At 69.6% G+C, this 56583-nt stretch carries 57 protein-coding genes, 1 tRNA gene and 1 riboswitch (2 of these 59 cut by a window edge); of the genes, 22 read left to right on the plus strand and 36 right to left on the minus strand.

From position 1 onward, the window contains the following. The 3 genes from DYE07_RS02215 to DYE07_RS02225 all read left to right on the plus strand — a co-directional run. Window positions 1-696, plus strand: partial view of a CNNM domain-containing protein gene (locus DYE07_RS02215; RefSeq protein ID WP_115296242.1) — the 3' portion only. 333 nt of this gene lie to the left of the window's left edge; 696 of the gene's 1029 nt are visible here — the last part of the coding sequence; the start codon falls outside the window, past its left edge; the stop codon is at window positions 694-696. Beyond that, window positions 693-1220, plus strand: coding sequence for a DJ-1/PfpI family protein (locus DYE07_RS02220; protein WP_115296243.1), 528 nt, complete (start codon window positions 693-695; stop codon window positions 1218-1220). Before DYE07_RS02215 ends, DYE07_RS02220 begins: the two co-directional genes overlap by 4 nt. 117 nt (window positions 1221-1337) lie before the next feature. Continuing rightward, window positions 1338-1781 (plus strand): nuclear transport factor 2 family protein, encoded by a 444-nt coding sequence (locus tag DYE07_RS02225; RefSeq protein ID WP_038568072.1) that lies wholly within the window; start codon window positions 1338-1340, stop codon window positions 1779-1781. A 104-nt stretch (window positions 1782-1885) separates the two neighbouring features. Here DYE07_RS02225 and DYE07_RS02230 read toward each other — a convergent pair whose 3' ends face one another. Next, window positions 1886-2206 (minus strand): ArsR/SmtB family transcription factor, encoded by a 321-nt coding sequence (locus DYE07_RS02230; protein ID WP_050786461.1) that lies wholly within the window; start codon window positions 2204-2206, stop codon window positions 1886-1888. 140 nt (window positions 2207-2346) lie between these two features. Between DYE07_RS02230 and arsB the strand changes: the two genes are divergently transcribed. Both arsB and DYE07_RS02240 read left to right on the plus strand, forming a co-directional pair. Then, entirely contained in the window at window positions 2347-3429 is a 1083-nt protein-coding gene (gene arsB, locus DYE07_RS02235) for an ACR3 family arsenite efflux transporter (protein WP_115296244.1), read from the plus strand. Continuing rightward, the gene (locus tag DYE07_RS02240; protein ID WP_006944362.1) at window positions 3416-3892 is read left to right on the plus strand and encodes an arsenate-mycothiol transferase ArsC; all 477 of its coding nucleotides are present in this window, start codon (window positions 3416-3418) and stop codon (window positions 3890-3892) included. Before arsB ends, DYE07_RS02240 begins: the two co-directional genes overlap by 14 nt. Window positions 3893-4088: 196 nt before the next feature. On the opposite strand, the gene DYE07_RS02245 is transcribed toward DYE07_RS02240, so the two are convergent. Then, window positions 4089-5153: an alcohol dehydrogenase catalytic domain-containing protein gene (locus DYE07_RS02245; protein ID WP_115297060.1), complete on the minus strand. Its 1065-nt coding sequence runs from the start codon at window positions 5151-5153 to the stop codon at window positions 4089-4091. A 70-nt stretch (window positions 5154-5223) separates the two neighbouring features. Further along, the gene (locus tag DYE07_RS02250; RefSeq protein ID WP_172462932.1) at window positions 5224-5796 is read right to left on the minus strand and encodes a DUF421 domain-containing protein; all 573 of its coding nucleotides are present in this window, start codon (window positions 5794-5796) and stop codon (window positions 5224-5226) included. A 374-nt stretch (window positions 5797-6170) separates the two neighbouring features. Here DYE07_RS02250 and DYE07_RS02255 point away from each other — a divergent pair, with 374 nt between their 5' ends. Continuing rightward, window positions 6171-7403 carry a S1C family serine protease gene (locus DYE07_RS02255; RefSeq protein ID WP_115296246.1) on the plus strand — a complete coding sequence of 411 codons (1233 nt, stop codon included), beginning with the start codon at window positions 6171-6173 and terminating at the stop codon, window positions 7401-7403. Window positions 7404-7531: 128 nt separating this feature from the next. On the opposite strand, the gene DYE07_RS02260 is transcribed toward DYE07_RS02255, so the two are convergent. Further along, a complete protein-coding gene (locus tag DYE07_RS02260; RefSeq protein WP_115296247.1) occupies window positions 7532-8896 on the minus strand; it encodes an FAD-dependent oxidoreductase in 1365 nt (454 codons plus the stop codon). 243 nt (window positions 8897-9139) lie between these two features. Then, window positions 9140-10678 (minus strand): sugar porter family MFS transporter, encoded by a 1539-nt coding sequence (locus DYE07_RS02265; protein ID WP_115296248.1) that lies wholly within the window; start codon window positions 10676-10678, stop codon window positions 9140-9142. A 179-nt stretch (window positions 10679-10857) separates the two neighbouring features. On the opposite strand from DYE07_RS02265, the gene DYE07_RS02270 reads away from it, so the two are divergent. The 3 genes from DYE07_RS02270 (at window position 10858) to DYE07_RS02280 (ending at window position 13880) form a co-directional block, all read left to right on the plus strand. Next, a complete protein-coding gene (locus DYE07_RS02270) occupies window positions 10858-11145 on the plus strand; it encodes an acylphosphatase (RefSeq protein WP_006944351.1) in 288 nt (95 codons plus the stop codon). Window positions 11146-11149: 4 nt separating this feature from the next. Continuing rightward, complete coding sequence (locus DYE07_RS02275; protein WP_115296249.1) at window positions 11150-12283, plus strand: methyltransferase domain-containing protein; 1134 nt, start codon at window positions 11150-11152, stop codon at window positions 12281-12283. Window positions 12284-12455: 172 nt separating this feature from the next. Next, window positions 12456-13880: a C4-dicarboxylate transporter DctA gene (locus DYE07_RS02280; protein ID WP_006944345.1), complete on the plus strand. Its 1425-nt coding sequence runs from the start codon at window positions 12456-12458 to the stop codon at window positions 13878-13880. 152 nt (window positions 13881-14032) lie between these two features. On the opposite strand, the gene DYE07_RS02285 is transcribed toward DYE07_RS02280, so the two are convergent. Continuing rightward, on the minus strand, window positions 14033-14452 hold the full coding sequence (locus DYE07_RS02285) for an organic hydroperoxide resistance protein (protein ID WP_040014430.1): 420 nt from the start codon (window positions 14450-14452) through the stop codon (window positions 14033-14035). A gap of 211 nt (window positions 14453-14663) precedes the next feature. On the opposite strand from DYE07_RS02285, the gene DYE07_RS02290 reads away from it, so the two are divergent. The 3 genes from DYE07_RS02290 (at window position 14664) to DYE07_RS02300 (ending at window position 17889) form a co-directional block, all read left to right on the plus strand. Further along, window positions 14664-16127 carry an amino acid permease gene (locus DYE07_RS02290; RefSeq protein ID WP_074045350.1) on the plus strand — a complete coding sequence of 488 codons (1464 nt, stop codon included), beginning with the start codon at window positions 14664-14666 and terminating at the stop codon, window positions 16125-16127. A gap of 168 nt (window positions 16128-16295) precedes the next feature. Further along, window positions 16296-16703 (plus strand): hypothetical protein, encoded by a 408-nt coding sequence (locus tag DYE07_RS02295; RefSeq protein WP_038568045.1) that lies wholly within the window; start codon window positions 16296-16298, stop codon window positions 16701-16703. 76 nt (window positions 16704-16779) lie between these two features. Next, the gene (locus DYE07_RS02300; RefSeq protein WP_038568042.1) at window positions 16780-17889 is read left to right on the plus strand and encodes a malate/lactate/ureidoglycolate dehydrogenase; all 1110 of its coding nucleotides are present in this window, start codon (window positions 16780-16782) and stop codon (window positions 17887-17889) included. 23 nt (window positions 17890-17912) lie between these two features. On the opposite strand, the gene DYE07_RS02305 is transcribed toward DYE07_RS02300, so the two are convergent. Next, window positions 17913-19232: a S1 family peptidase gene (locus tag DYE07_RS02305; protein WP_115296250.1), complete on the minus strand. Its 1320-nt coding sequence runs from the start codon at window positions 19230-19232 to the stop codon at window positions 17913-17915. Window positions 19233-19387: 155 nt separating this feature from the next. Between DYE07_RS02305 and DYE07_RS02310 the strand changes: the two genes are divergently transcribed. The 3 genes from DYE07_RS02310 (at window position 19388) to DYE07_RS02315 (ending at window position 21553) form a co-directional block, all read left to right on the plus strand. Next, complete coding sequence (locus tag DYE07_RS02310; RefSeq protein ID WP_074039241.1) at window positions 19388-20779, plus strand: cystathionine beta-synthase; 1392 nt, start codon at window positions 19388-19390, stop codon at window positions 20777-20779. Between the two features lie 36 nt (window positions 20780-20815). Continuing rightward, on the plus strand, window positions 20816-21043 hold the full coding sequence (locus DYE07_RS14460; RefSeq protein ID WP_136788277.1) for a hypothetical protein: 228 nt from the start codon (window positions 20816-20818) through the stop codon (window positions 21041-21043). 69 nt (window positions 21044-21112) lie between these two features. Then, entirely contained in the window at window positions 21113-21553 is a 441-nt protein-coding gene (locus tag DYE07_RS02315) for a DMT family transporter (protein WP_147286877.1), read from the plus strand. Here the strand turns inward: DYE07_RS02315 and fdhD are convergent. After that, window positions 21543-22316, minus strand: coding sequence for a formate dehydrogenase accessory sulfurtransferase FdhD (gene fdhD / locus DYE07_RS02320; RefSeq protein WP_115296252.1), 774 nt, complete (start codon window positions 22314-22316; stop codon window positions 21543-21545). The two genes, DYE07_RS02315 and fdhD, sit on opposite strands and share 11 nt — an antisense overlap. Before the next feature lie 31 nt (window positions 22317-22347). Here fdhD and DYE07_RS02325 point away from each other — a divergent pair, with 31 nt between their 5' ends. Next, window positions 22348-23160, plus strand: a complete 813-nt coding sequence (locus DYE07_RS02325) for a fructosamine kinase family protein (RefSeq protein ID WP_115297061.1) — start codon at window positions 22348-22350, stop codon at window positions 23158-23160. Window positions 23161-23339: 179 nt separating this feature from the next. Here the strand turns inward: DYE07_RS02325 and DYE07_RS02330 are convergent, their stop codons facing one another. From DYE07_RS02330 to DYE07_RS02350, 5 genes are all read right to left on the minus strand, one after another. Next, window positions 23340-23903: a nucleosidase gene (locus DYE07_RS02330; protein ID WP_074039238.1), complete on the minus strand. Its 564-nt coding sequence runs from the start codon at window positions 23901-23903 to the stop codon at window positions 23340-23342. Then, complete coding sequence (locus DYE07_RS02335; protein ID WP_006944389.1) at window positions 23900-24370, minus strand: YbjQ family protein; 471 nt, start codon at window positions 24368-24370, stop codon at window positions 23900-23902. The genes DYE07_RS02330 and DYE07_RS02335 overlap by 4 nt, the downstream gene beginning before the upstream one ends. Before the next feature lie 96 nt (window positions 24371-24466). After that, entirely contained in the window at window positions 24467-25090 is a 624-nt protein-coding gene (locus DYE07_RS02340) for an L-threonylcarbamoyladenylate synthase (protein WP_006944340.1), read from the minus strand. A 3-nt stretch (window positions 25091-25093) separates the two neighbouring features. Continuing rightward, window positions 25094-25561, minus strand: coding sequence for an SRPBCC domain-containing protein (locus DYE07_RS02345; RefSeq protein WP_074039236.1), 468 nt, complete (start codon window positions 25559-25561; stop codon window positions 25094-25096). Window positions 25562-25739: 178 nt separating this feature from the next. Then, the gene (locus DYE07_RS02350; RefSeq protein WP_006944390.1) at window positions 25740-26168 is read right to left on the minus strand and encodes an OsmC family protein; all 429 of its coding nucleotides are present in this window, start codon (window positions 26166-26168) and stop codon (window positions 25740-25742) included. A gap of 29 nt (window positions 26169-26197) precedes the next feature. Here DYE07_RS02350 and DYE07_RS02355 point away from each other — a divergent pair, with 29 nt between their 5' ends. The 4 genes from DYE07_RS02355 to DYE07_RS02370 all read left to right on the plus strand — a co-directional run bounded on the left by DYE07_RS02355 (window position 26198) and on the right by DYE07_RS02370 (window position 33010). Then, the gene (locus DYE07_RS02355) at window positions 26198-26833 is read left to right on the plus strand and encodes a histidine phosphatase family protein (protein ID WP_115296254.1); all 636 of its coding nucleotides are present in this window, start codon (window positions 26198-26200) and stop codon (window positions 26831-26833) included. Window positions 26834-26943: 110 nt separating this feature from the next. Further along, entirely contained in the window at window positions 26944-28137 is a 1194-nt protein-coding gene (locus tag DYE07_RS02360) for an exonuclease SbcCD subunit D (RefSeq protein WP_115296255.1), read from the plus strand. Continuing rightward, window positions 28134-31730, plus strand: a complete 3597-nt coding sequence (locus DYE07_RS02365; RefSeq protein ID WP_115296256.1) for an AAA family ATPase — start codon at window positions 28134-28136, stop codon at window positions 31728-31730. The genes DYE07_RS02360 and DYE07_RS02365 overlap by 4 nt, the downstream gene beginning before the upstream one ends. 26 nt (window positions 31731-31756) lie before the next feature. Beyond that, window positions 31757-33010, plus strand: a complete 1254-nt coding sequence (locus DYE07_RS02370) for a pyridoxal phosphate-dependent aminotransferase (protein WP_074039533.1) — start codon at window positions 31757-31759, stop codon at window positions 33008-33010. A gap of 86 nt (window positions 33011-33096) precedes the next feature. Here the strand turns inward: DYE07_RS02370 and gcvP are convergent, their stop codons facing one another. The 10 genes from gcvP to clsA form a co-directional block, all read right to left on the minus strand. Next, window positions 33097-35964, minus strand: a complete 2868-nt coding sequence (gcvP, locus tag DYE07_RS02375) for an aminomethyl-transferring glycine dehydrogenase (protein ID WP_006943382.1) — start codon at window positions 35962-35964, stop codon at window positions 33097-33099. An 87-nt stretch (window positions 35965-36051) separates the two neighbouring features. Further along, window positions 36052-36147: riboswitch (glycine riboswitch) on the minus strand. Window positions 36148-36215: 68 nt separating this feature from the next. Next, on the minus strand, window positions 36216-36839 hold the full coding sequence (locus DYE07_RS02380; RefSeq protein ID WP_273542639.1) for a MerR family transcriptional regulator: 624 nt from the start codon (window positions 36837-36839) through the stop codon (window positions 36216-36218). Window positions 36840-37020: 181 nt separating this feature from the next. Beyond that, a complete protein-coding gene (locus DYE07_RS02385) occupies window positions 37021-37494 on the minus strand; it encodes a bifunctional nuclease family protein (RefSeq protein WP_216343017.1) in 474 nt (157 codons plus the stop codon). A gap of 73 nt (window positions 37495-37567) precedes the next feature. Next, on the minus strand, window positions 37568-38245 hold the full coding sequence (ftsR, locus tag DYE07_RS02390; RefSeq protein WP_006943372.1) for a transcriptional regulator FtsR: 678 nt from the start codon (window positions 38243-38245) through the stop codon (window positions 37568-37570). An 11-nt stretch (window positions 38246-38256) separates the two neighbouring features. Beyond that, complete coding sequence (locus DYE07_RS02395; RefSeq protein WP_040014173.1) at window positions 38257-38703, minus strand: FHA domain-containing protein; 447 nt, start codon at window positions 38701-38703, stop codon at window positions 38257-38259. A 142-nt stretch (window positions 38704-38845) separates the two neighbouring features. After that, the gene (gene gcvH, locus DYE07_RS02400) at window positions 38846-39235 is read right to left on the minus strand and encodes a glycine cleavage system protein GcvH (protein WP_006943367.1); all 390 of its coding nucleotides are present in this window, start codon (window positions 39233-39235) and stop codon (window positions 38846-38848) included. A 46-nt stretch (window positions 39236-39281) separates the two neighbouring features. Continuing rightward, window positions 39282-40118 (minus strand): DUF881 domain-containing protein, encoded by an 837-nt coding sequence (locus tag DYE07_RS02405; protein ID WP_050786399.1) that lies wholly within the window; start codon window positions 40116-40118, stop codon window positions 39282-39284. Further along, on the minus strand, window positions 40115-40447 hold the full coding sequence (locus DYE07_RS02410; protein WP_006943348.1) for a small basic family protein: 333 nt from the start codon (window positions 40445-40447) through the stop codon (window positions 40115-40117). The genes DYE07_RS02405 and DYE07_RS02410 overlap by 4 nt, the downstream gene beginning before the upstream one ends. Before the next feature lie 24 nt (window positions 40448-40471). Continuing rightward, a complete protein-coding gene (locus DYE07_RS02415) occupies window positions 40472-41365 on the minus strand; it encodes a DUF881 domain-containing protein (protein WP_006943380.1) in 894 nt (297 codons plus the stop codon). Beyond that, window positions 41362-41955, minus strand: a complete 594-nt coding sequence (clsA, locus tag DYE07_RS02420; RefSeq protein ID WP_038568009.1) for a cardiolipin synthase ClsA — start codon at window positions 41953-41955, stop codon at window positions 41362-41364. The genes DYE07_RS02415 and clsA overlap by 4 nt, the downstream gene beginning before the upstream one ends. Before the next feature lie 168 nt (window positions 41956-42123). Between clsA and DYE07_RS02425 the strand changes: the two genes are divergently transcribed. Beyond that, a complete protein-coding gene (locus tag DYE07_RS02425; RefSeq protein WP_074039231.1) occupies window positions 42124-43158 on the plus strand; it encodes a G1 family glutamic endopeptidase in 1035 nt (344 codons plus the stop codon). Window positions 43159-43184: 26 nt separating this feature from the next. On the opposite strand, the gene DYE07_RS02430 is transcribed toward DYE07_RS02425, so the two are convergent. After that, a complete protein-coding gene (locus DYE07_RS02430) occupies window positions 43185-44681 on the minus strand; it encodes a sialate:H+ symport family MFS transporter (protein ID WP_074039230.1) in 1497 nt (498 codons plus the stop codon). A gap of 47 nt (window positions 44682-44728) precedes the next feature. Between DYE07_RS02430 and DYE07_RS02435 the strand changes: the two genes are divergently transcribed. Next, entirely contained in the window at window positions 44729-45241 is a 513-nt protein-coding gene (locus tag DYE07_RS02435; RefSeq protein ID WP_006943318.1) for a mycothiol transferase, read from the plus strand. Window positions 45242-45347: 106 nt separating this feature from the next. Here the strand turns inward: DYE07_RS02435 and DYE07_RS02440 are convergent. The 12 genes from DYE07_RS02440 to hisS all read right to left on the minus strand — a co-directional run. Beyond that, window positions 45348-45421, minus strand: a tRNA-Pro gene (locus tag DYE07_RS02440). Between the two features lie 141 nt (window positions 45422-45562). Further along, window positions 45563-46546: a DUF2207 family protein gene (locus DYE07_RS14880; RefSeq protein WP_038567980.1), complete on the minus strand. Its 984-nt coding sequence runs from the start codon at window positions 46544-46546 to the stop codon at window positions 45563-45565. Window positions 46547-46727: 181 nt separating this feature from the next. Next, on the minus strand, window positions 46728-48188 hold the full coding sequence (der, locus tag DYE07_RS02450) for a ribosome biogenesis GTPase Der (protein ID WP_038570816.1): 1461 nt from the start codon (window positions 48186-48188) through the stop codon (window positions 46728-46730). A 291-nt stretch (window positions 48189-48479) separates the two neighbouring features. Then, window positions 48480-49157, minus strand: coding sequence for a lysophospholipid acyltransferase family protein (locus tag DYE07_RS02455; protein WP_115296257.1), 678 nt, complete (start codon window positions 49155-49157; stop codon window positions 48480-48482). After that, window positions 49157-49852, minus strand: coding sequence for a (d)CMP kinase (gene cmk / locus DYE07_RS02460; protein WP_115296258.1), 696 nt, complete (start codon window positions 49850-49852; stop codon window positions 49157-49159). The genes DYE07_RS02455 and cmk overlap by 1 nt, the downstream gene beginning before the upstream one ends. 11 nt (window positions 49853-49863) lie before the next feature. Continuing rightward, complete coding sequence (locus DYE07_RS02465) at window positions 49864-51096, minus strand: prephenate dehydrogenase (protein WP_115296259.1); 1233 nt, start codon at window positions 51094-51096, stop codon at window positions 49864-49866. Beyond that, window positions 51093-52004 (minus strand): pseudouridine synthase, encoded by a 912-nt coding sequence (locus DYE07_RS02470; RefSeq protein ID WP_074039227.1) that lies wholly within the window; start codon window positions 52002-52004, stop codon window positions 51093-51095. The genes DYE07_RS02465 and DYE07_RS02470 overlap by 4 nt, the downstream gene beginning before the upstream one ends. Beyond that, on the minus strand, window positions 52001-52624 hold the full coding sequence (scpB, locus tag DYE07_RS02475) for an SMC-Scp complex subunit ScpB (protein WP_038567975.1): 624 nt from the start codon (window positions 52622-52624) through the stop codon (window positions 52001-52003). Before scpB ends, DYE07_RS02470 begins: the two co-directional genes overlap by 4 nt. A gap of 111 nt (window positions 52625-52735) precedes the next feature. Further along, window positions 52736-53692 (minus strand): segregation and condensation protein A, encoded by a 957-nt coding sequence (locus DYE07_RS02480; protein WP_074039226.1) that lies wholly within the window; start codon window positions 53690-53692, stop codon window positions 52736-52738. An 11-nt stretch (window positions 53693-53703) separates the two neighbouring features. Next, on the minus strand, window positions 53704-54567 hold the full coding sequence (locus DYE07_RS02485) for a ParA family protein (protein ID WP_207623213.1): 864 nt from the start codon (window positions 54565-54567) through the stop codon (window positions 53704-53706). A gap of 154 nt (window positions 54568-54721) precedes the next feature. Further along, window positions 54722-55657 carry a tyrosine recombinase gene (locus tag DYE07_RS02490; RefSeq protein WP_115296261.1) on the minus strand — a complete coding sequence of 312 codons (936 nt, stop codon included), beginning with the start codon at window positions 55655-55657 and terminating at the stop codon, window positions 54722-54724. Beyond that, window positions 55654-56583, minus strand: partial view of a histidine--tRNA ligase gene (gene hisS / locus DYE07_RS02495; RefSeq protein WP_115296262.1) — the 3' portion only. Its footprint extends 420 nt past the window's final position; the window shows 930 of its 1350 coding nt (coding positions 421-1350); its start codon lies off the right edge, out of view; the stop codon is at window positions 55654-55656. The genes DYE07_RS02490 and hisS overlap by 4 nt, the downstream gene beginning before the upstream one ends.

Below are 56583 nucleotides of genomic sequence, written 5' to 3' on the forward strand. Positions count from 1 at the left end.
CTGCACCTCGTCATCGGGGAAATGGCGCCCAAGTCATGGGCGATCGCACACCCCGAAAAGTCCGCGATCATGCTGGCGCTGCCGATGCGCGCTTTCATGCGTGTCACACGTCCGATCCTTGCGGCGTTGAACCGTGCCGCGAACTGGCTCGTGCGCCGCTCCGGTGTCGAACCGGTCGATGAAGTCAGCGAATCGCAAGACTCGACGTCATTGCGCCAGCTCGTCGAGCACTCAGCGAGCGTCGGAGCGCTCGACCTCGCCTACCGCACCTCACTGACAAGTGCAATCGACCTTGAACGCCTGACGATCGCAGACCTGCTTGACGGGCGTGGCGCCCCTACGGCGGCTCCCGCCACGGCAACCGTCGGTGATGTTCAGGCTGCCGTGATGCGCAAGGGGCACACGCGCGTGTTGCTGATGGAGCCCGCCGGCGCTGGTTCCGGCGTACGGGGCGTCGTGCACGTGCGAGACACGCTGATGCTCCCCGAGGCGACACCTGCGGACACCGTGGCCCGTCCCGTCCTCGAACTGCCCCGCGACACGGCCCTGCATGAAGCGCTTCGGCTGATGCGTGAAGGCAGCCACCAGCTCGCCGTCGTCACCGACAACGGCGCTTTCAGTGGCGTCGTCACCCTGGGCGACATCCTGCCCAAACTGCTGCCCCGCGCAGACGCGGTGACAGACGGCGCGGCGTGACGCTCGCCTCCCCGAGCTATTTGCCTGCTTGGTTCGCTTCGGATGCAAACCTGGAGTCGTCATCGACGCTCCGCGAAGGGCCTGATCCTCACACCGCGCGCGCAGAGGTCAACATTCCTCGGGCCGACGTCGTCATCGAGCCCGGGGGCGACGGTTCGCTCGAGCGTCTGCGAAACGAGAGCCACCGCGGCTGGCTGCAGGAGGCTGCGCAGCGAGATGCCATCGGCGCGAGTGTTTGCACGGTCGCTCGCCTCCTTGCCGCCGCGGGGTTGCTGCACCAGCGCCCGTTCACGACCTACCACGACACGTTCGCCAGCGTCGCGGCCCTCGACCCCAAGGCCCAACCATGCCCGGGTCAGCGATGGATCGACGACGGGCAGGTCATCACGGACGCAGGCGTCTTCGCCGGCATCGACATGGCCCTGCATCTCGTCGGACGCCCCGCCACCCCTGAGCGCGCACGCGAGGTCCAAGATGGGATCGAGTACCGCCCGGCGCCCCCGACGTGGGCGTCCCGATCATGACCACGCTGTGCCCCGCCGACACGGGGACGAGCACGTCGCACACCTCGTTGGCGTGGCGCGGACGTGTGATCGAACGCGTAGCATCCATCTGAACGACAACCATTCCAGGAGACCGCCATGAACGCACCCCGTCCCCCTGTCCCACCCTTCACAGCCGAGACAGCGGCCGCAAAGGTGCAAGCTGCCGAGGACGCGTGGAACACGCGAGACCCCGAACGCGTCGCCGGCGCCTATACGCCGGACACCGTGTGGCGAAACCGCGGCGAGAGCATCGTCGGGCGTGACGCCGTCATCGAGTTCCTCACTCGCAAGTGGGCGCGCGAACACGAATACCGGTTGCGCAAGAACCTGTGGGCGTTCACCGACGACCGCATCGCCGTGCGTTTCCAGTACGAGTGGCATGACGATGACGGTCAGTGGTGGCGTTCCTACGGCAACGAGCTGTGGCACTTCGATGCCGACGGTTACATGAGCCGTCGCGAGGCGAGCATCAACGATGTCGCCATCACCGAGGCCGAACGACGCGTACGGCCCGGACGAGGCGAACTTCCACCCTCCTGAACCCGCGCGCAGGCAGCGGTGCCGGCGTTCGAGTCACACCCGGCGCTGCAAGCGTCGATCAGAGGGGCGCACGCGCGATGGAGGTGACGCCTCCAGCGTTGTCGCTACGACCTCGCGAGCGTCGTCCGGGCCGCCACTCGGGACGACTCGACCCCCAGAAGCTCCCGAACCGGATCCAGCGACCCGGGCACACTGCGGTAGTAGACCCACGTGCTGCGACGTTCTGAGGTGACGAGCCCAGCGTCGCGCAGCTTGCGCAGGTGATGCGAGATCGTCGCCTGCGACAATTCCAGGTCCGGCAGGTCGCAGACACAGATCTCCCCCGGCGCCGCCGCGACGATCGCGTCGAACAGGCGTAGACGCGCCGAATCGCCGAGCGCCTTGAACACGGCAGCAGCGCGCGCAACATCTTCGTCGTTCGCCACGACTCGAGGCGCACCATCCCGCGACGTCGCCTCACCTCGCCGCTCGCACCCGTCGATCGTCACTCAACTATTTTGACACATGTCGAATCACGCCTCACGATGGCACCGTATTCACCGATGACGAAAAAAGGCGGCCGACCGTGAACTCCCCTGCATCGCCCCGCGCGAGACTGTCGACGCTCGACCGCTTCCTGCCCGTGTGGATCATCGCCGCCATGGTGACAGGCCTCCTGTTGGGACGCCTCGTGCCCGGCCTCGACGACGCCTTGTCAGCCGTCGAGATCCAGGGGGTCTCGCTGCCCATCGCCATCGGGTTGCTCATCATGATGTACCCGGTGCTCGCCAAGGTGCGTTACGACAAGCTCGACGCCGTCACGTCCGACCGGCGGCTACTCGGCGCCTCGCTCGCACTCAACTGGATCGTCGGGCCGTTGCTCATGTTCGCCCTCGCGTGGATCTTCCTGCCGGATCTGCCGACCTACCGAACCGGCCTCATCATCGTCGGCCTCGCGCGCTGCATCGCCATGGTCATCATCTGGAACGACCTCGCCTGCGGCGACCGCGACGCGGCTGCGGTGCTCGTCGCGCTCAACGCGCTGTTCCAGATCGTCGCGTTCGCCGCGCTCGGCTGGTTCTACCTCAGCGTCCTGCCCGGCTGGCTCGGCCTCGACCAATCACATCTCGACGTCTCCCCCTGGCACATCGCCGCGTCGGTTCTCGTCTTCCTCGGCATCCCGCTGCTCGCGGGTTACCTCAGTCGCCGCATCGGCGAGAGGCGTTGGGGCCGTAAGGCGTACGAGTCGCGTTTTCTGCCCCGCATCGGGCCGTGGGCGCTCTACGGCCTGCTGTTCACCATCGTCGTCCTGTTTGCGTTGCAGGGCGCACAGATCACGTCGCACCCCCTCGACGTCGCCCGCATCGCGCTGCCCCTGCTCGCCTACTTCGCGCTCATGTGGGGCGGCGGCTACCTGCTCGGCCGGGCCCTGGGCATGGGCTACGAACGGACGACGACTCTCGCCTTCACCGCTGCCGGCAACAACTTCGAGCTCGCCATCGCCGTCGCCATCGCGACGTTCGGCGTCACCTCCGGCCAGGCACTCGCCGGGGTCGTCGGCCCGCTCATCGAGGTCCCCGTTCTCGTCGCTCTGGTCTACGTCAGCCTGGCCCTGCGCGATCGCTTCCCCCAACCCATGCTCGAGGCCGGCCACGATGCCCCGCGCTGACCGTCCCACCTCCTCGCCCGATGGCGCAGCTGACGCGGATCGTCGACCGCGCGTCCTCTTCGTCTGCGTCAAGAACGCTGGCAAGTCGCAGATGGCGGCCGCGCTCACGCGCCATTTCGCTCGCGAGCGCCTCGATGTCCACTCCGCCGGCACTCAGCCCGGCAGGGCCGTGAACGCGGAGTCGGCGACCGCCGTCGCCACCCTCGGCGCAACCTTCGACGGCGAACATCCCAAGGCCATCGACCCCGCCGTGCTGCGCACTGCCGACCGCGTCATCATCGTCGGCTCTGCTGCACGGCTCGAACCGATCGACGGCATGCTCGCAACGATCGAGACGTGGCACACCGATGAGCCGTCGACGCGCGGCATCGAGGGCACCGAGCGCATGCAGCTCATCCGCGACGACATCGCCGAGCGCTGTCGCACGCTCGTCAGCGAGATGCTCCACCGAACTCAGGGGTGAACAGAACTACCTCCCTCAGGCGCAAGATGGCCTTTGTCGACGCCCCGCCCGTTGATCCGTCGCACCTCGCGCCCTCAGGCCCGCCATGACGCTGGGCGACGACGCACAGGACGGACGCTTCTTCGTCTGTGTTGTCGTCGTCTGGAGTGGTTACTGCCAACAGCACGCGTACCGCGCTCGCCACGAGCTGGGTGCGTCAGCGACGCGGGTCGATCATCGTCACGCCGGAGAGCGGCGAAGCGTCGAACGTCGGCAGCATCGCCGCGCCGTCGTCGAGGCTGACGGTGCGGGCGATGAGTCGCCCGGGATCTAGTCGGCCGTCGTCCACGAGCGCCAGCATCGCCGGATAGTCGGCGGCGGCCATGCCATGGCTGCCGAACACGTCGAGCTCCCAACCGATGACGCGCGCCATCGGCACGCGCGGATGCCCGCCCACCGGCGGCAACAACCCCACCTGCACGTGCCGCCCACGACGCCGCAGCGCATGAATCGCGTCAGAACACGTCGATTCGCTGCCCACCGCGTCGACGGCGACGTGCGCTCCGCCACCCGTGATCTCGTGGACGCGGGCCGCCACGTCGACAGGCTCGTTGGTCTCAGCGACCCCGGCGCCCCTGGCCAGGACGACGGCGTCCGCGCCCTCGCGCGTCGCGAGCGCCAGCGCGTCGGCGTTGCGGTCCACGGAGACGACACGCGCCCCGAGCGACTTCGCGATCATGACGGCGCTGAGTCCGACTCCCCCGGCGCCGACGACACACACCCATTCACCCGGCTGCACATCAGCACGAGCCGTCAGAGCTCGAAAGGCCGTCGCGAACCGGCACCCGAGGCTCGCGGCGGCCGCGAAGCTCACAGCGTCGGGGATTGCGACGAGGTTCGTGTCCGCGCGTCGCGCGACGACGTACTGCGCGAACGATCCCCAGTGCGTGAACCCCGGCTGATCCTGGGTCGGACAGACCTGCGCGTCACCGGTGCGACACCACTCGCAGGCGCCGCAGCCCTCGACGAACGGCATCGTCACCCGCTGCCCGACCCGCCAGTTCACGACGTCCGAACCGACCTCAGTGATCACCCCGGCGAACTCGTGACCGGGCACGTGCGGCAGCTCGACGTCATCATGACCGGCCCACGTGTGCCAGTCGCTGCGGCACAACCCCGTCGCGCGCACCTCGACGAGGACGGCGTCGTCAGGCAGGGCGGGCACCTCGACCTCCTCGACGCCGACGGCCCCCGCGATCTCTTGCATTACCACTGCGCGCATCGTCATCCCGCCACTGTGGCAGATCGCGAGAACACGTGCTCTACGGAAGCCACCCGATCTCGAGGGGTGTTCAGCGGCCGCCGGTCGTATCGACGTCACCGAACCCCGGCGGCAACCCGGCGATCCCGACCAGCAACTTCGGGTCGATGCTCTCGCCGCGCCGGACGACCGTCAGCGTGCCGCGCGGTTCTAGGACGGCGAGGGCGACGTCGTCGAGGTGCCGCACTCCCCCGGCTCGCAACCGTTCGTGCAACCGCTCGGCGGTGAGGCCGACGTGGCGCAGTGCGTCCGGGCGTGCCCGCCCGTCGATCATGACGGTCCACGCCCGGGCGCGACCCGCGGCGCGGTGGCTGCGCATCGACATCACCGCGTGCAGCCGTCCGAAACCGAACTCCAGGACGAACAGGGTGGCCATCGCGACGAGCGCACCGCACAACGTCGGCGAGTTGCCCAGCATCGCGCGGGCGCACAGCGCCCCGAGGACGGTGAACACGGCGACGGACATCGTCGAACCGGCCGCCAGATACCGTACGCCCCAGAAATGCAGGATCGCGACGAAGACGGCGTACAGCACCACTGTCGCGACGACGACGACGCCGACGACGCCACTGGCGCTGATGCCGATGTGCGGCCAAATGTTCACACCGCCCCCTTTCGCACCTGTCCCCCGGCGACCAGTGTCTCCTACCCCCTCATACCGTTCCGAGCTGGCCCCGGCGCGCAGCTGCACGAGTTCTGCGCATCTGCACGAGGAATATCGCGCACATTCCTCGTGCAGATGCTCAAAAGTCATGCAACGTCGCGGCCGTGCGCTGCGCGCCCTCCACCACCTGCCGCACGGGCGTCAGCCGACACAGCGACGCCACAGGTCGGCGACAGCGGACCCCACGGTGCGTCACCTTCACTTGGTCTCAACACGTCGACGCACCGCCGTCGCCGTCGCCCTCGCGCCAACACATCGCGACGCCAGGGACGCACACCATCGCAAGCCCGAGCACTCGCCCCAAGGAGCATCCCATGCGCAGCCCCGCCCTCGTCGCCCTCACCGCAGCATGCTCGGCCGCCATCGCCGCCCCCTTGGCAATCGGCGTGCACGACGGTTCCCTCAGCGCGTTCGACGCCGGCTCCGTCACCCGTCAGCTGCGCAGTCAGCTCGACGCCGCCAGCGCTCGCAGCACCACCGATTCGGGCAGCTCATCCACTGACACGGATCAGGGCGGCGCCTCGACGCCGCAAACCGCACCCGACGGCTCGAGCACATCGCCGTCGAACGGCGGCGCGCAAGCCAGTGGCGCGTCATCCAGCGGAACGACGACGCGCGCCACCGCCGCTCAGAGCAAGGGCGTCGTCATGATCGACGTGGCCACCTCGAGCGGTGAGGCTGCGGGCTCGGGCATGGTGCTCACGGCCGATGGCACCGTCCTGACGAACTACCACGTCGTCTCCGGCTCGACGCAGATCCGCGTCACCGTCCCGAACGGCGGGTCATACACGGCGAGCGTCGTCGGGCACGACGAATCCCACGACGTCGCCGTGCTCAAGCTCAGCGGTGCGAAGAACCTCGATACCGTCACTCTGGACACCGACGGAGTCAGGACGGCCGAAGAGGTTCTCGCCGTCGGCCAAGGCGGCGGCGAGGGCGTGCTCTACGCCGCCTCCGGCATCGTGACGGCGACGGGGCGCTCGATCACCGCCTCCGAACAGGGGTCATTGTCGTCCGGTGAGAACCTGACGAACCTCGTGCAGACGAACGCGCCCATCGTCGGCGGCTACTCCGGCGGGCCTCTGTTCGACGCCGCGGGCAAGGTCGTCGGAATCGACACCGCCGCATCCGCGACGAACTCGCTCACCGGCTATCAGCGCAGCAACGCCGAGGGGTACGCCATCCCGATCACGCAGGCCAAGTCGATCGCCGACGACATCCTCGCCGGCCGCAAGACGACGACGAATCACATCGGCGCGAAGGCCGCCCTCGGCGTGGCCGTCGTCCCGAGCTCGTCGTTGCGGGGCGCCAGCGACACCGGCGTCGTCGTGCAGCAGGTGCTGAACGGCTCGGCTGTCGCAAGCACGGGGATGACGGCGGGTGACACGATCACCGCCCTCGACGGCAAGGCCGTCACCTCGACCGACTCCCTCAGCTCGCTCATGGGCACCCGCTACCCCGGCTCGACGATGAAGGTGACGTGGAGCGACACCTCCGGCGCGTCGCACACGGCGTCCGTCACGCTGCAGAAGTCGACCGCGAACTGACGCGTCGCGGGTCTCGAGGTGGCCTTGCGCCATCTCGAGACCCGCGTGCCCGGCATCGGGACGCACGAGAGCAACTCGCCCCCTTGCATCCCGATCCAGCCGGGCCGGGCGCCACCGTCAGCAGCTCGTCAGGACGCAAGATCCTCGGCGTATGCCTGACCGGCGGCGATCATGTCCTCACGGGACACGACCTTGACGCGCTCGCGGCCGGCGCTCTCGCCGAGGGCGATCTCGTGGGCGTCGAGACGCTCCCAGTGATCCCAGAGCGTGATCTCGACACCCGAATCAAGCAGGTGACGTAGCAGCGCGTCCGGGTCGCCGCCACTGGGCGTGGGCAGCGAGTCGAGGTCCTCGAGCAGGCACGCAATGGTCTCCGATGCATCCGACTTCGTGTGCCCGATGAGCCCGACGGGGCCGCGCTTGATCCACCCCGTCACGTACGTCGCCGGCATCACCTCGCCGCTGACGTCCGTCACGCGGCCCGCCTCGTTGGGCACGACGCCCGCGGCGTCGTCGAAGGGCAGGTCGCGCAGCGGCGAACTGTAGTACCCGACGGCGCGGTAGACGGCCTGTACGTCCCAGTCGCGGAACTCGCCCGTGCCGTGCGTCGTCGCGTCGCCGTTGAACTCCTGGTGCTCGGTGCGCAGGCCGACGACGCGGCCGTCCTCGCCGAGGATCTCGACGGGCGCCTCGCACAGGTGCAGGTGGATCTGGTGCGGCGCGCCGCTCGGCTCGTTCTCGAGGTACTTGAGCAGCGTGTTGACGACGAGCTTCGTCGACTTGCTCGCGTTGATCGCGGCCTGGCCGGCCTCGTCGATCTCGAAGCCCTCCTCGTGCACGATGACGTCGATGCTCGGGCTGTGCGACAGCTCGCGGAACTCCATCGGTGAGAACTTCAACTGCGCCGGGCCGCGGCGCGCGAAGACGTGCACCTCCGTCGCCTGGTTCGCCTTCAACCCGTCGTAGACGTTCTGCGGGATCTCGGTCGTCAGCTGCTCGTCGGCGGGCTTGGCGAGCATGCGCGCGACGTCGAGGGCGACGTTGCCGGCGCCGAGGACGGCGACCTTGCGCGCCGTCAGCGGCCATTCGCGCGGCACGTCGGGGTGGCCGTCGTACCAAGAGACGAAGTCTGCGGCGCCGAAGCTACCGTCGAGGTCGATGCCGGGGATGTCCAGCGGTCGGTCGCTCGAGGCGCCCGTGGAGAAGATGACGGCGTCGTAGTGCTCCTGCAGCTGTTCGAGGTCGAGGTCGGTGCCGTAGTCGACGTTGCCGATGAAGCGGATGCGATCTCCCGACAGCACGCGACGCAGCGCCTTGATGATCTCCTTGATGCGCGGGTGGTCGGGCGCCACGCCATAGCGCACGAGGCCGTACGGTGCGGGCAGCCGGTCGAACAGGTCGACGCGCGCGCCCTCGTGCTGCTTCGTCAGGATGTCCGAGGCGTAGATGCCGGCCGGGCCGGCTCCGATTACGGCGACGCGAAGGTCTCGCATGCAATCCCCTTCTGCAGGTGGCACGGCGTCGGCCGTGCGGTGGTGGCGTCGTCGGGCAGGGTGATGTCCGGCAGGCGTCATGAACGAGTTGTTAGCGTAAACATAACCAGACATTACTTGTCGAACGGTTCGTCGACGCTTCTCATGCCATGTTAGGTCTGCCTAACGTCCAGCACCAATCCCCCACGACGCGAACGGCGCTCGCCTCTCGCGAGACGAACGCCGGTCTGCGGCGGGATGCCGTCAGGCGTCGGCGGGCGAGCGCTTGCGCCCACGATGTGGCAGGAACGTGCCGTCCTGCAGGCTCGACTCGATCTCTTCGAGGCTGCGACCCTTCGTCTCAGGAACGAAGAAGTACACCGTCACCCAGGCGATGACGTTGATGACGGCGTAGAAGATCATCGCGCCCGGCAGCGACAGCCAGTCGATGAGCGTGAGGGCGGTCAGCGTGATGAGCAGGTTCGAACCCCACAGCGCGGCCGCGTGCAGCGCCGTCGCCGCCGAACGCACCTTGAGCGGGTACAGCTCCGAACCCATGAGCCACCCGACGACCTGGATGCCGCCGGCCTGGAAGAACATGAAGGACAGGATGAGCGCGAGCGCGACGCCCGCAGGCGGGTCGTCGTTCGTCACCCAGAACGCGATGCCGAACGCGGCGATAGACACTGCGGCTCCGGGCAGCATGACGAGCATGAGACGGCGACGCCCGATGCGGTCGACGACGAACTTACCGAGCGTCGTCATGACGAGATAGACGACGCCGACGCCGACGTTGCCCGCCTGCGCCATGTCGTCGGAGAAGCCGACGTTGTTCTTCAGGATCGTCGGCGTGTAGTAGATCATCATCTCCAAGCCGGTGATCTGCGTGAAGATCGCGACCATGATGCCGGCGAACAGTGCCGGGCGAATCCACTTCTCGCTGAACAGGGTTCGCCACTCCCCCTCACCGGAGGCCTGCTGCTCCTCGCGGTAGGTGCGCTTGATCTCGGCGATCTCCGCGTCGACCGCGCGCGTGCTCGGACGCACCCAGCGCAGCACCCGACGAGCAGGGTTGACGAACCCCTGCTGCACCAGCCAGCGTGGACTCTCCGGCAGCGGCTTCATCCCGATGAGCAGCACGAGCGCCGGAACGACAGCGGCGGCGATCCGGACCCGCCAGCTGATCGCGGAGTCGCGGAAGTAGTTGACGAGGCTCGCGGTGAGGATGCCGACGCCGATCGCGACGTTGAAGAACGTCACGTAGCTGCCGCGCTTCGCGGGCGGTGCGAGCTCGGAGATGTACGTCGGGATCGCCATCGTCGAGCCACCGACGGCGAGGCCGAGGAAGACGCGCGCGAGCGACAGCGTCCACCAGTCGTTCGCGGCGCCGCTGAGCAGCACGCCGATCGCGAACACGGCCGCGATGCCGATGATCGCCTTGCGCCGCCCGACCTTCTTGACGATGACGCTCGTGCCCAGCGCACCGAGCACCGCGCCGAGCAGGATCGATGAGGTGATGATCTCCGTGATGTTGTGCGCCGCCGAGCCGAAGCGCTCCTCGTTGATGTGGAACTCTTCGGTGACGTGCAGCATCGCACCCGAGATCACGCCGGTGTCGTAGCCGTAGAGCAGCCCGCCGAACGCGGCGAGGAACGACACGTGCAGCACATGTCGACGCGCCAGACGCTCCGCTTCAACGGGGCTGACGTCGTCGTCGCGGGCTGCGTCGGGGATGCCGCCGAGGCGACGCTCGGCGTCGGTCAACTCGTTCGGGGCGATCTCGGCACCCGGTGCGTCGAACATCCGCCATCCATTCTCGAGGCCTGCCCAGCGACGCGGCAGGAGGAACCAGGGGTCGAGAGTGAACCTATCCAACGCGCGTTCGGGCTGCGAAACCGGCGGGCGCGGCACCCGCGACCCGGCCACGGCCCCCACCTGCAGCGCTGATGCAGGCCAGCGGGCCGCTGACGTACCGTAGGCGCATGTCAGTCTCGAACCAGTCCCGCGCGGTCGATCTGCGCGTCACCGGCACCGTTCAGGGCGTCAGCTACCGTGCCGCGTGCGCCGAGCAGGCGCGCACGCTGGGGCTCGTCGGCTACGTCGAGAACCTCGATGACGCCGCGGTGCACGTCGTCGCCGAGGGTACGCCGGACGCCGTCGAATCGCTCGTGGACTGGTGTCACGACGGCCCCGACGCGGCGTCCGTCGACGACGTCGAGGTGCGAGACGTCGCCCCCGAGGGTTACGACGACTTCACCGTCCGCCGCTGAGCGCGTGCACTGCCACTATTTCGACGTCGGTGCGTGCCGCTCGTGCACGAACCTGGCCGTGCCGTACGACGAGCAACTCATGCGCAAGCAGACGTCCGTCGAGCACACCCTCGCCCCACGAGTGGCGCCCGAGGCGTGGCTCTCCCCCGCCGCATCGCGCCCGGCCGCGTTTCGCAACAAGGTGAAGCTCGCCGTCGGCGGCCACGTCGACGCTCCGACGCTCGGGCTCGCACTGCCCGGGCGCCCTGCCGTCGACCTGCGCGAGTGCCCCATCCAGGAACGGCCGATCTGGGACGTCGTGCCCGACCTCGCCGGGTTCATCACCTACGCACGTCTCATGCCCTATGACGTCGACGCGCGCACGGGCGAGCTCAAGTTCGTCATCGTCACCACCAACACTGACGGCGAGTTGCTCGTCCGCTTCGTCGTGCGCACCAATGACGGAGTTGACCGACTCAGCGCCGCCCTGCCCGCCCTGACGGACCGCCTGCCGCAGATCGTCGCCGTCTCTGCGAACATCCATCCGGAGCACAAGGCCGTCGTCGAGGGGGATGTCGAGATCGCCCTGACGCCCACGCAGACGCTGCGTGCGGCCGTCGGCGACGTGACGCTGTACCTGCAGCACCGCAGCTTCTTCCAGACGAACACCGATGTCGCCGCGGCGTTGTACCGCCAGGCGCGCGCGTGGGCCGACGACGTCGACGCTCGTCAGGTGCTCGACCTGTACTGCGGCGTCGGCGGCTTCGCCCTCCATCTTGCGGACGGCACCCGCCGCGTCCACGGCGTCGAGATCGAACCGAGCGCCATCGACAGCGCCCGTCGCAGCGCCACCGAAGCCGGGTCGGACGCGACGGTGACGTTCGACGTCGGCGACGCGAGCACCCTCGTCATGCCCGAGCACGACGTTCCGGATCTCGTCGTCGTCAACCCGCCGCGACGCGGCATCGAAGCGCTCGCCGACGCGCTCGAGCGCAGCTGCGTCGCGCACGTCATCTACTCGAGCTGCAACCCGACGAGCCTCGCCGCCGATCTCGCCGCGATGCCGAGCTTCGACGTGCCGGCCGCGCGACTGTTCGACATGTTTCCGCACACCAACCACGCCGAGGTCGCGGCGCTCCTGTCACGCCGGCCCGCGTGAGTTGAGTCACGGCCCGAACTCGTAGTCGACCGGAGCCCGAGAGCGCCCCCGCCCGCAGACGGCATCGATTTCGTCACAAAATCCGGTGTGGGGCACCCCACCTCATAGGTTGTCTGATCTTCACCCTAGGGTGAACGGCGTCACAGTTCAGCCGCAAGATCGGAAGCCATCCGTGTCGGATCAGTACGACCACGACGTATCGTCGTCGCCCACGCCACCACCGCGCAGTTCCGCCGAGGGCGCGCCGCCGGAGGTCTCCACGGCCGCGACATCCCCCAAGAAGGATCGCAGCCACTACCTCTACATCGGCGTCATCGTCGCCGTCATCGCCGGCATCGTCTTCGGTCTCGTCGCGCCGGACGCGGCGAAGGCCTGGAAGCCGCTCGGTGAGATGTTCGTCAGCCTCATCAAGATGATGATCACGCCGGTCATCTTCTGCACGATCGTGCTGGGCATCGGCTCCGTCCGCAAGGCCGCGACGGTCGGGCGCGCAGGAGGCATGGCGCTCGCCTACTTCCTCACCATGTCGACGTTCGCGCTTGCGATCGGTCTCGTCGTCGGCAACATCATCCAGCCGGGCCACGGGCTGACGGTCAAGCACGGATCGGCCGACAAGTACGTCAAGACGGCCGAGAAGTCGGGCGGGTTCATCGACTTCCTCAAGAGCATCATCCCCGACACGTTCTTCTCCGCGTTCACCTCCGGCAGCGTCCTGCAGGTGCTGTTCATCGCACTGCTCGTCGGCTTCGCCATCCAGCGCATCGGCGACTCCGCCGAACCCGCGCTGCGTGCGATCGCCACGATGCAGAAGATCGTGTTCCGCGTGCTGTCGATGGTGCTGTGGCTCGCCCCGATCGGCGCGTTCGGTGCGATGGCGGCCGTCGTCGGTGAATCCGGCGCCAAGGCCGTCGGTGAGATGGCGAAACTGATGGCGGGCTTCTACGTCACGTGCGCGCTGTTCATCTTCGTCATTCTCGGCGCGCTGCTGTGGGTCGTCGCGCGCGTCAACATCTGGAAGCTGTTCAAGTACCTCGGCCGCGAGTTCCTCCTCATCCTCGCGACATCGTCGTCGGAGTCGGCGCTGCCGAACCTCATGGCAAAGATGGAGCACGCCGGCATCAACCGCTCCACCGTCGGCATCGTCGTGCCGACGGGGTACTCGTTCAACCTCGACGGCACCGCGATCTACCTGACGATGAGTTCGCTCTTCATCGCCGACGCGATGAACATGCCCATGTCGATCGGCGAACAGATCGGCCTGCTCGTCTTCATGATCGTCGCCTCCAAGGGTGCGGCCGGCGTCACCGGCGCCGGTCTCGCCACCCTCGCCGGCGGCCTCAGCAGCCACAAGCCCGAACTCGTCGACGGCGTCGGCCTCATCGTCGGCATCGACCGCTTCATGTCAGAGGCCCGCGCACTGACGAACTTCGCGGGCAACTCGGTCGCGACGGTCCTGATCGGCACGTGGACGAAGACGATCGACCGCGAGCGCCTCGGTGACGTGCTCGGCGGGCGCGACCCGTTCGACTACTCCTCGATGGAGGACGATCCGCACTCCTCCGGCGTGCGCGGCGCGTCGCCCGTCGCGCAGCACTGACGGTTTCGAGCGTCACGACCCATGACGAGCGGGTCCCCACCTCGAGGTGGGGACCCGCTCGTCATGTCAGTCACGCTGCCGCGGCGACGCGCCGTCGCGCGGCCGGTTCAGCCAGCGCGGCGCCCGCGCGAACCGCTCTCGGTCGCGGCGCCTCAGTCCTCGCTGACGGTGACGGTGACGTCGATGTTGCCGCGCGTCGCGTTGGAGTAGGGGCACACCTGGTGCGCCTTGTCGGCGAGCGCCTGCGCCTCGTCATGCGGCAGGTCGGGGATGACGACCTCGAGTTCGACGGCCAGGCCGAAGCCCTCCCCGGCCTTGCCGATGGAGACGCGCGCGCCGACGCTCGACTCCCCCAGGTCGGCGCCTGCGCCGCGGGCCACCATCTGCAGGGCCGAGTGGAAGCACGCGGCGTATCCGGCGGCGAAGAGCTGCTCGGGGTTCGCGCCGTCACCCGAACCGCCCATGGCCTGCGGGACGGCGAGGTCGAGGTCGACGCGGCCGTCGCTGGAGTGGACGTGGCCGTTGCGGCCGGCGCCGGTGGCGAGTGCTTCTGCGGTGTAGATCGGTTCCATGCTCGGTGCAACCACGCGGGCCCGCCGGCTATTCCATGACGGCGCCGCCGTCGGTGCTGCCATGAGCGCTACCGTCATGGATCGACGACGGCATCCACCCCAACGCAGCGTTATGCAACCTTGATGCGAAAGGCGTGTGTCACGTCACACCGATGAAACATCTTGCTCATAAGCTCCCCTCGACGCGTGACCACGATCAGGAAGGCAGCGCATGTCGACACCCGCAGCGCCGGTTCATGACGAACCGGCCGGCGAGCACCTCTCCCGGGGGCTCTCCAACCGCCACCTCCAGCTCATCGCCATCGGCGGAACGATCGGCACGGGCCTGTTCATGGGCTCGGGCAAGACGATCAGCGTCGCCGGCCCGTCCGTCATCCTCGTGTACGCGATCATCGGGTTCTTCCTGTACTTCGTGCTGCGCGCCATGGGTGAGTTGCTGCTGAGCAACCTCAACTACAAGTCGTTCGCCGACTTCGCGGGCGACATCCTCGGCCCGTGGGCCTCGTACTTCGTCGGCTGGACGTACTGGTTCTGCTGGATCGCGACGGCGATCGCCGACACGACCGCCATCGCCAAGTACATCCAGTATTGGTGGCCCGACACCCCGTCGTGGATTCCCGCCGTCGGGCTCGTCGCGCTGCTGTTCCTGCTCAACCTGCCGAGCGTCAAGGCGTTCGGCGAGCTCGAGTTCTGGTTCGCGCTCATCAAGGTCCTCGCGATCATCACGCTCATCGTCGTCGGCCTCTACATGATCTTCACGGGCAGCTCGCACGGCGGGCAGAAGTCGTCGTTCTCGAACCTGTGGTCGCACGGCGGCATCTTCCCCATGGGGTTCATGGGCTTCGCCGCGGGCTTCCAGATCGCCGTGTTCGCGTTCGTCGGCGTCGAGCTCGTCGGCACCGCCGCTGCTGAGACGAAGGACCCGGAGAAGAACCTGCCGCGCGCCGTCAACTCGGTGCCGATCCGCATGCTGTTGTTCTACGTCGGCGCGCTCGTCATCCTCATGTCGGTGCGTCCGTGGACGGAGTTCAAGGCCGGCGAGTCGCCGTTCGTCAAGATGTTCGCTCTTGCCGGGCTCGCCGCGGCCGCGGGTGTCGTCAACTTCGTGGTCATGACGTCGGCCGCCTCCTCCGCAAACTCGGGCATCTACTCGACCTCACGCATGGTCTACGGCCTCGCCGAGGAGAACGACGCGCCGCGTGTGTTCTCGCGCCTGTCACGCAACCGCGTGCCGGTGGCTTCCCTCGCCTTGTCGTGCGGGTTGCTGCTGCTCATCGGCCTGCCGCTGCTCGGCGCGAGCGGCAGCGTCGCCGACGCGTTCGACAAGATCACGACGGTCTCCGCGATCTGCTTCATGTTCGTGTGGACGATCATCCTCATCAGCTACGTCGTCTACCGTCGTCGCCGCCCGCACCTGCACGAGGCGAGCACCTTCAAGATGCCCGGTGGCGTCGTCATGTGCTACGCGACGATGGCGTTCTTCGTCTTCGTGCTGTGGACGCTGTGGATCAAGGACGACACCCGTCAGGCGTTGCTGTGGACGCCGCTGTGGTTCGTCATCCTGCTCGCCGCGTACTTCCTCATCGTGCGTCGTCGCCCGGCGCACGAGCAGCTGCGTGCCGAGCACGCCGCGAAGGTGGAGCGGGAGAACGCCGAGGTCACGCGTCGTAGCTGACCCGGCTCGCCCACGACGACGGGGTGTCGTCCGCTCAGGCGGACGTCACCCCGTCGTCATGTCGACACGCGGCTGTGAGTCTCGTGCAGTCGCAGTCGGCTCATCCCCAGGTGTGACGGCTGTGGATGACGAACGCGGCGCCGCGAAGCCAGGCGTCAGGGTGGAGCCATGACTGCTGCGCACGAACCCATCACCGACCTCACCGAGCTCGTCGCGACGTGGACGACGCTGCTCGAGACCGCCCCGCTGCGCGGGCGCAACCTGTGGCTGATGTTCCTCGACCCGAGCGCCCGCCCGCTGCCGGCCCTCACGCAGATCGAGGGCCTCAGCCTCACCCCGGATGCCCGCTCGATCGACAGCCTCGGCGAGCTCGTGCGTCACCTCGTCGACGATGATCGCGTCCCCAGCGGCGCGGCACTGTGCCTCGAACGATCGGGCACGACCGGCGCGTCACCGTTCGAGGAGGGCTGGGCCGACGCCCTGACCCGTGAGCTCGGCGAGCACCTCGCGTGGCCCGTGCTCGTGCGCACACCCGGCGGCATCACACCCGTGCGGTTGTGGTCGAGCGCGGCCTGAGACGTGCGTCGTTCGTCGGCACCGGATCGGCGCGGGCGCCGCCCGGGCCCGATTCGCGGACGCCTACGCTGGAGACATGACGTCCAATCCTGCCGCCGTGACCACACGCATCGTCCCGCCCGCCGTGGCGCACGACCTCGTCCGCACCGTCTGTGACGCGCTCGGCAGCGACGAACGCGAGGCGCGCCTCGTCGCCGACCACCTCGTCGCCGCCAACCTCGCGGGGCACGACTCGCACGGTGTCGGCATGATCCCGACGTACGTCGGCTCGGCCGCCGCGGGTGGGCTCGTCGTCAACGCCGAACTGGAGACGGTGACGGACGCGGGCGCCGTCCTCGTCGTCGACGGCGTGCACGGCTTCGGTCAGGCGATGGCGTTCGACGCGATGGCGGTCGGCATCGAACGGGCCCGCGAGTACGGTCTCGCGCTCGTGGGCCTGCGCAACTCCCACCACGTCGGCCGCATCGGTCACTGGGCCGAGCAGTGCGCGGCGGCGGGGCTCATCAGCATCCACTTCGTCAACGTCGGCGGCAGCCTCATGGTCGCGCCGTTCGGCGGCAGCGACGCCCGTTTCAGCACGAACCCGTTCTGCGTCGCCTTCCCGCGTGTCGGTGAACCGACCATCCTGCTCGACTTCGCGACGAGCGCCATCGCGTACGGCAAGGCGCGTGTCGCGCACAACAAGGGCGTCGAGGCACCCGAGGGCAGCCTCATCGACCACGAGGGGCGCCCGACGGACGACCCGTCGGTGCTGTTCGACGAACCGCACGGCGCGCTGCGTGCCATGGGTCTGCACAAGGGCGGGGGCCTGGCCATCATGTGCGAACTGCTCGGCGGCGCCCTCACAGGCGGGCTGACGACGCGTGAGGAGACGGCGCACGATGCGACGTCGATCTACAACTCGATGACGAGCATCCTCATCGACCCGAACGCACTCGGCTCACTCGACTCCGGCGCGGCCGATGCTTTCCTCGAATGGGTCAAGGCCTCCCCCGCGCCCGCCGGCGCCGAGCATGGGCCGCTGCTGCCCGGCGAGGTCGAACGCGCCACGCGCGCCACCCGCACCCGCGACGGTCTGCCTGTCGACGAGACGACGTGGCGCGGCATCGCCGACGCGGCGCGCGCCGCAGGCGTCCCCGACGACGACACCACCCTCGCCGCCTGGAACGCCTGCGCCGCCGCCTGAATGCGTCAGAGCTCCTGAGCGCGTCAGCCCGCCGTCACGCTGACGTCGTCGACGAGGAAGCTCGTCGCGAGGTCGGCGTCCTCGCTCTCACTGAAACGCAGCGTGACGCTGCGGCCCTTGTACGCCGACAGATCGACGGTGTGACGCACGTAGTCGCTGCTCGCATCGAGGTTCGAGGCTGACGCCACACGCTTCGTCGAGGTGCCGTCGACGACGTCAAGACTGAACGTGTCGTAGGCGCGCGAGCCGGTCTCGGCCGTCACGACACGGCTCCAGTACGTCAGCGTCGGGGTCTTCGCGTTCGCGGGGATCGTGACGCTCCGGCTGAGCGATTCGCTGACGCGTCGGCCGTTGCCGCCCAGCCACGCCTTCGCCGCGCCGCCGTGCGCGGCGTACGTCACATCGGTCGTGATGGCGCCCGTCGTGCCGCCCCAGCCGCGGGTGCCGGATTCGAAGTCACCGTTGACGAGAAGGTTCGTGTCCGGTGTAGGAGTCGGCGTCGGGTCGGTCGGCGGCTGCGCGGGCGTCGCGCCGAACAGGGTGCAGCCCTTGAGCCCGAGGTCGATGCGCCCGGCGGTGAAGCACGCGGTGAGCGGGTACGTCTGCTGACCGTAGCTCTGGCCCTGGTGGACGCTGACGTTGCCCGCCGCGTCGACCTCGCACGGATTGTCGAGTGTGCAGCGCTTGCCGTCGTCGTTGCCGGTGTTGTTGATGCCGATGACGGTGCCGCTCGTCGCATCGACGATCGGCGAGCCGGAGCTGCCGTGCGGCGTCTGGCACGTCGAGTAGCGGATCGAGTCGTTCATCGTGTAGCCGCCCTCCTTCAACCGGTACACGAAACCGTTGATCGCGCAGCCGTAGTGCTGCTTCCAGTAGCCCGACGGAATGTCGATGCTCGCCTCGTCGCTCGGGTGCGTGGCCGCGAGCGGGCGAGCGGTGACGTTCTTCGCCGCGAGCTGCGCGTACGTCGACGTGCTGCGGTACACGGCGACATCGGTGCCCGTCATCGTCGCGTACTGGAGGCGATCGAGTGTCAGCTTCGTCACGGTGTGCGCGTCGCTGCCGCCGAGCACGGTCGCCGAACGTGTCTCGGCCTTGTCGTAGACGAACGTCGACGGCTCCGGCATCGTGCCGATGCAGTGCCCGTTCGTCAGGACGAGGGCCTTGTCGGTGTCGGCAGCGCCGGGGAAGCGCACGAGCGAACCCGAGCAGTTGTCGAGCGCGACGATCGCGTCGTACGTGGCGAACCGCGTCGCGGCGCTCGATGCGGGAGCCGAGGCGAGGGTGGCTGCGCCGACGACGGCGCTGAGCGCGACCAACGGGATGCGGGTGCGAACGGCCATGGGGATCTCCTGGTGATGAGGCGGGCGCACCCGCGTCGACACGGCGTTGTCACACCGCAAGTCACACAGTAGAACGACAGGTCATGTCCAGGTGGCGTTGAGCTTCGGAGAATTCTCGCCACGCCCCTACCGGCACGGCATGAAATGATCCAGCCATGAACTATGCGGAGAGCGTCGTCGATCTGGTCGGAAACACCCCTCTGGTCAAGCTGGGCACCGTCGCGCGTGAGGCGGGCGTGCGCGCGACCGTCCTCGCGAAGGTCGAGTACTTCAACCCCGGCGGCTCGGTCAAGGACCGCATCGCCCTCAAGATGATCGAGGCGGCCGAGGCCTCCGGCGAGCTGAAGCCCGGCGGCACCATCGTCGAGCCGACCTCGGGCAACACCGGCGTCGGTCTCGCGCTCGTCGCGCAGCGCAAGGGTTACCGCTGCATCTTCGTCTGCCCCGACAAGGTCGCCAAGGACAAGATGGACGTGCTGCGCGCCTACGGCGCCCAGGTCGTCGTCACGCCGACGTCCGTCGCGCCCGACCACCCCGACTCGTACTACTCGGTCTCCGACCGCATCACGCAGGAGACACCCGGGGCGTGGAAGCCGAACCAGTTCTTCAACCAGCACGGCCCGCAGTCGCACTACGAGACGACCGGCCCGGAGATCTGGCGCGACACCGACGGGCGCGTCACGCACTTCGTCGCGGGCGCCGGCACGGGCGGCACCATCTCGGGCACCGGCCGCTACCTCAAGGAGGTCAGCGCCGAGCGCCCCGAGGCCGACGGTGGGCCCGTGCGCATCATCGGCGCCGACCCGGAGGGCTCGATCTACTCGGGCGGCACCGGGCGTCCCTACCTCGTCGAGGGCGTCGGTGAGGACATGTGGCCCGGCGCCTACGACCCGTCGGTGCCGGACGACGTCATCGCCGTCAACGACGCCGAGGCGTTCGCCATGACGCGTCAGCTCGCCGAGAAGGAGGGCCTGCTCGTCGGCGGTTCGAGCGGCATGGCCGTCGTCGCCGCGCTACGCGTGGCGAAGGACCTGCCCGAGGACGCCGTCGTCGTCGTTCTGCTGCCCGACTCCGGGCGCGGCTACATGTCGAAGATCTTCGACGACGCGTGGATGAACTCCTACGGCTTCATCACCGGCGAGGGCGAGCGCACCGTCGGCGACGTGCTGCAGGCCAAGTCCGGCGACCTGCCCGACCTCGTCCACACCCACCCGCAGGAGACGATCCGCGACGCGATCGACATCATGCGCGAGTACGGCGTCAGCCAGCTCCCCGTCGTCGCCGCCGAGCCGCCCGTCATGCTCGGCGAGGTGCGCGGCGCCGTCAGCGAGCGCACGCTCATGGACCTGTTGTTCGCCGGGGACGCGCAGCTCAGCGACGCCATCGCCGACCACCTCGGCGAGGGCCTGCCGCTCATCGGCCGCGGCGAACCGGTGTCGGCGGCGCGCGAGGCGCTGCATGACGAGGGCGCCGTCCTCGTCGTCGACGGCGGCCGCCCCATCGGCGTCCTCACCCGCTTCGACCTGCTCGAGGCGCTCGCGAACTGACGCCGGACCCTGGCGTCAGGACGCAGGAGTCCCGCCGTGAATCGCATGCCGGTCGGGGCGCAGTTCGTGTTGCTGGCGCTCATGTGGGTTCGAGCTTCCTGGTCACGAAGGTCGGCCTCGAGGTGGCTGTCCGTTGTGCAGGTGCTCGCCCGCATGGCGAGCGGCGCGCTCGCGCTGCTCGCGATCTGTGCGGTGCGGCGCCAACCGCTCCCGCGGGATCGTGCGGTGCGAGGCCACCTGCTCGTCGTCACGATGCTGTTGTGAGTCGTGCCGTTTCTACTCTTCGCGTGGGCCGAGCAGCACGCCTCCTCCATCCTGGCGAGCATCTAAGACGTGACGGCGCCGCTCATGACGATGATCATCGCCGTCGCGGCGCTGCCGGAGGAACGGCTGACGCGTGATCGCGCCATCGGCCTCGTCCTCGGCTTCGTCGGCGTGCTCACCATCCTGTCGCCGTGGCACTCACTCGGCGGTTCGAGCGCGACGGGTCAGCTCGCATGCCTCGCCGCGACCGCGTGCTACGGCCTCGGCTTCACCTACCTGCGCAAGCAGATCGCTCCGCGTGGGCTGCCGGCGCTCGCCGTCGCGTGCTTCCAGGTCTCGCTCAGCGCGCTCGTGCTCACGCCGTTCGTGGGCCGCGGCGAGGTGCACCTCAGCTGGCGCGTCGTGCTGAGCATGCTCGCGTTGGGCGCACCTGGCACGGGCATGGCGTACGTGTGGAACACGATCGCGAGAGGACGCGGCGCCGTCGAGGGCTCGTCCGTCAGGCGCTGACGCGGTCGGCGCCGGCGTAGACGTTGAAGTGGTCGCGGCGCATCATGCCGACGAGCACGAGTCCGTATTCCTCGCACAGATCGACGGCCATCGAGCTCGGCGCCGATACCGCGACGATGCCGCTGACGCCCGCCGCGACGGCCTTCTGGACGATCTCGAAAGACACCCGGCCGGACACGACTAGCAGCCGATCCGTCGCGGGCAGCTCACCCTCCATGAGGGCGCGACCGAGCACCTTGTCGACGGCGTTGTGACGCCCGACATCCTCACGCACCGGCCCCAGCACCCCGTCGTACGTCGCGAGGGCTGCCGCGTGCAGCCCCCCGGTGCGTTCGAAGGCACGCTGGCCGCGGCGCAGAGCGTCGGGCAGTTCGCGAGCGACGTCGGCGCTCAACACCTTTTCGCACGTCGCGATGGCGGGTCCGAGCGTCAGCTGGTCGGCGCTGCACACGCCGCATGCCGCGCCGGTGACGAACGAGCGCGGACGCGGTGGTTCGACGCCGGCGGCGAGGGTGATCTCGATGGCGTCGGTCTCGTTCTTCCAGCATCCGCGCAGCTGACGGATGTGCTCCGGCGCGCTCGTTCCCGACTCGACGAGCAGCCACCCGGCGGCGAGTTCGGTGTCGTGCCCGGGCGTGCGCATGAGGACAGCCAGGGTCGTGTCGTCGAGGTGCAGTTCGAGGGGCGCCTCGACGACGAGGTCGTCGGGGCGACGGCTCATGCCCCCGGCGTTGATGCGGTGGACGGGGCGGCGCGTGGTCATCTGCGGCACCTCGCGAGCGTACTCTCATCGCATGAACGGACGCGAGAACACGTACGTGAAGCAGCGAGCCGGCGCGCCGTCCGGCTTCTTCGCCACGGAGGCTGCGGGGTTGCGGTGGCTCGCCGCAGCGAGCGCCGATGGGGGCGTCGACGTCGTCGAGGTGCTCGACCAGGACGCCACGTCGGTGACGTTGGAGCGCCTAGACGAGGCTCGCCCGAGCGACGGCGTCGACGCGGCCGCGGCCCGGTTCGGTGCTGCTCTGGCGGCGACGCATGCTGCGGGCGCCCCCGCGTTCGGTGCGCTGCCGCCCGGCGCGTCGACGTACTTCTTCGGTCCGCTCGATCAGCCGCTCACGCTCCCCCATGTCGAATCGGCGACGTTCGGGGCGTTCTACACGCAGGCCCGGCTGCGACCGGTGCTGGAGCGCACGCGGCTGGCGGGACGCGACGCCGACCTCGCGCAGCGCGTCTGCAGCGCCGTCGAATCGGGGGCCGTCGACACCTGGGGCGCCTCGGGTGAGTTCGTGCGGCCCGCCCGCGTACACGGCGACCTGTGGAGCGGCAACGTCCTGTGGACGCGCGGCGGCGCCGTCGTCATCGACCCCGCGGCGTGCGGGCACCACCCGCTCGCGGACCTCGCGATGCTGACGATGTTCGGCGCCCCCGGGCTCGAGGCGATTCTCGATTCCTACGCCGAGGCCGCCCACCTGCCCGACGACTGGCGCGAGCAGCTGCCGCTGCATCAACTGTTCGGCTGGCTCGTCCACCTGCACCTGTTCGGCGCAGGCTACGCCGAGCCCGTCTCGCGGGCCCTCGACGCGTCGGCCCGGCTGTTGGGCGTGTGAAGCCTTGGAGGCGTGCGCTCAGTCGCGGACCTCACGGTCCATGGCACAGCGTCTGACCGTGGCGTTGCCCCGCTCCTGACGGCTTGCGACGCGACGCCCGACCGTATGCTGATGCCGCTCGCGAGCCGCGGAGCCAGCGCTGCCACATCCCGCGGCGCGTGCGTTCGCCCAGCGGCGCGTCAGGTGGACGAGACGTTGGCGGTGAACCAGGCCGCGAGGTCGCGCGCCGAGGTGTCGACGAGCGTCGCCCAGTCGAACGCGGAGGCGTCGGCGTCGTCCGAGACGTGCTTGACGACGCGCACGGGCACGTCGAACGCCTGGCAGGCCGCGACGACGGCGTAGCCCTCCATGTCGACGAGCGACGCGCGCTCGGCAAGAGCATCCCGCACCTGTGCGTCGCTGACGAACAGGTCACCCGTGGCCAGGACGAGCTCTGGGTCGCCTGCCCCGACGCCGAGGCGCTCGCGCACGTCGTGGCCGAGGGCGCGGATCGCGTCGGCACTGATGTCGTGGTTGAGCACGACGCCCGGCTCGAAGACGCCGCGCATGCCGGGGCGCAGGGCTCCACATGAGCCGAGGTTGACGACCTGCAGCCCCGCCCGTTCCTGCGGCGTACGCTCCGCGAGTGCCCGCGTCGTTGCGATTGCCGCCGCGGTCTTGCCCAGGCCGGTCAGGACCATGTCAACGTCAGCGGGAAGATAGCGCGTCTCGCTGGCCGCCGCGGCGACGACGAGCGTCGTCACCGCTGTGCGTCAGCGTTGCCCTGCCACTGCTGCGAGGGCTCGCCCGAGCCGCCCGCGAACTGCTGGCCCATGCTCTGCGACGCCGGCGCATTCCACTGCTGCGCCCCGCCCTGCTGACCCTGGTGCGCCTGCTGCCCGCCCTGCTGGCCGTCAGGTGCGATATAGACGGCCGTGCCGTAGGCGCACACCTCGATGCCGGTCTGTGCGAACTCGTTCGTCTCGAAGCGGAATGCCACGACGGCGTTCGCGCCGCGCGCCTGCGCCTCGGCGGCCAGGCGGGACAACGCTTCACGGCGGCACTCGACGAGCAGTTCGGTGATGCCCTTGAGCTCACCACCGGCCATGGCCTTGAGCCCGGCGCCGATGTTGGAGCCGATGTGGCGCGAGCGCACCGTCAGGCCGAAGCACTCACCCATCGTCGCCTCGATGCGGTGACCGGTCACGTCGTTCGTCGTCACGATGATCATGACGTCGAGTCTAGGCGGCACGCACCGTCCGCGGGGGTGGATCGCCGCGCCTTCTCCGGCCCTTGTTCCAGGCCCCGTTCGCGCGGCGACGCGGCGTCAGCCCTCGAAGCGCGCGACGTCGCCGGCACCGACGCGCAACACGGTCGGCGCCGCGTCCGTGTAGTCGATGACGCTCGTCGGGCGCGGCTCGACCTCGTCGGCATCGATGACGATGTCGACCTCATGGTCGAGCGCGTCCTTGACGGCCCAGCCGTAGGTGAACGGTTCGTCCTGGTCGGGCAGAATGAGCGACGTCGACAGCAGCGGCTCGCCCAACTCCGCGACGATGGCGCGCGCGATCGGATGGTCGTCGAGACGCACCCCGACCGTCTTCTTCTTCGGGTGCACGAGCTTGCGCGGCACCTCCGCCGTCGCGGGCAGGATGAACGTGTACGGCCCCGGCGTCGAGGCCTTGATCGCCCGAAACGCGGCGTTGTTGAGCTGTACGAGCTGACCGAGTTGTGCGAAGTCCTCGCACACGAGCGTGAAGTCGTGCTTGGCGTCGAGGTGCCGGATGCGCACCATGCGCTCCTTGCCCTCGGCGTTGCCGAGCGCGCAACCGAGAGCGAAACCTGACGACGTCGGGTAGGCGATGAGCGCGCCGTCACGCAGAGCGTCGACGACCTGACGAACGGTGCGCGGCTGCGGGTTCTGGGGGTGGATGTCGAGGAAGAGCGCCATGCCTCAGGCTACGCCGCGCGGATCACGCGCCGCCACCCTGATCCCCCGCGCGTGACGGCGGGTGTGGGCGACGAACTCGGCGAGGATGAGCGGCCAGTCGCCGTACCGGGCGCGCGCGCCTGCGTTGTCGTCGTCCCAACCGTCGTGCTCGAAGGTGACGCGGGTGCCCCATTCGCTGTCGCTGAACCGGACGCTGACGCGGCTCGGATGACGATGCTCGCCGCGGCGCCAGCAGTCGAAGACGATCGACGAGCGCAGGTCGACGCTGACGACCTCGCCCCACGCGCGATCCTCGCCGCCGATTCGGAAGCTGACGGTCCCGCCCGGACGGGCCTCGATGACGACGCCCGCATGACGCGCGGGGTCAGGAGTCTGCAGCGGCGGCCACCACTTGCTGATCTCGCCGACGAACAGGTAGAACGCGGCCGCCGGCGGCACCGGGACGTCATGGGTGAGCGTGATCTTGTCCACCGACGCATCTCCCTGGCTCTCGACAGCAGCCCGCACACTATGGCACGGGCGACGAGGTCGGATGGGGATTCGCACCCACCCGATCCGCAGGGTCCGATTCGTGGGACGACGCGCGGCAAGAACGCGTCCGGGCAGCGGGTCCGGGGACAGCGTCAGGGCGCCGCCGCCACCGCGGCCGTCATTCGGCGACGTGCATCCTCACCTCGGTGGGCAGCACGACCGTGCGGCTGACGGTGCACAGCTTCTCGTGGGACAACTCGACCGTCTCCGGGTAGACCTTGCGCGCGGCGTCGCCGGCGTCGCCCTCGGGAAAACGGACGGTGAACGTCACGTCGATCGGGCCCATGTGGTTGCCCTGCTCGTCGCGCACCTTGTCGCCCTCGGCGACGACGTCGAACTGCGTCGGCTCGCTGCGGCGCGTGGTGAAGATGTCGACGTCGATGGCACTGCACCCGGCGATCGCGGTGAGCAACAGCTCGACGGGCGTGAAGTCGGTGTCGTCACCCGAGCCGAACTCGAGGGTGCCGCCGCGCGCGTTCGTCGCGACGAAGCGTCCAGCGCTCGTGCGGGAGATGCTGACGCTGCGGTGGGGGTCGTTGGCGCTCATACGCCCATCGTGCCACTAGGCTGCCAGGCGTGCCCGACGCAGCCAGCCCCAACGCCCCCCGCCCCGACTCCGGACGCCTCGTGCTCGTGCGCCACGGCGAGACGCAGTGGTCACGTGACGGGCGCCACACCGGCACCACGGATCTGCCGTTGCTGCCCGCCGGGGAGGCCGTCGCGCGGGCGGCCGGGCAGGCGCTCGCCGGACACCACTTCGTCGCGGAGTTCGTCTCCCCGCTGCTGCGCGCGCGGCGCACGGCCGAACTCATCGGGCTGCAGAACCTCGAGATCGACGACGACCTGCGCGAGTGGGACTACGGCGGCTACGAGGGCAAGTCGACGCCGCAGATCCGTGAGGAGGTCGGGTACGACTGGGAGATCTTCGCCGACGGCGTCATCCCTGGCGAGACCCCGGGTGAGACGGTCGAGGACGTCGCCGCGCGCGCCTCGCACGTGCTCGCACGGGTGCATCCGCTGCTGGAGCAGGGCGACGTCATCCTCGTCGCCCACGGGCACCTGCTGCGCATCCTCGCCGCCGCGTACCTGCGTCAGCAGCCGCGCTTCGCGGCGTCGCTGCAGCTCGACGCCGGCGCCGTGTGCGCCCTCGACACGCACCACGGAATCCCGACGATCGCCTCGTGGAACACGACGCACCTGCCGTCGGTCTGAGGTCGTACCTGCGTTCTGTGCCCTGGTCGCACGAGCTGTGTGACGTCGATTCAGGCTGCTTCTTCCGCGGGATTCCGCGATTGTCGGCGCTCACCTCTAGCGTGTGAGACATGCGCATCCTGCACACGTCCGACTGGCACCTGGGCCGCTCGTTCCACGGCGAGGGCCTCGGTGAGGCTCACTCCGCCTACTTCGACCATCTCGTCGACCTCGCGCGCGACGAGCAGGTCGACGCCGTCCTCGTCGCCGGAGACGTGTACGACCGGGCGCTGCCCAACCCGCGCACCGTCGAACTGCTCGACGACGCCCTGTGGCGGTTGCTCGACACCGGCGCTCGCGTCGTCGTCACCTCCGGCAACCACGACTCGGCGTCCCGGCTCAACTTCGGCTCGCGCATCATGGAGCATGCGGGTCTGCACATCCGCGCCGCCTATGAGGGCATCACCCGGCCGGTGGCGGTGCCGCGGCGCGGCAGCGACGAGATCGCCGGTCACGTCGTCGCGCTGCCCTACCTCGAACCGTCGGTAGCTGCGGGCGTGTTCGGCCTCGATGAGGGAACGCATCGGGCGGTGCTGAGCGAGGCGGTCGCGCGCTCGCGAGCCCAGGTGCCTTACAACGGCGCGCCCGTCGTCGCGATGGCGCACGCGTACTTCGCCGGGGCGACGACGAGCGACTCAGAGCGCGACATCAGCGTCGGCGGCCTCGGCCAGGTACCCACGTCCGTCGTGTCAGGCTTCGACTACGCCGCGCTCGGGCACCTGCACGGCCCGCAGACGCTCGAAGAGCACGTGCGCTACAGCGGCAGCCCCGTCGCGATGTCGTTCAGCGAGGCAGGCCACACGAAGGGCACGTGGCTCATCGACGTCACACGTGGTGCCGCGCGTGGGGAATTCATCGAGGCGCCCGTGCACCGCCCGCTCGCGACGCTCGTCGGCGAACTCGACCACCTGCTCGCCGAGCCCGCACTCGCCCACGCCGAGGCGGCTTGGTGCCAGGTGACGCTGACCGACGAGATTCGGCCGGCCGCGGCGATGGATCGGCTGCGAGCCCGCTTCCCGCACACCCTGCGGCTCTCCTTCGAATCGGCCCGCAAGGATGATGCGCCGCTCACGTACGCCGAGCGCCTCGCCGGGCGCGACGACGTCGAGCTGTGCTGCGACTTCCTCGCCCACGTGCGCGGGGGACGCGGTCCCAACGCGACCGAACGCACCGCCATCGGCCACGCCGTCGCCGCGGCGAACCGCCACGACGCCGAGACCATGCGCGACGACGGCTCGATGTTCGACCTGGAGGCCCTGCGATGAGATTGCACTCGCTCACCCTCGAGGCGTTCGGGCCCTTCCCCGGGCGCGAGCACATCGACTTCGACGCCCTCGATCAGGGCATCCTGCTCATCAACGGTCCCACCGGCTCCGGCAAGAGCTCGCTGCTCGACGCCATCGCGTTCGCGCTGTTCGGCGACGTGCCCGGCGCCCGCAAGTCGCTGCGTCAGAGCCTGCGCAGCCACCACGCCGAACCGTTCGCCGAGCCGCGCGTCGAGCTCGAGTTCAGCGTCGGACGCACCCGCTGGCGCGTGCAGCGCACCCCCCAGTGGGAGGCGCCCAAACGCCGCGGCACGGGCACGACGACGCGTCAGGCGTCGGTGCTTCTCAGCCAATGGCGCGACAACGCATGGCATCTCGTCTCGCAGCGCATCGACGAGGCCGCGGACATGATGAGCGACACCCTGGGCATGCGACTCGAGCAGTTCGCGCAGGTGGTGCTGCTGCCACAGGGCGAGTTCGCTCAATTCCTGCGCGCCAAGCCGGAAGATCGTCGCATCCTGCTCGAACGCCTCTTCGACGTCAGCCGGTTCGACGCCGTCGAGACGTGGTTCACGGAGGCGAAGAATCAGCGTGCCCGCGAGCGCGACACGTCACTCGAACGCATCCGCAGCCACCTGACGATCATCGACGACGCGCTCGCCCGCCTCGACGAGCCCCTCGAGGCGCCGTTCGACGTCAGCGTCGATGCGCCGAGCGCCGACGCCGTCAGCGCGGGCGTACCCGAGCTACCCGAGCGTCTGCGCGCCGTCGTCCGTGAGGTCACCGAACGCCGCGACGCTCTCGAGCACGCGGCGCGCACCAGTGAGATGCGCGCGCGACGTGCGAGCCGTGCCGCCGACGACGAAGCCGCCCGCACCCTGCTGCGCGCACGCGCCCAGGAGGCGGCGGACGTCATCGCCGAATGGCCCGCCGACCGGCTGGCTTCGGTGCGCCGCACCCTCGACGACGCGGCGTCTGTGGCCGGGGCGCTGAGGCTGCACGCGCGCGCCGGCACCGCGGCTGCGGATGCCGAACGCGCGGTGGAGGCCGTCACGCGGGCCGAGACGGCGCTGCGCGAACGGGGCGTGCACGTGCCCGAGAGTGGCTGGCCCTCCCCCGAGCTCACCGACGGCTGGTTCGAGGCGGTGAGTGACGCGCTGCGTCACGCCGAGTCGAGCGCACGCGATGTGGCATCGGCGCAGACGCGCGAGGTTCGTGCAGTGGCGCAGCTGCATGACGCAGAGGCGCGTCTCGCCGAGGCCCAGGCAGCGACCACGCGGGCCGAAGGCGCCGTGACGCGCGCCGGCCAGCAGCACGACCAGGTCGCGACACTCGTGGCGACGCTGCCTGACCCGTCAGATGCGCAGGCTGCCCTGGCGCGACTGCGCCGTGAGGCGGCGCGTCGCCCTGAGCTGGCCCACGCCCTCGCGAAGGCCGAGGCACGCGAGACCGAAGCCGTACGCGCCCACGCGGCGGCGGAGCGCGAAGTGCTGCGGCTGCGCGAGGCGCGTCTGGCCGGCATCGCGGGCGAACTGGGTGCAGCTCTCGCACCTGACGAACCGTGCCCCGTGTGCGGTTCAGCCACGCACCCGAGCCCGGCGAGCCCCGCCGATGACGCTCCCGGCGCGGAGCAGATCGAGCAGGCCGAGCAGCGGGCCGGCGAGGCCGACGCGGCCCGGCTGCGCGCCGGCGCCTCCGCGAGCGCGGCCCGTGAACGCCTGAGGCACCTCGACGAGGCCGTGACCGCGCATCACGACGAACTGCGCGTCGCGGTCGAGGCGCTCGCCGACGATCTGTCGACGGCACGCGCGCACGATGACCCGGCGCAGCTACGTCACCTCGACCACGTCGAGACCACCGCGCGCCGCCTGGGCCATGCCGACGCGCTGAGGACGTGGCTCAGCACCGATGATGATGACGACGCACGAAAGGACGTCGTCCTGGCGGCCGACGTTCTGGGCGACAACGGCACGCCGGCCGGCGACGTACAGAACCACGATGCTTCGCTTGACGATGGCGCCCAAGCCGACGATGAGCGGAACGACGATGCACCGGCCGAAGACGCGCGGGCCGGCGAGGCTTTGGCCGACGCCGTCACGCGCGCGCTCACCGACCTCACGACGACGGCCGCTGCACTGTCTGCCGAAGCAACCCAAGCACGCGCGGCGCTCTCGAGCGTAGAAGCCGCCCACACGAAGGCACTTTCCGCGCTGAGCGCGGCCGAGGAGCGTTGCGTGGGAGCGCAGAGCGCCGTTGGTGAGGCTCGAACGGCCACGGAGCACGCGCTCGGCGTCCTCACCACTGCGCTGCAGGCGGTCCCGTCGGCCACCCTGGCCGCTCTCGGCGTCGATTGGCCGCCGCGCAGCGCGGCCTCCGGGACGGGTTCGTACCAGTCGCAGCAGCCGTCGAGCCCGGCGGCGGGCTCGACGCCGCCGGGGTCGCTGATGCCGGCGCAACGCATGGAGGCAGTCGCCGACGGGCTCGGCGCGCGCGCCGAGGTGGCGAAAGACCAGCCCGGCTCCCCCGCACCGCTCGAGCCGTCGCTCGTCGCGGCGGCGCTGGCGGCCGTCACCGAGCGTCGACGCCTCATCGATGACGTCGAGCGCGCCCAGCGCGACGCTCAGCACGCGGAGCAGGCCGCCAGCAGTGCCGCCCAGGCCGTGGCGGACGAACTCGCCGTCGCCGGACACGACACGATCGAACAGGCGCGCGCACTGGCCCTGCCCGAGGACGAGCGCGCCCGCCTCGACGCCACCTGGAACGACGCCGTCCGCCGGGTCGCCGCGGCACAGACGAGCCTCGAGGACGAGCAGGTGCGCATCGCAGCCTTCACCCCGGCCGCCGATCCGGCGCGGCTCACCCAGCGTGCCGAGGTGCTGACCCGCCGGGCCCAAGAGGCCACGACGGTCGCCGTCAAGTGGCAGCAGACTCAGGCCGTGCTCGACTCGGTGCGCCACCAGGTGGCCGACGCCGTCCGCACCTATCTGCCGATGGCCGAGCGCGCCGCGGAGACGGCCGAACTCGCTGCGAGCTTCACCGGCACCGGCGAGAACACCCGCCGCATGCGGCTGACGAGCTACGTGCTCGCGGCGCACCTCGAGACGGTCACGCAGATGGCCAACGAACGTCTGGCGACGATGACGGACGGGCGCTACCAGCTGCGCTACACCGACGAACGAGCCAAGGGCAACCAGCGCAGCGGCCTCGGGCTGCTCGTCGTCGACGCGTGGACGGGGCGCTCACGCGACACCGCCACGCTCTCAGGCGGCGAGGCGTTCATGGCCTCCCTCGCCCTCGCACTCGGCCTCGGCGATGCCGTGCGCGCCGACTCAGGCGGCCTGGAACTGCACACGCTGTTCGTCGACGAGGGGTTCGGCAGCCTCGATCAGGACACGCTCGAGCAGGTCATGGAAGTGCTTGACTCGCTGCGAGAGGGCGGACGGCTCGTCGGCGTCGTCAGCCACGTCACCGAACTGCGCGCCCGCATCCCCACGCACGTCGAGGTCGTCAAGACCTCCGAGGGCTCGAGCGTGCGGACGACGTCCGCGCCGGGGCACGCCGCCGTCCCGAATGCCGTGTCTACCACGCCCTGAGCGACGCGGTGTGAAAACCTGTGCTCATGCGTGCGATCCGACAGTCGAACAAGCTCCAGAACGTCCGCTACGACGTGCGTGGCCCGATCCTGGAGGAGGCGCAGCGGCTCGAGGCCGAGGGTCACAAGATCCTGAAGCTCAACATCGGCAACACGGCGCCGTTCGGATTCGAGGCGCCGGAGGCGATCCTCGCGGACATGAAGCACCACCTGCACCACGCGCAGGGCTACAGCGACAGCCGCGGCATCTATTCGGCGCGCACGGCCGTCGCGCAGTACTACCAGAGCCGCGGCCTCAAGGACACGCAGGTCGAGGACGTCTACATCGGCAACGGCGTCTCCGAGCTCATCACGATGGTGCTGCAGGCGTTCGTCGACGACGGCAACGAGATCCTCGTGCCCGCCCCCGACTATCCGCTGTGGACCGGTGCGGTCTCCCTCACCGGCGGTACGCCCGTGCACTACCTGTGCGACGAGGAGAACGGCTGGAACCCGGATCTGGCGGACATCGAGTCGAAGATCACCGAGAACACCCACGCCATCGTCATCATCAATCCGAACAACCCCACGGGCGCCGTCTACTCCGAGGATGTCGTGCGCGGCCTCGTCGACATCGCGCGCCGCCACGACCTCGTCGTCATGGCCGACGAGATTTACGAGAAGATCCTGTTCGAGGACGCTGTGCACCACCACGCCGCGACGTTCGCGGGCGACGACGTCCTGTGCCTCACCTTCAGCGGCCTGTCCAAGGCCTACCGCGTGTGCGGTTACCGCGCCGGCTGGGTCATGATCTCCGGGCCGAAGCACCTCGCCGAGGACTTCCTCGAGGGTCTGACGCTGCTCGCCAACATGCGCATGTGCGCCAACGTGCCCGCGCAGCACGCCATCCAGACCGCGCTCGGCGGCTACCAGTCGATCAACGAGCTCATCGGGCCCGACGGCCGCTTCTACGAACAATCGATGCTGGCCTGGCGAATGCTCAACGAGATCCCCGGCGTCAGCTGCGTCAAGCCGATGGGCTCGCTCTACACCTTCCCGCGCCTCGACCCCGAGATCTACCCGATCGACAACGACCAGGACTTCGTCATCGACCTCCTGCGGGCCAAGAAGATCCTCGTCACGCACGGCACGGGCTTCAACTGGGTCGCCCCCGACCACTTCCGACTCGTCACGCTGCCCGACGTCGACGTGCTCGAAGAGGCCATCGGACGCATCGCCGACTTCCTCGAGGACTACCGCCACCGCGCCGGCACCGGCGACCTCGTGCCCGAACGCGCCTGACGGCAGCAGACGACGAACGGCCGCTCACCCCGAGGGTGAGCGGCCGTTCGTCGCGGCGCTGTCAGCAGCGGCGCATCAGCTCCTCATCAGCCTTCGTAAGCCTCGGGCGCCGGGCAGGAGCAGATGAGGTTGCGGTCGCCGTACGCACCGTCGATGCGGCGAACGGGCGCCCAGTACTTGCTGCGCGGGTCGGTCGAGCCCGGGTAGACGGCGTCGCGACGCTCGTACGGGTGCTCCCAGTCGCTCGTCAACGACTCCGCGGTGTGCGGCGCGTGACGCAGGGCCGACTCGTCGGCGGCGACCTTGCCGTCGATGACGTCCTGGATCTCGGCGCGGATGGCGAGCATCGCGTCGACGAAGCGGTCGAGCTCCTCGAGCGACTCGGACTCCGTCGGCTCGACCATGAGCGTGCCCGCGACGGGGAAGCTCATCGTCGGGGCGTGGAAGCCGTAGTCGATGAGGCGCTTGGCGACGTCGTCGACGGTGATGCCCGACTCCTTCGTCAGCGGACGCAGGTCGAGGATGCACTCGTGCGCGACGAGACCGTCGGAACCCGCGTAGAGCACCGGGTAGGCCTCGCGCAGACGCTTCGCGACGTAGTTGGCGTTGACGACGGCCATCTGCGTCGCCTTCGTCAGCCCCTCGCCGCCCATGAGACGCACGTACGCCCACGAGATCGGCAGGATGCTCGCCGAGCCGAACGGCGCCGCCGAGATCGGGCCGACGCCCGTGGCGGGACCGGCCTCCGCGAACAGCGGGTGGTTCGGCAGGTGCGGCGCGAGGTGCTCACGCACCGCGACCGGGCCGACGCCGGGGCCACCGCCGCCGTGCGGGATGCAGAACGTCTTGTGCAGGTTGAGGTGCGACACGTCGCCGCCGAACTTGCCCGGCTGAGCGAGCCCCACCATCGCGTTGAGGTTGGCGCCGTCGACGTACACCTGGCCACCGGCCTCGTGGACGAGGCTGCAGATCTCGGTGATCGTGTCCTCGAACACACCGTGTGTAGAGGGGTAGGTGATCATGATGGCCGCGAGGTTCTCGCCGTGCTCCTTGAGCTTGGCCTTGAAGTCGTCGAGGTCGACCTCACCCGAGGCGGCCGTCTTGACGACGACGACCTTGAGGCCCGCCATGACGGCCGACGCCGCGTTCGTGCCGTGCGCCGAGGCGGGGATGAGGCAGATGTTGCGGTGCCCCTCACCGTTCGCCTCGTGGTAGGCGTGGATCGCGAGCAAGCCGGCGAACTCACCCTGCGAGCCGGCGTTCGGCTGCAACGAGATGTCGTCGTAGCCGGTGATCTCGCACAGCCAGCCCTCGAGGTCGGCGATGAGCTCGCGGATGCCCTCGTTCTGGTTGGCGGGCGCGAACGGGTGCAGGTGAGCGAACTCGGGCCACGTCACCGCTTCCATCTCGGTCGTGGCGTTGAGCTTCATCGTGCACGAACCGAGTGGGATCATGCCGCGATCGAGCGCGTAGTCGCGGTCGGCGAGGCGACGCAGGTAGCGCAGCATCGCGGTCTCGCTGTGGTGGCTGTTGAACACCGGGTGCGTGAGGTATTCCTCCGTGCGCTCGATCTCCTTCGGCCACGCCGTGTTCTCCGCCGCCTCACGGGCGCGGAAGCCCCATGCGGCGCCGAGCGCGTCGAGCTCGTCCTCGCTCGTCGTCTCGTCGACGCTGACGTAGACGGTGTCGTCATCGGCCTTCCACACGTTGACGCCGTGCTCGAGGGCCGAGTCGACGAGCGACTGGGCGCGACCCTCGGCGCGCACCGCGAGGGTGTCGAAGAACGTGTCGTGCTCGACCTCGAGGCCGGCCTTCGGCAGCGCCGTCGCGAGGCGGCGAGCGGTCTCGTGGACACGCTCGGCGATCGCCTTCAGCCCCTGAGGGCCGTGGTAAACGGCGTACATCGACGCCATGACGGCGAGCAACACCTGGGCGGTGCAGATGTTCGACGTCGCCTTTTCGCGGCGGATGTGCTGCTCACGCGTCTGCAGCGCGAGGCGGTACGCCTGGTTGCCGTCCGCGTCCACCGAGACGCCGACGAGGCGGCCCGGCATGTTGCGCTCCAGGCCGGAGCGGACGGCCATGAATCCGGCGTGCGGGCCACCGAAACCCATCGGGACTCCGAAGCGCTGCGAGCTGCCGACGGCGACGTCGGCTCCCCACGAACCGGGCGAGGCGAGCAGCGTCAGCGCGAGCAGGTCCGTCGCGGCGGTGATGAGGGCGCCGTGCTCGTGCGCGGCGTCGGCGAGCTTCTTCCACGCGACGATCTGACCGTCCGCCGCCGGGTACTGGACGACGACGCCGAACACGCTGCGACCACCGGCCGCCTCGACGAGGGCCTCGGTCGAGTCGACACCGCGCAGGTCGGCGACGATGACGTCGAGCCCGAGCGGCGTCGCGCGGGTCTGTGTCACGGCGATGCTCTGCGGCATGACCTTCGCGTCGACCAGGAGCACCGCATCCTTGGGCGCCTTGCTGACGCGGCGCATCAGCGTCATCGCCTCGGCGACGGCGGTCGCCTCGTCGAGCAACGACGAACCGGCCGTCGCGAGCCCTGTGAGGTCGGTGACGACGGTCTGGAAGTTGAGCAGCGCCTCGAGGCGGCCCTGGCTGATCTCCGGCTGGTACGGCGTGTAAGCGGTGTACCAGGCCGGGTTCTCGAGGATGTTGCGCTTGATGACACCCGGGGTGTGCGTGCCGTAGTAGCCGAGGCCGATCATCGAGGTGAGCACCGCGTTGCGCGACGCCCTCTCCCGCAGCTCGGCGAGGACGGCGGCCTCCGACGGCGCGGCATCGAGGGCGAGGGGGCGCTGCTGCGCGATCGTCTGCGGCACCGCACGCGCGATGAGATCGTCGAGCGAGCTCGCACCGATCGTTTCGAGCATGTGGTCGAGATCGTCGTCGCCGGGGCCGATGTGGCGGGCGACGAAGGGGGCGAGCGATTCGCTGGTCATGGAGGACTCCCGTGACACGTCGTGGGTGACGGCCAGCCGTTTGGCTGGCTACTCCCCCTCTGTCACACGCACGCGCTCCAGAGTTGCTTCACCTGGACGGTCCACTTCGCCTGAGAGGTTGCGGGGAGGCTTGCCCCTTCGGCGCCCGTGCTCGCGGCAACAGGTCTCTCCCGCCAGGTTCGACAGCGAACACCACAGTACCCGACACCCCTCGCGGGTATCGGGTACTCGAACGGACGAAAAGAGGCGGGTCAGCCGGCCTTCTTCGCGACGCGACGGCGGCGCAACTCGTCGCCGGGGTGCTCGGCCATCTCGGTGGCGTCGGGGCGCTCGCTCGGCAGTTCGGCGAGGGTGCCCTCGACCTCGCGCCAGACCGAACCGAGCGCGATGCCGAACACACCCTGGCCGCCGCGCAGCAAGTCGATGACCTGGTCGTCGCTCGTGCACTCGTACACGGACGCGCCATCGGACATCAGCGTGATGCCCGCCAGCTCGCGCACGCCGTGGTCGCGTAGCGCCGCGACGGCGACCCGGATCTGCTGCAAGGAGACACCCGCGTCGAGCAGGCGCTTGATGACCTTGAGGACGAGGACGTCGCGGAACGAGTACAGACGCTGGTGGCCGGAGCCGCTGACGTTGCGCACCGACGGCTCGAGCAGACCCGTGCGGGCCCAGTAGTCGAGCTGACGGTAGGTGACGCCCGCCGCGCGGCAGGCGGCGGGGCCGCGGTAGCCGAGCGTAGCGTCGTCGAGCGCTGCGGTACGGCTGACATCCGCATCGAGCGGCGCATGAACCTGCTTCTGCGATTCGTGCGCCTTGCCGGTGCTGACCACGGCGACCTCCTGGAAGAACAAAGACGTGAGCACGTGCAGCACGCCCTCTTGACTCCCTCAACGGTACGGGCGCGGGTCGCGCCGGGCAACGATTCGACACGCGACACGCCGGAAAGATTTCCCGTCATGACGCGCCATCACGGTCTGATCACGAACATTCACGTTCGAGTCGACGGTGAGTTCCACCCCTGCGCTACAGCTCAACGTTAAGTTGAGGGTTAACTCATTCGCCCGGTTCCTCGAAGTCGTCGGCGCTCACCTGGTCGAGGAATTCGCGGAATTTCTCGACCTCTTCCTCCTGCTCGTCGGCCACCTCGAGCCCAGCGGCGGTGACGACGGCGTCGTCGACGAGGATCGGCGTCTGGGCGCGCACGGCGAGGGCCACGGCATCACTCGCGCGCGCATCGACGCGGCCGCCGTCGTCGAAGACGAGGCTCGCCTCGAAGACGTCGTCGACGAGACGCGAGATCTCGACGTGGTCGAGGGCGCGACCGGAGGCGGCGGCGACGTCGAGGAGCAGATCGTGCGTCAGCGGGCGGGGCGCTTCGACGCCCTCGGCGTACAGGGCGATGATGGAGGCCTCGGACGAACCGATCCACAATGGGACGTGGATGGGGCCCGATTCGATCCGCAGCAGCAGCACGGGGCTTGCGGTGGGGACGTCCATGCGGATTCCGGCGATCTCAGCGCGTTTCACGACGACCACGCTACTCCGTCGACGCCGCATCGGCGCGTGCCGGTCGCTCGCGCTCGGGGCGTGGCGAGCACCGTCAGTGACGCAGGCCGGCCTTGACGAGCGCGATGTGCAGCGCGAGAGCGCGCTGAGCGATCGTCACGCGTTGCGTCGTGTCACGCAGCGGCACCTGCTCCACGAGACCGACCTCACGGTCGGCGGCGAGGCGGAACGGACGCAGGTGACGGGCCTGCACACCGAACTCAGCGAGCCCGGCAGCAGCTGTCGCGACGGCGAGTGCGTCGGCGTCGAAGTGACCACCGGAATCAGCGCGGATGAGGCCGAAGGTCACGAGGTCGTCGATGAGCGAGGTGCTCGCCTGAGCCCCACGGGCCAGTTCGTCGCGCGTCAGCGACAGGTTCTCGCGGGGCGCGGCCGTGAGCTGTTCCTCGCTCGGGACGTCTTCGTCGACGTGTTGAGCGGGGACGGCGGGCACGGCAGTCGCCATGACGTCCTCGTCCGGGGTGAGACCGCGATCGTAGGCGTCGAGGGCGTCACGGATGACCTTGAGCGGCCAGAAGCGGTCACGCTGCGCGCGCAGCACGAAGCGGAGGCGGTCGATGTCCTCGTGTGAGTAGCGGCGGTAGCCCGAATCGGAGCGCTTCGGCGAAACGAGCCCCTGCGCGTCGAGGAAACGGACCTTGGAGACGGTGAGGTCGGGAAACTCCTCGCGCAGTTCGTCGAGAACACCGCTGATCGTGAGACCGTGCGCCATGCGTGAAGCCCTCAGGCCTTCGTCGGGGCCGCGTAGTAGGTGAGACGGTACTTGCCGATCATGACCTCGTCACCGGTGCGCAGCTTCGCCTGGTCGACGAGCTGACGCGCGACGTACGTGCCGTTGAGCGAGCCGATGTCCTGCACGCTGTAGCCATCCTCGTCACGCACGAAGATCGCGTGACGTCGCGAGACGGTGATGTCGTCGAGGAAGATGTCGCTCTTCGGGTGACGCCCGGCGCTGACCTCGGCGGCGTCGAGCAGGAAGCGCGCCCCGGCGTTGGGCCCGCTGAGGGCGATGAGCAGGGCGGTGTTCGGGCGCAACGCCTCGACCATGGCCTGGTCGGCGGGCGACAGGCTGCGCGGCGCCTCCGTCGACAAGGTCGCAGCGGCCTCGTGCGAGCCAGGGACGCCGATCGTCGTGGCGTCACCGACGTAGGTGTTCTGCTCGTCAACCATGGTGTGCACCCCCGCGCCGCGACGACGCCGTTCGTGGATCTCGCCTCAGCCGCGAAGGGCTGGAGGGCTCGGAATTGTTGGTCAGAATACCGTCACCCGGCGATCGTCGTGCAATCGCCGGGTGGTCTGGTCCTCGAGGAGCTCAGTCGAGCGAGGCGCGGTAGGCCTCGACGTCCATGAGGGCCTCGACGGCGGAGGCGTCGGAGACGCGGATCTCGAACATCCAACCCGACTCGTACGGGTCGGTGTTGACCGTGCCCGGCTCGGCGTCCAGCGTGTCGTTGACGGCGACGATCTCGCCGTCGAGCGGGGAGTACAGGTCGCTGACCGACTTCGTCGACTCGACCTCGCCGCACGACTCACCGGCGGTGACGGTGTCGCCGACGGCCGGCAGGCTGACGTAGACGACGTCACCAAGAGCGTCCTGGGCGTACGACGTGATGCCGACGCGCACTGTGCCCTCGCCCTTGTCGGCCACCCACTCGTGGTCCTCGGTGTAGCGCAGGTCGGCGGGGTACTGAAGATCGCTCATGACTCTCCTTGGTTGGTCGTCGTGGTGTCGGCGAACACGGTGGGGTTCACTTCGCCCCGGCGATCGAGGTGATCTTGTTCGTGGCGCCCTCGGTGACCTTAACCCGGGCGCCTGCTTGTGTCAGCGTATCCGTCACACCACCCGGAATGGCCATTGCGGTGCTCATCGTGTGCGGATCGCCGATGGCCGTGATCGTGAACGTCGAGGGCAGCTTGTCGCCCTGCACGCCGGCCGATCCGTCGACGTCCGAGAACCACGTCGAGGCGATGACGCGGTGACCGCCGACGTCGATCGACTCGGCGCCCGCGTCCCGCAGTTCCTGCACGGCGTCGAGCACGTTCGCGGACGTCACCTTCTCACCGCCGTCGACGCTGATCGTGATGCCGGGGCCGCTGACGGCGACGCTGCCGTTGAGGATGCGCATCTGGTCGAGTCGCTTCTGCGCGTCCTCGACGGCGGCTCGGTCACCGCCGGAGGCCAGCTTCGACTTGCTCTCGCGCAGGTCGCCCAGCTCCGTCTCGAGGCGCGCCGACTGATCCTGCACGGTCGACAGCAGCGCCACGAGGTCGGACTGCGACAGGTTGTCCAGGCCGGACTTCTCGTGCTGACGCACCTGCGTCATGACGGCGAAGCCCAGCCCGAGCGCGAGCACGGACGCCGCGAGGGTCCCGACGCCGGTGCCGGGGCCGCCGAACGCGAACCGCTTCCACGGACGGTGGTGCGCCTGGGGCGGCGAGCCCGCGTCTGAGGAGTTCTCGCCCCAGGGGTTCTCGGGCCGAGGCTCGGACCCGTGCGGGGCCTGAGCGTCGAGCTGCCCCTCGGGCGTCGTCTCACGCGGGGTCGCGGGCTCGTCAGCAGGTGTGCGCATGCCGGGGGCACTCATGCCTTGAAGATGTGACGACGGATGGAGGCGACGTTCGTGAAGATGCGCAAGCCGAGAACGACGACGACACCCGTCGACAGCTGACTGCCGACGCCGAGCTGGTCGCCGAGGAAGACGATGAACGCTGCGACGACGACGTTCGACAGGAACGACACGACGAAGACCTTGTCGTCGAAGATGCCGTCGAGCGCCGCGCGCAGACCACCGAACAGCGCATCGAGCGCGGCGATGACGGCGATCGGCAGGTACGGCTGCATCCACACGGGGACGTCGGGGTGCAGCCACAGCCCGAGGGCGAGGCCGACTGCGAGTCCGATGGCAGGTAACAACGTGTTCTCCTCGGGGGTGGTGCGTCAGGGAACGATGCGGGCGTGCGTGACGTGCACGCTGTCGAGGGCGGGCAGGTCGACGTCGTTCGAGGCGTTGCTCGTCACGCCGAAACCGGACTTGCGCAGACTCGCGGCGTACTGGTCGGCGAACGAGCCGGTGAAGGTCTTCTGCATGTCGTCTGGTCCCATGACGCTGATCTCGTACGGCGGCGTGAGCGGGCGGAAGTTGACGAGGACGGCCGAGCCCGCGAACCGGATCGCCGTCATCGACGTGACGCGCTGGCCGTTGATGGCGATACCGGTGGCGCCGGCCTGCCACCACCCGTTGACGAGCTGCTGCAGGTCGGTCGAGGTGACCGCGTCCGCGGCGTTCCCGGTGCGTGGATCGCTGTCAGCCGAGTCGGCGTCCTTGGTGTCGGGGTTCGACACCGTCATGACGACGCCCGGGCCGCGAACCTCGGCGAGGCCCGCCGTCCGCGTCGCGTCGTCGAGCGTCTTCTTCAGCCCCGCCTGCGACTGACGATCGAGAGCGCCCTTCTGCGCCGACGCGACGTCGTCGCGCAGCCGCGTGAGCTCGGCGGAGGCGTCGTCGTTGTCGCTCTGCTTCCTCTCGATCTGGTCGACGAGCTGTGCGTGCCGATCCTGCGCGACGGCGCGGGGCACGCGCAGCGCGTGCGCGGCCGCGCCGACCATGAGGCCGATGAGCAGCAGGGAGATGATGAGCAGCGGTGAGCGTCGCCAGCTGCGCGCAGGCGCGCCCTGAGCCTCGCGGCGCGCCGCCGAGTCGGCGTACGAGGGGTCGATGGGGTGACGCATCGCATCGAAGATGAGCGCCATGCTCGCCGCGGGGTCACGCACCTCGACCTCGCGCGGCGCGGCGCCCGGACGTTCGTGGCGGCGCCAGTGAAGGCGCGTCACCGTGCGGCCTGCGGGGCTCGAACGGCGTTGACCATCTCCCTCACCTGCACGGCGTAGAGCAGCCCGGCGAGCCAGTACAGCGTCACGCCCCAGATGACGAACGCCCAAGCGATGGGAGCGGCGACATCCCCGACGGTGCCGTCGAACTGTGCGACGACGAGCAGCGGGAAGGCGTAGAGGAGGTTGAACGTCGCGGCCTTGCCGATGAAGTGCACGGGCGGCAACGGCAGCCGGTGACGGCGCACCGTCGGCGCGAGAGCGAGGATGAACAGCTCGCGCGCCACGAGGGCGAGCACGACCCACAGCGGCAGGATGCCGCGGATCGCGAGGCAGACGATCGTCGCGGCGATGTAGAGCCGGTCGGCCGCAGGGTCGAGCAGCGCGCCGAGACGCGATTCCATGTGGAACCTGCGGGCGATCTTGCCGTCGGCGTAGTCGGTGAACCCGGCGATCATGAGGACGACGAGACCCACACCGTCGTGATGGGCGAGCAGCAGCCACACGAACAGGGGCACCCCGAGCAGCCGCAGCATCGACAGCGCGTTCGGCACCGTCCACACGCGACTCGTCGGATCCCGGGTCTCGCTCACGGTGCCACCCTAGGTCCGATGACGCCCGGAGGCGAACACGACGCGCCACCCGTGAACAGGGGGCCGTCGCCATCCGCGCCTCGGGCCTCGGCGCGCCGCCGGTGGCGCCCGGTGCCTGCGTGGATAGGTTGGAGGGGACCAGCCGTCCATCCGAAGGAGTGACAGGTCTTGTCCATCCGCCACCGCACGCTCGCCTCCGCGAGCGTCGTCGCAGCCATCGCCGCGCTGAGCGCGCCGTCCGCCATGGCGGGTGCTTCGCACCCCGCCCAGCCCGCCGCGAGTGCCACGTCGAAGAACGCTGCGCCGAAGAAGGCGACGCCGAAGAGCGCCGGCGCGAAGAACGTGACCGCGACGCCCTCGTCAGCGCGCCATGTCTCCACCGCGACGAAGGGTTCGACGAAGCCGGCGACGATGCGTGGGGCCAAGAGCACGCCCACGACGAGGGCGCGAGCTGCGCACGCCGCGCCCAAGCAGGCGACGCCCGACAGCAGCGTCATGGTCCGCCCGAAGGCGACGGTGCGCCCGGCGCCCGTCAAGCCCGCCGCGTACGCGAACTGGGCGGGATACCGGGCGAGTATCGCCGGCCCTGAGAGCATCCACGGCACCTGGATCGTGCCCAAGGCATCGTGGCCGGGGCGCGACGGGTACTCGGCCATGTGGGTCGGGCTCGGCGGAGGCACCGCGAAGCAGGGCGAGCTCGTGCAGGCAGGAACGGAGTTCGATGTCGTCTGCACCGCCGTCACGCGCGGGCACTGCACGAAGTGGAAGACGAGCTATTACCCGTGGATCGAGACCTACCCGAGCCGCGCGCAGGAACGCATCACGAACCTGGCGGTCGCGCCCGGCGATGCGGTCGAGGTGACGGTGCGCTACGCGGCGAAGGAAGGCCGTTCGTACTTCACGCTGTGCAACTGGCGCACGAACGACTGCGTCGGCACGGACCGCACGAGTGCGGCACCGCGCGGCGTGGCCGAAGCGGTGCTCGAACGCACGAGCGGCGCGGACGGCCGGGCCCGCGCGCTCGCGAACGTCGGTTCCCCCACCTTCTCCAGCGTCTACGCCAAGGGCAAGGACGGCACGCGCAACCTCGCCGGTTGGCCGTCGACACGCATCACGATGAGCACCGGCGCCGCACTCGCCGTCCCCAGCGGGATCAGCCGCACGGGTGACACGTTCTCCGTGAGCTACCGCCGCCCGGCTTGAGGCGGGTCTCCGAGGCGCGTGATGCCTCAGACCGCCTGTGACGTCGCGCGAGTGACGATGTCGCTGCCGTCCTCGGGGCGCACGGCGCTCGGGCGGATGAGTCGCTGCAGGCGCAGCGGGAACTTGAGCGCGACGAGCAGGATGACGACGCCGGTGAACGTCGCCGACAGCGTCATGAGCGCCGATCCGAGTGGCATGCGTCCGGCGAGCTGGGCTCCGACGACGGGTGAGATGGCGCCGCCGAGTGCGCCGACGTTGTAGGTGAAGCCGAGCCCGGCCGCGCGCTTGTCGAGCGTGAACCAGCTGACCATCCACTTCGGCACGAGCCCGCCGACGCCCGAACCGAAGCACTGCTGGACGAAGAGCATGACGCCGATGAGGACGACGTGCGAGCCGCTCATCGTGAAGATGGGCCACAGCAGCGGGATCGACAGGGCGAGGCTGCCCCAGTAGGCGCGCGTCGTGCCGAAGCGGTCGCCGGTGAACCCGGCCAGGACGGCGCCGGCGGCCGTACCGAAACCGGACCAGAACAGCACGTCACCGACGGTCGCGGCGCTGAGGTGCAGCTCCGTCTTGAGGTACGTCGGCAGCAGCGCGGTGATGGGCCACGCGAAGAAGAACACGGTGAACACGACGAGCGTGACGCCGAGCGCCGTCGGCCAGCGCTCGGGTTCGAACTGGACGAGGAACCACACGAATGTCGCGGCCGTCATGAGCGCGAGCACCGTCGTCATGAGCGCGCCGCTCGAGTGGCCCGTGAAGATGACGAGCAGCGCGGCGAACACCACCAGAGTCAGGACGACGTTGAGCGCCGCGCGACCGCCGCGGTAGAGCGTCGTGAACATGTCGGGGGCTGCGTCGAGGTCGCCGCTGCGCTTGGCGTGTTCGAAGTCCGCGGGTTCGGGCAGCGAGCGCCGCAGCCACAGTGCGAGGACGATCGGCACGAGCCCGAGCGCGAACAGCGCCCGCCATCCCCACGCCGGGACGACGAAGCGGTACAGCTGCGCGACGAGCACCCCGCCGATCGAGAAGCCGCTGATGAGGAACGCGGACGCCTTGTTGCGCAGGTGCTGCGGCCACGACTCGATGACGTACGTCGCGCTCGCCGAGTACTCCCCCGCCATGCCGAACCCGATGAGCAGACGCGCGACGAACATCATGAGGTAGCCGGTCGAGACGGCACACAGCGCGGAGCCGACGGAGAACGTCACGATCGCTGCGACCATCGCCTGCCGGCGCCCGATCGTGTCGGCGACGGCGCCGAGGACGAGCCCGCCGAACCAGCGGGAGACGAACGCCGCGCTGATGAGCGTCGTCGCCTGCACCGTCGACAGGTGGAACTCGTCGGCGACCTCCGTCAGCACGAGCGTGATGATGACGAAGTCGAATCCGTCGAGCAGGTAGCCGAGCCAGGCGGCCCAGAACGCCTTCCACTGCGGCCCGCTCACCTCGCGGTACCAGGGCAGGTCGGACGCGGGCGCGTCGTCGCGCGGCGGGCGCTCGGAGGCGGATGGCGTCGTCATGGCGTCAGCATAGGCAGTCGTTGCAGCGGGGGCGTAGCGTTGGTGCCATGGATGCCATCACGCTCATGCTCGACCTCGCACAGCGCCCCCTCGACGCGGCCGGGTCCCTGCGCCCGCAGCTGACCCACGAGAAACTCAACGCCCACCCCGGCGGGCACGACAACTCGATCGCATGGCTGCTGTGGCACACCGCGCGCGAGATCGACGCCCAGGTCGCGCAGTTGTCCGGCGACGAATTGATCTGGACGGCACAGGGTTTCGATGCGCGCTTCGGACTCGATGTCGACGATGACGAGATCGGCTTCGGCCACAGCCCTGAGCAGGCGCGGGCGGTCGTCGTCACGGATGTCGCGTTGCTGTTCGAGCACCTCGAGGCGGTCGTGGCGGCTCAGAAGGCGTACATCAGCTCGCTGTCCGCCGCAGACCTCGACGACGTCGTCGATGAGTCGTGGGATCCGCCCGTGACGCGCGGGGCGCGTCTCGTCAGCTGCACGGAGGACGCGCTGCTGCACCTCGGCCAGGCGCTCTACGTCGCCGGCATGACGTCGCTCGGGGAATGACGCCCCGTGGGCTGCATCAGGCCGTGGTTCACCATGTACCAGGCTCGAGGGTGAACACAGAAACGTTCGGGCCTCACGCCATCGCGTGAGGCCCGAACGTCCTCGGTCGGGCTGACAGGATTTGAACCTGCGACCCCTTGACCCCCAGTCAAGTGCGCTACCAAACTGCGCTACAGCCCGTTGCACCTCACGGCGCAAGCCCCGAAGGGCGTGATGAACCATACCCCACGCGGGGCCCGGGCGACCAATCGGCCGGGCCCTGCGACGTCTGGCGGTCGCCCGGAGATGGGGCAGGCTCGGCCCCTGGATGACGGGCCGGCGTCAGAAGTCGAAGATGTCGCCGACGGCGTCACCGATCGAGCCGAAGACGTCGCCGAGACCGTCCGTCAGGCCGCCGAGGTCGAACAGCCCGTCGGCGCCCGAGAGCAGGTCGGCCATTCCGCCGATCGCCTCCGCGCCGAGGAAGACGAGGTCGTCGCCGTAGAACATCCAGAAGAACGGGTCAGAGGCGATGTCGCCCATGATGTTGCCGAAGCCCTCGAGCTGCGCCATCTTCGCGACCTCACCGATGACGCCCGCCCACCGGTCGGCGAGACCGAAGACCATGGCGTACGGCAGGTAGCGGTTGAACAGGTCGGCCGCTTCCTCGAACTTGATCTGCTTGGCCTCGGCCGTCGCGATGTATTTCTTGAACCCGAGCGTCTGGATGCGCACCGCAGTGCCGTCGGCGGTGCGCGGCGAGCGCCCCATCCCCAGGAAACCCTTGCGGCGCGGGTCTCGCTCGTACCAGCCCCGATGAATCGTCTCGCGGTACATACCGTCGGCGATGTCGCGCAACGGCCCCCGCAACTGCGCCTTCATCTGCGGCAGCGTCACGTAACGGACGCCGGGCGGGAACAGGGCGTTGAGGAAGTCGGCCTCGACCTGCGTGATGACGTCGCCGCCAGGAAACTCATTCTGGATGAACACCCAGTCACCCTGCGGCGCCTTGGCACCCCGCCTCGACGTCGGCGCCGGCGACGCTGCGGGCGCCGAACCGTCAGCGGGCTGCAGCTTCTCGATGCGGAACCAGCCGCGCAGCGACAGGTCGATCATCATGGCGCCGATGTCCTGCGAGTCGACCGACCCGTCGACGACGGTGCCTGCCATCGCCGCGCTCACGCCCTGCGGCGGATGGAACTGCACGGCCGGCTCACCCGACCACTCCTTCGCACCCTTGACGCGGCGCACCTCGCCCACGCCGTCCGCCGGGCGCATGCCGGGGGTGACGCCGACGTACTCGTAGTCGTGGTTCCAACCGAACACTGCTTCGTCTGCCTCTCACCGTGAATGGGATTCTCACCCGACGTGCGACGCCGGACGCCGATCATGGCAGGTAACGCACGAGTTACCAGCGCACTACGCGCCGACGCGTGAGTCACTCGCCATCCTGGGGCAGGCGTCGCGCGCGACAGCGCACGCCCGCCCCTCGAAGGTAGGCCCCCGCTCAGCGCTGCTTGCGCTTCTCGCGCACGCGCACGCTGATCTCGATCGGCGTCCCGTCGAAACCGAACTCCTCACGCAGGCGACGCTCGATGAAGCGGCGGTACCCGGCCTCGATGAAGCCGCTGGCGAAGATGACGAAGCGCGGCGGGCGCGTCGAGGCCTGCGTCGCGAACAGGATTCGCGGCTGCTTGCCGCCGCGTACCGGGTGCGGATGCGCCGCGACGACCTCGCCGAGGAAGGCGTTGAGCCGACCCGTCGGGATGCGCTGGTCCCACGAGTCGAGGGCGACCTCGATGGCGGGAACGAGGCGGTCGGTGTGACGTCCCGTCTTCGCCGACAGGTTGACGCGCGGCGCCCACGGCACCTGGACGAGCTCGCGCTCGATCTCCTTCTCCAGGTAGTAGCGGCGCTCCTCGTCGAGTGTGTCCCACTTGTTGTACGCGATGACGAGCGCGCGGCCGGCGTCGATGACCTGCTGCACGACGCGCACGTCCTGTTCGGCGATGCTCTGCTCCGCGTCGATGAGGACGACGGCGACCTCCGCCTTCTCCAACGCCGTCTGCGTGCGCAGGGAGGCGTAGAAGTCGGCGCCGCGCGTCTGGTGCACGCGGCGTCGGATGCCGGCGGTGTCGACGAAACGCCAGGTCTTGCCCCCGAGTTCGATGTACTCATCGACCGGGTCACGCGTCGTGCCGGCGACGTTGTCGACGACGACGCGCTCCTCCCCCGCGAGCTTGTTGAGCAGCGACGACTTGCCGACGTTCGGACGCCCGAGCAGCGCCACGCGACGCGGGCCGCCACGCGGGTACGCGCCGGCGACGGCGGTCTTGTCGGGCAGCAGGTCGATGACGGCGTCGAGCGCGTCACCGGTGCCACGCCCGTGCAGCGACGAGACGGGGTACGGCTCACCGAGGCCGAGCGACCACAGCATGGCCGCGTCGGCCTCCGAACGGTTGTCGTCGACCTTGTTCGCGATGAGGACGACGGGCTTCTTCGAGCGGCGCAGCAGCTTGACGACGGCCTCGTCGGTGTCGGTGGCGCCGACCGTGGCGTCGACGACGAACATCACGGCGTCGGCGAGTTCGATCGCGACCTCGGCCTGTTCGGCGACGCGCAGGTGGATGCCGCTCGCGTCGACCTCCCACCCGCCGGTGTCGACGAGGGTGAACCGGCGTCCGACCCACTCGGCGTCGTAGGCGACGCGGTCACGCGTCACACCCGGCACGTCCTCGACGACGGCCTCACGGCGCCCGAGGATGCGGTTGACGAGCGTCGACTTGCCGACGTTGGGACGACCGACGACGGCGACGACGGGCCGCAGGTCGGCCTCGCCGTAGCCGCTGTCCTCGTCGACCTCACCGGACAGCAGCGCACGGTCCTCGTCGCTCAGGTCGAAGTCCTCGAGCCCGACGCGCAGCGCCTGCTCGACCGACTCGTCCGGGGCGGGCGCATCGTGGCGCAGGTCGTCGTGCTCGGCTCGCTCGTCGTGCTCGTCGTGGGGGAAATACTGGTCGTCGCTCACGCGGATTACCTCAGATCGTGGAGTATCCCGCCGGATCCGGCGGGCTCGGAGGCTCTCCCCCGCCACGTGAAGACGCGGCGGCTCGCGCCGTGACGTCGGGTGGGGAGGTCTCGTGTGACGCGCCCGAATGCGCGTCACAAGACCATTCTCGCGCATGGGCACGATTTTTCAGAGTCGAGCGCTCGCGGCCAGCCACGCCCTCGCGACGAGCGCCCGGGGAGACGATCCGGCTCAACCCGCCACGTGGTCGGCGAGGCGGGCACGCAGTTCCTCCGTCGCGGCCGCCAGCCGAGCGCGACCTGTCGCGCCCGCCACCGCCTCGGCGTCACCGAGCCGGAACGCCGGCCCGAACCTCACCTGCAGACGACTGCGCAGCCGCGGCCAGCGTCCCCGCGTGCGCCCGGCCGTGCCGACGAGACGCACCGGCACGATCTGAGCATCCGCACCGAGCGCGAGGAACGCGGCGCCCTGGTGCACCGCCTGCACCGACCCGTCACCGCGCGTGCCCTCGGGGAACACGCCGACGACACCACCCGCCGCCAGGACGCCGCGCGCCGCCGTCATCGCCTCCCGGTCGGCGCTGCGCTGCGTGACGGGGATCTGCCCGAGCCGCGTCAGCAGCGTCCCGAGCGGGCCGACGAAGTACGCACGCTTGACGAGGAAGTGCGCCGGGCGCGGCACGAGCGACGCGGCCAGCGGGCCGTCGATGACGCCGATATGATTCGCGACCACGACGACGGGGCCGTCAGTCGGCACGTTCTCGCGCCCGGTCACCTCGAGGCGGTACAGCGCACCGAACAGGCCCTCGACGGCGGGACGCAATCGGCGCATGAGCCTCTCACACGCGGACGGATCGCGCGGCGTCGAATCACGCGACGCGGCATCCTCGACGTCACGACGCGGGAACATCAGCCGCGCGCCCGTTCGACGAGCGTCAGCACCGCCTCGACGGACTGCTGGAACGTCAGGTCGCTGGTGTCGAGCGTGACGACCCCGTCCGCAGCGCTCATGAACGACGAGACGGTCGAGTCGGCCTTGTCGCGGTCGACGATCTGCGTCCGCGTCGCCGCGATGGCGGCATCGTCCGCGCCGCCGTGCAGCTCCTTCGAGCGGCGCGCGAGCCGTGCGGCCTCGCTCGCGACCATGAGGATGCGCACGTCCGCGTCGGGCGCGACGACCGTCGTGATGTCGCGCCCCTCGGCGACGACGCCACCCTGGTCCGCGGCGATCTGCGCCATCAGCTCACGCTGACGCTGCTGCAGCTTCGGGCGCACCTGCAGGTTGGTCGCGACCTTCGAGACGACCTCGGCGATGCGCGTCGTGCGGATGTCCGTGTCGATGCGCGTACCCCCCATGCTGATCGACGGCGCGCTCGGGTCGGTGCCCATCTCGAGCGGCATCGCGGTGACGGCTTCCGCGACGGCGCCCAGGTCGTCGAGGTCGATGCCCCGATCGAGGCAGTACCAGGTGAGCGCGCGATACATCGCGCCCGTGTCGAGGTAGCCGATGCCGAGGTGCGCCGCCACCTTCTTGCTCACACTCGACTTGCCCGAACCTGAGGGCCCGTCGATCGCTACCCGGATGCCGTTCGCCACGCTCGTCATGAACGCAGATTCTAGGCGGTCTCGACGAGGTGGGCGGCCCACCCCCGCGCGCTGAGCGCGCTGACGAGGGTCTGAGCGCGCAGCGGCACGACGCTGAGCTCGAGCAGACCGGCGGCGACGGCGTCGTCGTGCTCGAGGCGCATGTCCTCGACGCTGATGCCGGTCTCCCCCACGTCCGTGAACACGCGACCGAGCGCACCCGGCTCGTCGGGGATGACGACGGCGACGCTCGCGTACGCCTGCGCCGGCGCGCCGTGCTTGCCCGGGATGCGCGCACGACCCTCCTGGCCACCAGCGATCGTCTGCGCGAGCACGGCCCGGGGGCCGGGGGTGGCGGGAGCGGCAACCGCATCGCGGATACCGACGGCATCCTGTGTCACGGGGGTGGCCGGTGGAGTGACGGCAACCGACGTGCTGCCTACGACCGCCGCATCGGCCAGGCCACGCGTACCGCCCGATGCATCGCCCCCGGACGTGATGACCGACAGGGCGTGAATGACATCGTCGAGCGAGGCGCGCACCCCTTCGAGCAACGGCAGCACTGCAGCCGCGTTGCCGGCGAGGATCTGCGTCCACAGCATCGGGTCGCTCGCCGCGATGCGCGTGACGTCGCGCACGCCCTGCCCGCTGAGAGCGACGGCGTCGTCGGGCAGCTCACGCAGCTGCGCGGCGACGAGGCTCGCGGCGACCTGCGGCACGTGCGAGACGGCGGCGACGGCCTCGTCGTGCGCGGCAGGGCTCATCGTGACGACGTGTGCCCCGCAGACCTGCGCGACGGCTGTCACGTCGGCGACGCGGGCGTCGTCCGCGCCGTCAGGGCAGATGACCCAGGTGCGCCCCTCGAACAGGTCGGAGCGCGCCGCGACCGCGCCGCTGCGCTCACGACCGGCCATCGGATGCCCCGGCACGAAGCGGCGCCGCTCGGCGCCGCAGCGTCGTGCCACCCCTTCGACGACGACGTTCTTCACGCTCGTCACATCCGTCACGGTGGCGTCCGGCCACGCTGTGAGCTCCGCGGCGACGACGTCGACGACCACGTCAGGCGGCGCGGCGACGACGACGAGGTCGGGCGCCTCGTCCTGGGCGTGCGCGACGCGGCCGGCGCCCATGTCGGAGGCGAGCGCCGCCGCCGTCGGCGAGGTGTCGGCGAGGGTGACGTCGACGCCTCGCGCCTGCAGCGCGAGCGCCAGCGACGTGCCGAGCAGGCCGGTGCCGACGACGCGCACGCGCTGCGGCAGTGTCACAGACCGGCAGCCTTGTACAGGCCGGCGACCTCGCGCTTGTTGAGCGGCCGCATCTTGCCGGGGCGCAGATCACCGACCTTCACGGGCCCGACCTGCGGGCGCGCGAGCGCGATGACGGGGTGACCGACCTCGTCGAACATGCGACGCACGATGCGGTTGCGGCCCTCGTGCAGCACGATCTCGACCAGGGCCATGCCCGGCTGAGAGTCGACGACCTTGAACGAGTCGACGGCGGCCGGGCCGTCCTCGAGCTCGATGCCCTCGCGCATCCGCTTGCCGAGGTCGCGCGGCACCGGGCCGGGGATCGTCGCGAGGTAGACCTTCTCGACGCCGTAGCGCGGGTGCTGCAGGCGGTTGGCGAGGTTGCCGTCATTCGTCAGCAGCAGCAGACCCTCGGTGTCGTAGTCGAGTCGGCCGACGTGGAACAGGCGCTCGGTGCGCCCCTCGAGGTACTCACCGACGCACGGGCGACCCTCTTCGTCCTGCATCGTCGACACGACACCCGTGGGCTTGTTGAAGGCGAGGTAGACGAGCGTGTCGTCGAGCTGGATGCGGTCGCCGTCGACGTGGATGACGGCGCTCTCGGGGTCGATGCGCGTGCCCAGTTCGGTGACGACCTGGCCGTCGACCTCGACTCGACCCTCGGCGATGAGGTTCTCGCAGTGGCGTCGCGAACCGACGCCGGCCTGCGCGAGCACCTTCTGCAGACGCGTGCCCTCCTCGACGTGCACGTCGCGCGTCGCGGCCTTCGGTGCACGCTCTCGCGGCGGGGCGACCGGCTGCCCGCTCTTCGTCGTGCCGATGCCGAGGACGTCGGCCTCGTAACGGCTGACGCCGCCGCCGGAGCCGCGGTTGACGCGGCTGCTTCGGTTGTCGCGCTGACCCTGACGGGGTTTCCTGGAGTTCATCCGTGTCCTTGTTCCACTAGTTCGTCGATGATGGCGGCGTCCGGCAGGTAGGGCGCCAGCGGGGGAAGCTCGTCCAGCGAGCCAAGCCCGAGCCGCTCGAGAAAGGTTGGGGTGGTGCCGTAGAGCGTCGCGCCCGTCTCGGGGTCGTCGCCGACCTCCGTGACGAGCCCACGCGTGAGCAGGGTGCGGGTCACGCCGTCGACGTTGACGCCGCGGATGGCGCCGACGCGCGAACGCGAGATCGGCTGCCGGTAGGCGATGACGGCGAGCGTCTCGAGTGCCGCCTGCGTCAGCTTGGCCTGCTGCCCACCCCGCAGGAACGTCTCGACGGCATCCGCGTAGGCCGGCCGCGAGTACATGCGCCACGTGCCGTCGACCTCGCGCAGGGTGAACCCCCGCTGCTGGGCGCGGTATTCCACCTCGAGGCCCTCGAGGTTGGCGCGCACCTCGCTCTCGCCGACGCCGAAGGCCGCGGCGAGATCGGCCACCGAGACGGGCTCGTCGACGACCATCAGCACCGCTTCGAGCGTCGATCGCAAGCCGCCGGGCAGGTGGTGCACGACGACCGGCTCGCGGGCGCCCCGCGCCGGTGGTTGCGCCGTCGTATCGTGCGTCGTCATGCGTTCACCTCCTCCTGCTCCGGGCCGTCGTCGGCGCGGGTCGTTCGTCTCGTGTCCCCACCCATGAGTCGTCGCAGCGCGGCGAAGTGTGAGGTCGCTCGTGTCATTGTCTCAGGACGCAGCGTCATCGCTCGCGCCCACGCCGCCCGAGCCCGGCTCGGCGTCGTACTCGTCAGAGACGAGGATGCGCGCATCGGGCGCCGCGACCCAGCGCACGGTGAGCGGCCGCAGGTGCTCGGCCTGCTCGAACGCGATCGCGGCCTCCTTGAACAGTTCGAGGATGGCGAGGAAACGCCCGACGACGACGAGGTTGTGCTCCGCGTCCGCGACGAGCTGCGCGAACGTCAGCTCACCACCGCGTCGCAGCTTGCTCGTCACGATGCGCGCCTGCTCACGCACGCTGACTTGCACGGCGTGCAGGTGGTCGACGTCGACGCTCGGCGGCGCCTTGGGCGTCAGCGCCCGCGCGGCGACGGCCGCGAGCTGCTCGGGCGTCACCGTCATGACGAGCTCAGGCAGTAGCCCCGAGAAGCGTTCCTCCAACCCGGCCTGACGTGCGACGAGACGCCCGTCGCTCTCCATCCGATCGGCCAGGAACTGCGCCATGTCCTTGAACGCCCGGTACTGCAGCAGCCGGGCGAACAGCAGGTCGCGCGCTTCGATGAGCTCGAAGTCCTCCTCGTCGGAGCCGCCGAGGTTCGGCAACAGCCGCGCTGCCTTGATGTCGAGCAGCGTCGCGGCGATGAGGAGGAACTCGGTCGCCTGCGACAGATCCCACTCGTCACTCGCCTCGCGGGCCGCCCTGATGTGCGCGATGAACTCGTCCGTCACCTGCGACAACGAGATCTGCGTGACGTCGAGACGATGCTTCGCGATGAGGCCCAGCAGCAGGTCGAACGGTCCGTCGAACACCTCGCCCAGGTGGACGTGGAACGGCGTCGCCGCCGCACGCCGCGTCAGGACGCCGCCGGGTGCGCTCGCCGTCGACGCTGCCGTCGGCCCAGAGGTCGTGACCGCCACTGCCGATGCGGGCGCGTCGCCGACGGGCTCGGCCTCGGTCGCCGTCATCGGCGTGCGGCTCAGGGAGCCCCGCCGCGCGAGATGAGCTCGCGCGCGAGCTGGCGGTACGACTCCGCGGCACCATGCCCGGAGGCGTACTGCGTGATCGGCTCGGCCGCAAGCGTCGCGTCGGGGAACTTGACGGTCCGCGAGATGACGGTGTGGAACACCTTGTCGCCGAAGTGGTCGACGACGGAGCGGACGACGTCGCGGCTGTGCAGGGTGCGCCCGTCGTACATCGTCGCGAGGATGCCGTCGATCTCCAGGCGCGGGTTGAGCCGATCCTGCACCTTCTCGATCGTCTCGACGAGCAGCGCTACGCCGCGCATCGCGAAGAATTCGGCCTCGAGCGGGATGACGACGCCGTGCGACGCCGTCAGCGCGTTGACGGTCAGCAGACCGAGCGACGGCTGGCAGTCGATGAGGATGACGTCGTACTCGTCCGCGACGCTGCGCAGGACGCGCGCGAGCACCATCTCGCGGGCGACCTCACCGACGAGCTGCACCTCCGCGGCCGACAGGTCGATGTTGGCGGGCAGCACATCGAGGTTGTGCACCCGCGTCGTCTGGATGACGTCGTGCGCGTCGTGGCCGCGCTCGACGAGCAGGTTGTAGATCGTCACGTCGAGATCCTGCGAGCGCACGCCGAGGCCGACGGACAAGGCTCCCTGCGGGTCGAAGTCGACGAGCAGGACGCGGCGGCCGTATTCGGCCAGGGCGGCGCCCAGGTTGATCGTCGACGTCGTCTTGCCGACGCCGCCCTTCTGGTTGCACATCGAGATGATGCGCGCGGGGCCGTGCGACTCGAGAGGTCGAGGCGTCGGGAAGCCGGGCAGGGGTCGACCGGTTGGACCCCACTGGCCCGTCGCGTCGATTCCCGGCAAACGGTCAAGTCGAACGTTAGAGTTCGTCGACTTCTGTGAACTCTCGGAAGTCACTCGAAAGCCTCCACTGATAGTTGAGCGTTTGGCATCACGCCAATCAGCACCAGATTAGCGCCCCGGGTGCGGCAACGCCCAAACCGTCGCCCGTCGACCGTCAGCGGGCGCGCGGATGCGCCGCCGCGAACGTCTCGCGCAACTGCTGCACCGACACCATCGTGTAGATCTGCGTCGTCGTCACCGAGGCATGGCCGAGAAGCTCTTGCACGACGCGCACGTCGGCGCCGCCTTCGAGCAGGTGCGTCGCATAGGAATGCCGCAGCGTGTGCGGCGAGATCTCGCCGTCGAGCCCGGCCACCTCGGCCGCGCGACGCACGAGCCCGAACACGCTCTGCCGGCTCAACCTGCCGCCGCGCTGATTGAGGAACACGGCAGCCCCGGCCTTGCCCTTCGCCGCAAGAGCAGGCCGCTCACGCGTCAAGTAGGAGCCGAGCGCGTCGGCGGCGTAGCGCCCGAGCGGGACGATGCGCTCCTTGCTGCCCTTGCCGAACAGTCGCAGCGAACGCGACATCAGGTCGACGTCGTCGACGTCGAGCCCGACGACCTCACTCACGCGCGCACCGACCCCGTAGAGCACCTCGAGCAGCGCACGATCCCGGAGTGAACCGGCGTCCTCGCCATCGCCGGCAGCCGCGAGCAAACGTTCGACGTCAGCTAGAGGGATAGCCTTCGGGAGTTTGCGGGGCAACCTCGGCGGCGCGACGTCCGTCGCCGCGTCGGGCGCGTCCGTCTCGAGCGAAACGAACGCATGGAGGCGGCGGACGGCGACGAGCGCGCGTGCCGCGGAACTGGCCGCCAGCGGCGGATGGCCCTGGCCGCCCTCACGCAGCGATCGCAGGAACGCCTCGACGCGCGCCTCCTCGACCCCGTCGAGCGAGGTGACGCCGGAGGCGGCGAGGTAGCCGAGGTAACGCGTGACGTCACGTCGATATGCCGCGAGCGTGTGCGGCGAGAGGCCCCGCTCGACGCGCAGGTGATGCAGCCACTGCGTCATCACCTGCGTCAGTTCGAGCGAGGGCTCCGGGGCGCTCACGACGCCGGTGACGCCTCGGCGACCTCGAGTCGCACCTGCTCGTCGGCCGCGGGGAGCACCCAGCTCGTCGCGTCCGCATCGAACTGCTCACCGCTGCGGATGTCCTTGATCTGGTCGCCGGTCTCCCCCGCGCCCGAGAACCAGACGTACGGGATGCCGCGACGGTCGGCGAACTGGATCTGCTTGCCGAACTTGGCGGCCTTCGGCGACACGAGCGTCGGGATGCCGCGCTCACGCAGTGCCGCCGCGATCCGCATCGACTCGGCGCGTGAGGTCTCGTCGTTGACGGCGACGAGCACGGCCGTCGGCGTCGGACGGCTCGTGCGCAGGCCGCCGTCACCGATGAGCTTCGCGAGCAGGCGCGAGACACCGATCGACAGGCCGACGCCGGGGTAGGTCCTCTTGCCGTCACTCGCGAGCGAGTCGTAGCGCCCGCCGGAGCAGATCGAGCCGTAGCCCTCCTCGCCGACAAGCTGCGTCTCGTAGACCGTGCCGGTGTAGTAATCGAGGCCGCGTGCGATCTTCAGCTCCGCGACGAGCAGACCGGGTGCGTGCTCGGCGGCCGTCTCGACGACGACGCGTAGCTGCTCGAGGCCCTCCTCCAGCGTCGGGTGTTCGACGCCCAGCGCGCGCACCTGCTCGACGAAGGACGTATCGGGCGTCGAGATCGCCGCGAGGGCGAGGATCTTGTCGGCGGCGGCGTCTTCGACGCCTTCGGCGACGAGCAGCTCCTTGACCTTGGCCGGGCCGATCTTGTCGAGCTTGTCGACGATGCGCAGCGTGCCGACGATGTCGTCGATGCCGAGCCCGCGGTAGAAGCCCTCGGGGATCTTGCGGTTGTTGACCTGGATGCGGAACTCACCGATCGGCAGCCGCTTGAACACGTCCGCGATGACGAGCGGCAGCTCGACCTCGTAGTGGAACGG

Source organism: Dermacoccus nishinomiyaensis (assembly GCF_900447535.1).
GTDB lineage: Bacteria > Actinomycetota > Actinomycetes > Actinomycetales > Dermatophilaceae > Dermacoccus > Dermacoccus nishinomiyaensis.

Bases quoted from the DNA above. Each gene is read 5' to 3' on its own strand.
- DYE07_RS02225 (WP_038568072.1), top strand. From the start codon at position 1,338: ATGAACGCACCCCGTCCCCCTGTCCCACCCTTCACAGCCGAGACAGCG.
- DYE07_RS02240 (WP_006944362.1), top strand. From the start codon at position 3,416: ATGCCCCGCGCTGACCGTCCCACCTCCTCGCCCGATGGCGCAGCTGAC.
- DYE07_RS02245 (WP_115297060.1), bottom strand. From the start codon at position 5,153: ATGCGCGCAGTGGTAATGCAAGAGATCGCGGGGGCCGTCGGCGTCGAG.
- DYE07_RS02255 (WP_115296246.1), top strand. From the start codon at position 6,171: ATGCGCAGCCCCGCCCTCGTCGCCCTCACCGCAGCATGCTCGGCCGCC.
- DYE07_RS02260 (WP_115296247.1), bottom strand. From the start codon at position 8,896: ATGCGAGACCTTCGCGTCGCCGTAATCGGAGCCGGCCCGGCCGGCATC.
- DYE07_RS02265 (WP_115296248.1), bottom strand. From the start codon at position 10,678: ATGTTCGACGCACCGGGTGCCGAGATCGCCCCGAACGAGTTGACCGAC.
- DYE07_RS02270 (WP_006944351.1), top strand. From the start codon at position 10,858: ATGTCAGTCTCGAACCAGTCCCGCGCGGTCGATCTGCGCGTCACCGGC.
- DYE07_RS02285 (WP_040014430.1), bottom strand. From the start codon at position 14,452: ATGGAACCGATCTACACCGCAGAAGCACTCGCCACCGGCGCCGGCCGC.
- DYE07_RS02290 (WP_074045350.1), top strand. From the start codon at position 14,664: ATGTCGACACCCGCAGCGCCGGTTCATGACGAACCGGCCGGCGAGCAC.
- DYE07_RS02295 (WP_038568045.1), top strand. From the start codon at position 16,296: ATGACTGCTGCGCACGAACCCATCACCGACCTCACCGAGCTCGTCGCG.
- DYE07_RS02300 (WP_038568042.1), top strand. From the start codon at position 16,780: ATGACGTCCAATCCTGCCGCCGTGACCACACGCATCGTCCCGCCCGCC.
- DYE07_RS02305 (WP_115296250.1), bottom strand. From the start codon at position 19,232: ATGGCCGTTCGCACCCGCATCCCGTTGGTCGCGCTCAGCGCCGTCGTC.
- DYE07_RS02310 (WP_074039241.1), top strand. From the start codon at position 19,388: ATGAACTATGCGGAGAGCGTCGTCGATCTGGTCGGAAACACCCCTCTG.
- fdhD (WP_115296252.1), bottom strand. From the start codon at position 22,316: ATGACCACGCGCCGCCCCGTCCACCGCATCAACGCCGGGGGCATGAGC.
- DYE07_RS02325 (WP_115297061.1), top strand. From the start codon at position 22,348: ATGAACGGACGCGAGAACACGTACGTGAAGCAGCGAGCCGGCGCGCCG.
- DYE07_RS02335 (WP_006944389.1), bottom strand. From the start codon at position 24,370: ATGATCATCGTGACGACGAACGACGTGACCGGTCACCGCATCGAGGCG.
- DYE07_RS02340 (WP_006944340.1), bottom strand. From the start codon at position 25,090: ATGGCGCTCTTCCTCGACATCCACCCCCAGAACCCGCAGCCGCGCACC.
- DYE07_RS02350 (WP_006944390.1), bottom strand. From the start codon at position 26,168: ATGAGCGCCAACGACCCCCACCGCAGCGTCAGCATCTCCCGCACGAGC.
- DYE07_RS02360 (WP_115296255.1), top strand. From the start codon at position 26,944: ATGCGCATCCTGCACACGTCCGACTGGCACCTGGGCCGCTCGTTCCAC.
- DYE07_RS02365 (WP_115296256.1), top strand. From the start codon at position 28,134: ATGAGATTGCACTCGCTCACCCTCGAGGCGTTCGGGCCCTTCCCCGGG.
- DYE07_RS02370 (WP_074039533.1), top strand. From the start codon at position 31,757: ATGCGTGCGATCCGACAGTCGAACAAGCTCCAGAACGTCCGCTACGAC.
- gcvP (WP_006943382.1), bottom strand. From the start codon at position 35,964: ATGACCAGCGAATCGCTCGCCCCCTTCGTCGCCCGCCACATCGGCCCC.
- ftsR (WP_006943372.1), bottom strand. From the start codon at position 38,245: ATGGCGCACGGTCTCACGATCAGCGGTGTTCTCGACGAACTGCGCGAG.
- DYE07_RS02395 (WP_040014173.1), bottom strand. From the start codon at position 38,703: ATGGTTGACGAGCAGAACACCTACGTCGGTGACGCCACGACGATCGGC.
- gcvH (WP_006943367.1), bottom strand. From the start codon at position 39,235: ATGAGCGATCTTCAGTACCCCGCCGACCTGCGCTACACCGAGGACCAC.
- DYE07_RS02405 (WP_050786399.1), bottom strand. From the start codon at position 40,118: ATGAGTGCCCCCGGCATGCGCACACCTGCTGACGAGCCCGCGACCCCG.
- DYE07_RS02430 (WP_074039230.1), bottom strand. From the start codon at position 44,681: ATGACGACGCCATCCGCCTCCGAGCGCCCGCCGCGCGACGACGCGCCC.
- DYE07_RS02435 (WP_006943318.1), top strand. From the start codon at position 44,729: ATGGATGCCATCACGCTCATGCTCGACCTCGCACAGCGCCCCCTCGAC.
- DYE07_RS02455 (WP_115296257.1), bottom strand. From the start codon at position 49,157: ATGTTCCCGCGTCGTGACGTCGAGGATGCCGCGTCGCGTGATTCGACG.
- cmk (WP_115296258.1), bottom strand. From the start codon at position 49,852: ATGACGAGCGTGGCGAACGGCATCCGGGTAGCGATCGACGGGCCCTCA.
- DYE07_RS02470 (WP_074039227.1), bottom strand. From the start codon at position 52,004: ATGAACTCCAGGAAACCCCGTCAGGGTCAGCGCGACAACCGAAGCAGC.
- scpB (WP_038567975.1), bottom strand. From the start codon at position 52,624: ATGACGACGCACGATACGACGGCGCAACCACCGGCGCGGGGCGCCCGC.
- DYE07_RS02480 (WP_074039226.1), bottom strand. From the start codon at position 53,692: ATGACGGCGACCGAGGCCGAGCCCGTCGGCGACGCGCCCGCATCGGCA.